The 57,671-nt window shown below is 42.5% G+C and carries 51 protein-coding genes and 3 pseudogenes (1 of these 54 running past the window's edge); 29 read left to right on the top strand and 25 right to left on the bottom strand.

What is annotated here, in order from left to right:
* Window positions 1-99: 99 nt before the first annotated feature.
* From ACM0OZ_RS30990 to ACM0OZ_RS31000, 3 genes and pseudogenes are all read left to right on the top strand, one after another.
* Window positions 100-675 (top strand): transposase, encoded by a 576-nt coding sequence (locus ACM0OZ_RS30990; protein WP_414586672.1) that lies wholly within the window; start codon window positions 100-102, stop codon window positions 673-675.
* Window positions 676-773: 98 nt separating this feature from the next.
* Window positions 774-932, top strand: a pseudogene (locus tag ACM0OZ_RS30995) (Uma2 family endonuclease); the annotation flags it as partial.
* Between the two features lie 166 nt (window positions 933-1,098).
* Entirely contained in the window at window positions 1,099-2,847 is a 1,749-nt protein-coding gene (locus ACM0OZ_RS31000) for an AIPR family protein (RefSeq protein ID WP_414586673.1), read from the top strand.
* 74 nt (window positions 2,848-2,921) lie between these two features.
* On the opposite strand, the gene ACM0OZ_RS31005 is transcribed toward ACM0OZ_RS31000, so the two are convergent.
* On the bottom strand, window positions 2,922-3,143 hold the full coding sequence (locus ACM0OZ_RS31005; RefSeq protein WP_069350542.1) for a hypothetical protein: 222 nt from the start codon (window positions 3,141-3,143) through the stop codon (window positions 2,922-2,924).
* A gap of 133 nt (window positions 3,144-3,276) precedes the next feature.
* On the opposite strand from ACM0OZ_RS31005, the gene ACM0OZ_RS31010 reads away from it, so the two are divergent.
* The 4 genes from ACM0OZ_RS31010 to ACM0OZ_RS31025 all read left to right on the top strand — a co-directional run bounded on the left by ACM0OZ_RS31010 (window position 3,277) and on the right by ACM0OZ_RS31025 (window position 6,531).
* Window positions 3,277-3,903: a hypothetical protein gene (locus ACM0OZ_RS31010; protein ID WP_414586674.1), complete on the top strand. Its 627-nt coding sequence runs from the start codon at window positions 3,277-3,279 to the stop codon at window positions 3,901-3,903.
* Window positions 3,904-4,061: 158 nt separating this feature from the next.
* The gene (gene bla / locus ACM0OZ_RS31015) at window positions 4,062-5,204 is read left to right on the top strand and encodes a class A beta-lactamase (protein ID WP_414586675.1); all 1,143 of its coding nucleotides are present in this window, start codon (window positions 4,062-4,064) and stop codon (window positions 5,202-5,204) included.
* Window positions 5,205-5,303: 99 nt separating this feature from the next.
* Entirely contained in the window at window positions 5,304-6,146 is an 843-nt protein-coding gene (locus tag ACM0OZ_RS31020) for a hypothetical protein (protein ID WP_414586676.1), read from the top strand.
* Window positions 6,147-6,378: 232 nt separating this feature from the next.
* The gene (locus ACM0OZ_RS31025) at window positions 6,379-6,531 is read left to right on the top strand and encodes a hypothetical protein (protein WP_414586677.1); all 153 of its coding nucleotides are present in this window, start codon (window positions 6,379-6,381) and stop codon (window positions 6,529-6,531) included.
* 334 nt (window positions 6,532-6,865) lie between these two features.
* On the opposite strand, the gene ACM0OZ_RS31030 is transcribed toward ACM0OZ_RS31025, so the two are convergent.
* Both ACM0OZ_RS31030 and ACM0OZ_RS31035 read right to left on the bottom strand, forming a co-directional pair.
* On the bottom strand, window positions 6,866-7,174 hold the full coding sequence (locus ACM0OZ_RS31030) for a DUF3349 domain-containing protein (protein WP_414586678.1): 309 nt from the start codon (window positions 7,172-7,174) through the stop codon (window positions 6,866-6,868).
* 3 nt (window positions 7,175-7,177) lie between these two features.
* Window positions 7,178-7,582: a DUF1308 domain-containing protein gene (locus tag ACM0OZ_RS31035; RefSeq protein ID WP_414586679.1), complete on the bottom strand. Its 405-nt coding sequence runs from the start codon at window positions 7,580-7,582 to the stop codon at window positions 7,178-7,180.
* Here ACM0OZ_RS31035 and ACM0OZ_RS31040 point away from each other — a divergent pair.
* Window positions 7,520-7,951 (top strand): hypothetical protein, encoded by a 432-nt coding sequence (locus tag ACM0OZ_RS31040; RefSeq protein ID WP_414586724.1) that lies wholly within the window; start codon window positions 7,520-7,522, stop codon window positions 7,949-7,951. The genes ACM0OZ_RS31035 and ACM0OZ_RS31040 overlap by 63 nt on opposite strands.
* A gap of 148 nt (window positions 7,952-8,099) precedes the next feature.
* Here the strand turns inward: ACM0OZ_RS31040 and ACM0OZ_RS31045 are convergent, their stop codons facing one another.
* On the bottom strand, window positions 8,100-9,143 hold the full coding sequence (locus tag ACM0OZ_RS31045) for a Shedu anti-phage system protein SduA domain-containing protein (RefSeq protein WP_414586680.1): 1,044 nt from the start codon (window positions 9,141-9,143) through the stop codon (window positions 8,100-8,102).
* Window positions 9,144-9,227: 84 nt separating this feature from the next.
* Between ACM0OZ_RS31045 and ACM0OZ_RS31050 the strand changes: the two are divergent.
* Window positions 9,228-9,332: pseudogene (locus tag ACM0OZ_RS31050) on the top strand (site-specific recombinase); the annotation flags it as partial.
* Between the two features lie 265 nt (window positions 9,333-9,597).
* On the opposite strand, the gene ACM0OZ_RS31055 reads toward ACM0OZ_RS31050, so the two are convergent.
* The gene (locus ACM0OZ_RS31055; protein ID WP_414586681.1) at window positions 9,598-11,226 is read right to left on the bottom strand and encodes a 2-isopropylmalate synthase; all 1,629 of its coding nucleotides are present in this window, start codon (window positions 11,224-11,226) and stop codon (window positions 9,598-9,600) included.
* A gap of 102 nt (window positions 11,227-11,328) precedes the next feature.
* Here ACM0OZ_RS31055 and ACM0OZ_RS31060 point away from each other — a divergent pair, with 102 nt between their 5' ends.
* Together ACM0OZ_RS31060 and ACM0OZ_RS31065 are read left to right on the top strand one after the other, a co-directional pair.
* Window positions 11,329-12,006: a GntR family transcriptional regulator gene (locus tag ACM0OZ_RS31060; RefSeq protein WP_414586682.1), complete on the top strand. Its 678-nt coding sequence runs from the start codon at window positions 11,329-11,331 to the stop codon at window positions 12,004-12,006.
* A 91-nt stretch (window positions 12,007-12,097) separates the two neighbouring features.
* Window positions 12,098-12,313, top strand: coding sequence for a hypothetical protein (locus ACM0OZ_RS31065; protein WP_414586683.1), 216 nt, complete (start codon window positions 12,098-12,100; stop codon window positions 12,311-12,313).
* 212 nt (window positions 12,314-12,525) lie between these two features.
* Here the strand turns inward: ACM0OZ_RS31065 and ACM0OZ_RS31070 are convergent, their stop codons facing one another.
* Window positions 12,526-12,987 carry a hypothetical protein gene (locus ACM0OZ_RS31070; RefSeq protein WP_414586684.1) on the bottom strand — a complete coding sequence of 154 codons (462 nt, stop codon included), beginning with the start codon at window positions 12,985-12,987 and terminating at the stop codon, window positions 12,526-12,528.
* Between the two features lie 228 nt (window positions 12,988-13,215).
* Here ACM0OZ_RS31070 and ACM0OZ_RS31075 point away from each other — a divergent pair, with 228 nt between their 5' ends.
* Window positions 13,216-13,458 carry a hypothetical protein gene (locus ACM0OZ_RS31075; protein WP_414586685.1) on the top strand — a complete coding sequence of 81 codons (243 nt, stop codon included), beginning with the start codon at window positions 13,216-13,218 and terminating at the stop codon, window positions 13,456-13,458.
* 705 nt (window positions 13,459-14,163) lie between these two features.
* On the opposite strand, the gene ACM0OZ_RS31080 is transcribed toward ACM0OZ_RS31075, so the two are convergent.
* The 5 genes from ACM0OZ_RS31080 to ACM0OZ_RS31100 all read right to left on the bottom strand — a co-directional run bounded on the left by ACM0OZ_RS31080 (window position 14,164) and on the right by ACM0OZ_RS31100 (window position 21,048).
* Window positions 14,164-15,045: a DUF928 domain-containing protein gene (locus ACM0OZ_RS31080; protein WP_414586686.1), complete on the bottom strand. Its 882-nt coding sequence runs from the start codon at window positions 15,043-15,045 to the stop codon at window positions 14,164-14,166.
* Between the two features lie 188 nt (window positions 15,046-15,233).
* Window positions 15,234-17,558, bottom strand: a complete 2,325-nt coding sequence (locus ACM0OZ_RS31085) for a CHASE2 domain-containing protein (protein ID WP_414586687.1) — start codon at window positions 17,556-17,558, stop codon at window positions 15,234-15,236.
* A 78-nt stretch (window positions 17,559-17,636) separates the two neighbouring features.
* Entirely contained in the window at window positions 17,637-19,097 is a 1,461-nt protein-coding gene (locus ACM0OZ_RS31090; protein ID WP_414586688.1) for a DUF1822 family protein, read from the bottom strand.
* Between the two features lie 9 nt (window positions 19,098-19,106).
* Entirely contained in the window at window positions 19,107-20,903 is a 1,797-nt protein-coding gene (locus ACM0OZ_RS31095; protein WP_414586689.1) for a helix-turn-helix domain-containing protein, read from the bottom strand.
* Window positions 20,893-21,048 (bottom strand): hypothetical protein, encoded by a 156-nt coding sequence (locus ACM0OZ_RS31100; RefSeq protein WP_414586690.1) that lies wholly within the window; start codon window positions 21,046-21,048, stop codon window positions 20,893-20,895. The genes ACM0OZ_RS31095 and ACM0OZ_RS31100 overlap by 11 nt, the downstream gene beginning before the upstream one ends.
* 525 nt (window positions 21,049-21,573) lie before the next feature.
* Here ACM0OZ_RS31100 and ACM0OZ_RS31105 point away from each other — a divergent pair.
* From ACM0OZ_RS31105 to ACM0OZ_RS31140, 8 genes are all read left to right on the top strand, one after another.
* Window positions 21,574-21,993: a hypothetical protein gene (locus tag ACM0OZ_RS31105; RefSeq protein ID WP_414586691.1), complete on the top strand. Its 420-nt coding sequence runs from the start codon at window positions 21,574-21,576 to the stop codon at window positions 21,991-21,993.
* A 397-nt stretch (window positions 21,994-22,390) separates the two neighbouring features.
* Complete coding sequence (locus ACM0OZ_RS31110) at window positions 22,391-22,615, top strand: hypothetical protein (protein ID WP_414586692.1); 225 nt, start codon at window positions 22,391-22,393, stop codon at window positions 22,613-22,615.
* A gap of 72 nt (window positions 22,616-22,687) precedes the next feature.
* Window positions 22,688-23,086 carry a hypothetical protein gene (locus tag ACM0OZ_RS31115; protein WP_414586693.1) on the top strand — a complete coding sequence of 133 codons (399 nt, stop codon included), beginning with the start codon at window positions 22,688-22,690 and terminating at the stop codon, window positions 23,084-23,086.
* Between the two features lie 163 nt (window positions 23,087-23,249).
* A complete protein-coding gene (locus ACM0OZ_RS31120; protein ID WP_414586721.1) occupies window positions 23,250-25,457 on the top strand; it encodes a peptidase domain-containing ABC transporter in 2,208 nt (735 codons plus the stop codon).
* 84 nt (window positions 25,458-25,541) lie between these two features.
* On the top strand, window positions 25,542-27,044 hold the full coding sequence (locus tag ACM0OZ_RS31125; RefSeq protein WP_414586694.1) for an HlyD family secretion protein: 1,503 nt from the start codon (window positions 25,542-25,544) through the stop codon (window positions 27,042-27,044).
* 263 nt (window positions 27,045-27,307) lie between these two features.
* Window positions 27,308-27,544, top strand: a complete 237-nt coding sequence (locus ACM0OZ_RS31130; RefSeq protein WP_414586695.1) for a hypothetical protein — start codon at window positions 27,308-27,310, stop codon at window positions 27,542-27,544.
* A 138-nt stretch (window positions 27,545-27,682) separates the two neighbouring features.
* Complete coding sequence (locus tag ACM0OZ_RS31135; protein WP_414586696.1) at window positions 27,683-31,111, top strand: filamentous hemagglutinin N-terminal domain-containing protein; 3,429 nt, start codon at window positions 27,683-27,685, stop codon at window positions 31,109-31,111.
* Between the two features lie 4 nt (window positions 31,112-31,115).
* Window positions 31,116-33,770: a CHAT domain-containing protein gene (locus ACM0OZ_RS31140; RefSeq protein ID WP_414586697.1), complete on the top strand. Its 2,655-nt coding sequence runs from the start codon at window positions 31,116-31,118 to the stop codon at window positions 33,768-33,770.
* A 423-nt stretch (window positions 33,771-34,193) separates the two neighbouring features.
* Here ACM0OZ_RS31140 and ACM0OZ_RS31145 read toward each other — a convergent pair whose 3' ends face one another.
* From ACM0OZ_RS31145 to ACM0OZ_RS31160, 4 genes are all read right to left on the bottom strand, one after another.
* Entirely contained in the window at window positions 34,194-34,379 is a 186-nt protein-coding gene (locus ACM0OZ_RS31145) for a hypothetical protein (protein ID WP_414586698.1), read from the bottom strand.
* Window positions 34,380-34,586: 207 nt separating this feature from the next.
* Window positions 34,587-35,150, bottom strand: coding sequence for a DUF1634 domain-containing protein (locus tag ACM0OZ_RS31150; RefSeq protein ID WP_414586699.1), 564 nt, complete (start codon window positions 35,148-35,150; stop codon window positions 34,587-34,589).
* A gap of 1 nt (window position 35,151) precedes the next feature.
* Window positions 35,152-35,988: a sulfite exporter TauE/SafE family protein gene (locus ACM0OZ_RS31155; RefSeq protein ID WP_414586700.1), complete on the bottom strand. Its 837-nt coding sequence runs from the start codon at window positions 35,986-35,988 to the stop codon at window positions 35,152-35,154.
* Between the two features lie 333 nt (window positions 35,989-36,321).
* A complete protein-coding gene (locus ACM0OZ_RS31160; protein ID WP_414586701.1) occupies window positions 36,322-37,776 on the bottom strand; it encodes an APC family permease in 1,455 nt (484 codons plus the stop codon).
* 622 nt (window positions 37,777-38,398) lie between these two features.
* Between ACM0OZ_RS31160 and ACM0OZ_RS31165 the strand changes: the two genes are divergently transcribed.
* Both ACM0OZ_RS31165 and ACM0OZ_RS31170 read left to right on the top strand, forming a co-directional pair.
* Window positions 38,399-39,055: a hypothetical protein gene (locus tag ACM0OZ_RS31165; protein ID WP_414586702.1), complete on the top strand. Its 657-nt coding sequence runs from the start codon at window positions 38,399-38,401 to the stop codon at window positions 39,053-39,055.
* Between the two features lie 281 nt (window positions 39,056-39,336).
* Window positions 39,337-39,648 (top strand): BMC domain-containing protein, encoded by a 312-nt coding sequence (locus tag ACM0OZ_RS31170; RefSeq protein WP_414586722.1) that lies wholly within the window; start codon window positions 39,337-39,339, stop codon window positions 39,646-39,648.
* Window positions 39,649-39,736: 88 nt separating this feature from the next.
* Here the strand turns inward: ACM0OZ_RS31170 and ACM0OZ_RS31175 are convergent, their stop codons facing one another.
* The 7 genes from ACM0OZ_RS31175 to ACM0OZ_RS31205 form a co-directional block, all read right to left on the bottom strand.
* Entirely contained in the window at window positions 39,737-40,198 is a 462-nt protein-coding gene (locus ACM0OZ_RS31175) for a TspO/MBR family protein (RefSeq protein WP_414586723.1), read from the bottom strand.
* Window positions 40,125-40,277, bottom strand: coding sequence for a hypothetical protein (locus ACM0OZ_RS31180; protein ID WP_414586725.1), 153 nt, complete (start codon window positions 40,275-40,277; stop codon window positions 40,125-40,127). Before ACM0OZ_RS31180 ends, ACM0OZ_RS31175 begins: the two co-directional genes overlap by 74 nt.
* A gap of 81 nt (window positions 40,278-40,358) precedes the next feature.
* A complete protein-coding gene (locus ACM0OZ_RS31185; protein ID WP_414586703.1) occupies window positions 40,359-41,258 on the bottom strand; it encodes a helix-turn-helix domain-containing protein in 900 nt (299 codons plus the stop codon).
* 56 nt (window positions 41,259-41,314) lie between these two features.
* Complete coding sequence (locus tag ACM0OZ_RS31190; RefSeq protein WP_414586704.1) at window positions 41,315-42,379, bottom strand: polysaccharide deacetylase family protein; 1,065 nt, start codon at window positions 42,377-42,379, stop codon at window positions 41,315-41,317.
* Window positions 42,376-44,007 carry a glycosyltransferase gene (locus ACM0OZ_RS31195; RefSeq protein WP_414586705.1) on the bottom strand — a complete coding sequence of 544 codons (1,632 nt, stop codon included), beginning with the start codon at window positions 44,005-44,007 and terminating at the stop codon, window positions 42,376-42,378. The genes ACM0OZ_RS31190 and ACM0OZ_RS31195 overlap by 4 nt, the downstream gene beginning before the upstream one ends.
* Window positions 44,008-44,044: 37 nt before the next feature.
* Complete coding sequence (locus tag ACM0OZ_RS31200) at window positions 44,045-45,856, bottom strand: ABC transporter ATP-binding protein (RefSeq protein WP_414586706.1); 1,812 nt, start codon at window positions 45,854-45,856, stop codon at window positions 44,045-44,047.
* Between the two features lie 15 nt (window positions 45,857-45,871).
* Entirely contained in the window at window positions 45,872-47,242 is a 1,371-nt protein-coding gene (locus ACM0OZ_RS31205) for a glycosyltransferase family 2 protein (protein ID WP_414586707.1), read from the bottom strand.
* A gap of 896 nt (window positions 47,243-48,138) precedes the next feature.
* Here ACM0OZ_RS31205 and ACM0OZ_RS31210 point away from each other — a divergent pair.
* The 6 genes from ACM0OZ_RS31210 to rd all read left to right on the top strand — a co-directional run bounded on the left by ACM0OZ_RS31210 (window position 48,139) and on the right by rd (window position 55,220).
* Window positions 48,139-48,477, top strand: a complete 339-nt coding sequence (locus ACM0OZ_RS31210) for a carbon dioxide-concentrating mechanism protein CcmK (RefSeq protein ID WP_041038399.1) — start codon at window positions 48,139-48,141, stop codon at window positions 48,475-48,477.
* Window positions 48,478-48,678: 201 nt separating this feature from the next.
* The gene (locus ACM0OZ_RS31215) at window positions 48,679-49,413 is read left to right on the top strand and encodes a TIGR04283 family arsenosugar biosynthesis glycosyltransferase (RefSeq protein WP_096562676.1); all 735 of its coding nucleotides are present in this window, start codon (window positions 48,679-48,681) and stop codon (window positions 49,411-49,413) included.
* A gap of 1,545 nt (window positions 49,414-50,958) precedes the next feature.
* Complete coding sequence (locus ACM0OZ_RS31220) at window positions 50,959-52,134, top strand: HetZ-related protein 2 (protein WP_414586708.1); 1,176 nt, start codon at window positions 50,959-50,961, stop codon at window positions 52,132-52,134.
* A 280-nt stretch (window positions 52,135-52,414) separates the two neighbouring features.
* Window positions 52,415-52,561 carry a hypothetical protein gene (locus ACM0OZ_RS31225; RefSeq protein WP_414586709.1) on the top strand — a complete coding sequence of 49 codons (147 nt, stop codon included), beginning with the start codon at window positions 52,415-52,417 and terminating at the stop codon, window positions 52,559-52,561.
* 582 nt (window positions 52,562-53,143) lie between these two features.
* Window positions 53,144-54,928 (top strand): M61 family metallopeptidase, encoded by a 1,785-nt coding sequence (locus tag ACM0OZ_RS31230; RefSeq protein WP_414586710.1) that lies wholly within the window; start codon window positions 53,144-53,146, stop codon window positions 54,926-54,928.
* A 130-nt stretch (window positions 54,929-55,058) separates the two neighbouring features.
* Window positions 55,059-55,220, top strand: coding sequence for a rubredoxin (rd, locus tag ACM0OZ_RS31235; RefSeq protein WP_414586711.1), 162 nt, complete (start codon window positions 55,059-55,061; stop codon window positions 55,218-55,220).
* Between the two features lie 75 nt (window positions 55,221-55,295).
* Here the strand turns inward: rd and ACM0OZ_RS31240 are convergent, their stop codons facing one another.
* Window positions 55,296-55,640 carry an antibiotic biosynthesis monooxygenase family protein gene (locus tag ACM0OZ_RS31240; protein WP_414586712.1) on the bottom strand — a complete coding sequence of 115 codons (345 nt, stop codon included), beginning with the start codon at window positions 55,638-55,640 and terminating at the stop codon, window positions 55,296-55,298.
* Window positions 55,641-55,763: 123 nt separating this feature from the next.
* Between ACM0OZ_RS31240 and ACM0OZ_RS31245 the strand changes: the two genes are divergently transcribed.
* Complete coding sequence (locus ACM0OZ_RS31245; protein WP_414586713.1) at window positions 55,764-56,957, top strand: RNA-guided endonuclease InsQ/TnpB family protein; 1,194 nt, start codon at window positions 55,764-55,766, stop codon at window positions 56,955-56,957.
* Window positions 56,958-57,056: 99 nt separating this feature from the next.
* Here the strand turns inward: ACM0OZ_RS31245 and ACM0OZ_RS31250 are convergent.
* Together ACM0OZ_RS31250 and ACM0OZ_RS31255 are read right to left on the bottom strand one after the other, a co-directional pair.
* Window positions 57,057-57,311 (bottom strand): annotated as a pseudogene (locus ACM0OZ_RS31250) (GNAT family N-acetyltransferase); the annotation flags it as partial.
* Between the two features lie 23 nt (window positions 57,312-57,334).
* Window positions 57,335-57,671 carry the end of a TrmB family transcriptional regulator gene (locus ACM0OZ_RS31255; RefSeq protein ID WP_414586714.1) on the bottom strand. The gene runs 509 nt beyond the window's last position, so the window shows 337 of its 846 coding nt (coding positions 510-846); its start codon lies beyond the right edge, outside the window — the gene reads right to left on this strand; it ends in the stop codon at window positions 57,335-57,337.

A 57,671-nucleotide genomic window follows, 5' to 3' on the forward strand; every position in this document is an offset into this window, starting at 1 on the left:
ATTGAGTAGGTTATAACCGTGTAAACACGCCAAATGTAGAGACGCGCCATGGCGCGTCTTTACACAATATGGCACGTCTTTACACAATCTACCCGAACTATGAAGCCCAAGTTCAAAGATAAATATCGAATTGAATCTATTCGGTTGCCAAATCGGGACTATGCTGCCAATGGATGGTATTTCGTGAGCATATGCACGCATCAGCGCCAATGGTTTTTTGGTGATGTCATTGAAGAGAAAGTACGCTTATCGGAAATAGGACAAACAGCACAACAATATTGGGCAGACATTCCCAGCCATTTTGAATATATATATGTAGATGCTTATATCATTATGCCCAATCATGTCCATGGCATATTGGTTATAGACAAACCCGATAATATAGAGACGAGCCATGGCGTGTCTCTACATCATAACCAAACGCAAGCAACAGACCAATCAAATAAATTCGCACCTCTAAAACGTGGTTCATTGCAGGTTATTATTAACGCCTACAAATCATCTGTCACCCGTTGGTGCAGGAAAAACGGTCAAGAGCATTTTGGTTGGCAAACAAGATTTTACGAGCATATCATTCGTGCTGATGGTTCTCTAGACCAGATTCGAGAATACATTATTAATAACCCCCTCAAATGGGAACATGACAAGAATAATCCAGCAAATTTGTGGATGTGATGCATTGCATTTCACGTTCTAGAGACGAGAGGTGGCGCGTCTCTACAATATAATCGGTAAAAATAAATATATAATCCTCAATTCCCAATCTCCCCCCTATGACTGCCCTAACAGTTAATCTCAATTCAGTCATTGAACTGACAGATGAGCAATTTTTCCAGCTATGTCAGGCAAACCGCGATTTGAGGTTTGAACGCACTCCAACCGGAGAATTAATTATCATGCCACCTGTAGGGGGAGAAACAAGCAACCGTAATGTTGGGTTTCCTTGCCTCAAGCCAACCTACGGTGATGGGCGGTCATACTGCTTGTGATTTGTATCACAACTATTTAGCATTCTATTGTGGTAAAAATGACAACTGACTTAGTTATTTACTGATTTCTATAAGGAAATCTATTTATAATACAGTTAGGAAAAAATACATGGCTGGCAACGATAGCATAGTTCTCGATAACATTATCAAGCAAAAAATAAATAAAAGTGACAATGTATTACCTGATGATGAATTCTTTGAAATATTTACATTTGAACAAATATTAAAAAAATATGAGCTCTCCTATGACGAGTTAAGCTATGGAAAAATAGGAGGAGGTGATGATGGTGGAATAGATGGCTTCTTCATTTTTATTAATAATGATTTTGTGAGTGAGGATACAGAGTTAGACAACTTTAAGAAAAGTCCTTGCATACAATTATTTTTAATTCAATCAAAACGAACTGATTCTTTTTCTGAAAGAGCTATTGAAAAATGGCTTTCAACTACAATGAATATTTTTGATTTAGACAAGAAGATTGAGCAAATTCAAAAATATTATAATTCTGATTTAATTAATAAAGTGGCTTTTTTCCAGGAATTGTATCTCAATCTGGCTTCACAACATCCTTCTATTGAAATAACATATGTATATGCAAGTAAAGGTGACGTATCAGCTATAAATCAAAAGGTATACAATCAATCTGAAGTTTTAAAAGAAAATACTCGTAGATATTTTTCCGGAGCCAAGGTTAACGTTAGCTTTGTTGGCGCACGAGAACTGATTGATTCTTCTCGACTCGAAAAAAGCTATACTTTACAGTTAAAATTTATTGAAAATTATATTTCTAGAGGTGAAGATAATTACGTTATATTAGCATCTTTAAAAGATTATTATAATTTTGTTACTTACGAGAATTCTGAGTTACGCACATATATATTTGCATTTAATGTTCGAGATTATCAAGGTAGTAATGTAGAAGTGAATAAAGATATTAAAGCAACTTTGGAATCAAACGAAGATATAGATTTTTGGTGGCTCAATAATGGAATTACTATTTTATCTTCAAGAGCAAGTATTGCTGGTAAAACTATTAGCCTAGATGATGTACAAGTTGTCAATGGTTTACAAACAACAAACACAATTTATCATTATATAAAGAATAGAGAAGATGACAGCAACACATTGAAGGAAGAGAGAGCTATCCTAATAAAAATAGTTATTACAAATGACCCAGAAACTAGAGACCGTGTTATCAAAGCAACAAATTTCCAAACCCCTATTCCACCAGCCTCTTTAAAAGCTACAGATCCAATACAATTAGACATAGAAAATTTCTTTCTAAATCATGAATGGTTTTATGACCGTCGAAAAAATTATTATAAGAACACAGGTAAGCAACTGGATAGAATCATTAGTATTCCATACCTAGCTCAATCAGTCATAGCAATAGTTTTTCATGAGCCAGATATTGCACGTTCTAGACCATCGTCACTTCTTAAGAAAGATAACGATTATAAACGTGTTTTCAGTCAAAAAATAAGTCTGGAAGTGTATCTCTTCTGCGCGAAAGCTATGAAAAGATTGGAAAGTTTTATTCGTATTGTTACATCTAGTAAATCAAACAACCTAGGTATTAATGAACAGTGGAAACATGCATCACCCATTCGTATATTAATGTTTCATCTAGGGATGCTGATGGTAGTAAAAACACTTAATAAACGTGATTATAAACCTAAAGATGTAGAATCAATTAAAGAAAATAATTTTTCTGATGAACTTATTAGTAATACATTGTCTGAGTTAATTCAATTAACGAATGATTATGTAAAATCAAAAGACTTGCCAATCAACATAGGCATAAAACAAAAAGATTTTGTAACATATATATTAGACAATGTGGGATTGAATCATTAAATAAGTGGAATTTTCTTCAATAAAATAAATCAGTGGTGCAGTATCCAAGCCGATAATTTGCCCTTGTAACTGGGCTAACCATTCCATGAGTCGCGTTCCTGATTGACATATTCTTGAGCATCAATGCCATTCCAGACTTCTTTACCCAACCCGCGCAATTCCAAAATGCTGCGCTTGGGCTTAGGTGTCATCGTCACGCGTTGACGAATTAAGCTTGACAATTCTTGAATCAACCGCATTTGCTCATCAGGGGTGAGACTTTCAGCTAGATGGCGTACTTCGTGATAATTTGACATAAACTTTGTGTGAAGAAATCTCAGGCTCTACGTTCTATTTAAACAAATGGTTATATCCGATTCAGCAAAACAGATAATATATTAACGTTATGATTTATCCAGAGTATTAAGTTGCAAAATCTGGAGTGCCTTCATGACAGCCGATTTAACATCACAAGCCTTACCTGATTTTGTCAGCGTACTCTCACTCGCTGCGACTGCGTATCAAGGACAGAGGAATAATCGCCCTAGTGCTGAAGTCGTAGTCAATGCTTTGCTGCAAGCGGAAAAAGCTGCTAAACAGCAACGAGTGACGTATCCTTTTGAGTCTTTGGTTGGTCAATGGCGGCTATGCTTTGTCACTGGAACCAGAAAAGTCAGAAAGCAAGCCGGAATTGTGTTGGGCAAAGGTTTTTATCTGCCTAAGTTTGCTCCAACTCATATTTCCTTTCATACCACACAAGCTTCAGATGCGACTTCAGCTAGAGCGGAAATTAGCAATTCTGTTCAATTGGGTGCTGTTTTATTAAAGCTTCAAGGTCCAGCACAATATCCAGGAAAGAAAAACCTATTGGCGTTTGACTTTATCCAAATGCAAATCAGTCTGTTTGGTCGTGTGATTTACAGCGGTCAGATACGAGGCGGTAAAGGTCAGGCGGTGAATTTTTATAGTCAACCCGTAGCCAAACTACCCTTCTTTGCGTTTTTTCTAGTAACAGAAGACTTGATTGCAGCTCGCGGTCGTGGAGGTGGGCTAGCCCTGTGGATTCGAGAAAAATAAATGTTAAATGTTATATCCTCCATTGAGCAAATTATTTATATTTAATTATTTATATTTAATTTCCAATTTTACCACATTTTTTACCAGAAACAGAACAGACATCAAGAAAGTAGATAATAGCGTAGGAAAAATATTTACACCTAGAAATTAAACAGCAAATGTTTTCAGTCTTTGTACGTCGTTTTTGCCTTTCGTTTGGAGTGGTTATTCTGCTTTCGTTGATGTTGCTTCCAGTCAAAGCACAAGAACCATCTCTAACTTCTTCATTTTCAAGCATCGCTGAGTCATCCTTACAGCAACAACAAATTCATCAAACCGCACCGCTTGCAGGTGGAATGATGAAAGTAAGCGCACAGCTCACTCCAGCACAGTCCAATACTCGATTATTTCAAGAACGATTAAAAAATCTTGATGTTTCAGCAGCTCAAGGTAAAGTCGGCATCGGGGTTTTGGACCTTAATAGCGGTCAAAGCTGGTTTCTCAATGGTAAGCAGCGCTTTCCCATGCAAAGCGTGTATAAGCTTCCTTCTGGCATAGCCGTCTTAAAACAAGTAGACGAGGGCAAGATTTCGCTCAAGCAATTAGTCACCATTATGCGTCAGGACTTTGCTCCTGGATCGAGTCCTATGATCAAGGAATTCAAAGGTGATAGAGTACAGATCCCACTGCGAAACGTTCTAGAAAGCTCTGTGGGAATAAGTGATAATACTGCAGCTGACGCTTTGGTGCGATTGCTTGGTGGACCACAGCAAGTGAATGCTATCTTAGGTAAGCTGCAAATTCGCAACATTCGCGTTGATCGATTAGAGCAGCAGATGCAGCCGGAGAGTGTGGGACTCAAAAACTTTCAACCTGAATTAGCTGACGAACAAAAATACAAGGAAGCTGTGGAAAAGATTCCAGATCGGGATAAGAAAGCTGCTCTCCAAAAGTATCTCACCGACCCACGAGATACTGCTACTCCTGAAGCTATGGTTGACCTTTTGGCAAAGCTGAACTCGAATCAGCTATTGTCCGAAAACTCTACCGCTTTGTTGCTAAAGATAATGACCGATTCTCCAACAGGACAAAAGCGGCTAAAAGCAGGACTACCTGAAAATTGGTCGATCGCACACAAGACTGGTACGGGTGCAGATGTTCTCGGCATAGGTACTGCAACAAATGACGTTGGAATTGCTAGTTCACCGGACGGGAAACGCGTGGCGATCGCCGTATTTATAGCTGGTTCAAAAGCTCCTCTGGAAGAGCGCGAGAAAGTAATGTCCAACATCGCCTCAAGAGTAGTACAGGCGATGCAATAGACCGATTCCTTGCTACAAGCGATATTAAGTCAATTTGTGAAACAATAACAACAACTTTCGGTCAAAGCTTAGGGGATCTACCTTACTTCGACACTAAGCATGATTGACCGATTTACTTTATCTTTCAGGCTCTACCGCAAGAATATTTTTCAGTTAAGTTTATTTCTTGGCACGGTTATCCCGATCGCTTTCCTCGGCATACCGCATCTACGTCCATCGGGAAGTGAGCCATTTAAGCATTTTCTTTTGTTTACCGCGATCGCTCATGTTCCGGCAACAGCCTGCTTCTATACCTCCAAAGAATTTCGAGAAATCTTAGTTGAAAATAAGCTGATATATTTTACTGCCCCAGTTGCTCTATTATTTGCATCTGGGGTAATTTTTGTATTTTCTCCACAGATTAAACCTTTCCTGCTTCTGTTCTACTGGGGGTGGCAGTCCTACCACTACGCCAAACAAAATATTGGGGTGTACAGCTTTATCTCTTACGCCCAAAACAAGGCAGCTTCCGTTTTTGAGAGGAAGGCAATACATTTGAGCGCGCTCACAGGCATTCTTCCTATCTGGAAAATCCTTGGGTTACAAATTGCACCTCAATGGCTGCACAGTTTTATCAACTTGTCCTATGTTGCAGGATATTTTATTCTGGCGGCTACTTGCTTCCTTGGGGGATATATTTTGTGGAGCAAGCGATCGCGTTTTACTTCTGTCAAAGCAATTTTCTTCATCCTCTGCGTACTTTTCTTTGTACCTGCATACTTGCCCGGTGATATATTAACGACCTTTTTGTCCTACGCAACAGCGCACGCCGTACAATACATCGTGTTCATGGCTGCTGTTGCTGAGGGTGCAAATGTGTTGAGGTCGATGTGCAGTTTACTTCTTTGCTTGCTCGTAGGCGGATCAATCTTCGTTATCTGCCAAATCAAATTGATTTTCTAGCAGGTGGTTTGCTTGGGATCACTATGGCGCACTTTGTTATCGACGCTCACGCATGGAAGCTTAGCCAACCCAATCAGAAAAAATTTATTTTGAGTCGGTTTGGGTTTCTAATGAACAAATAGCGGTAGAATCTGGTTTTTCAATAACAAACAGCGCTTTTCTATGCAAAGCATCTTTAAGCTTCCGGCTGCGATGCCCTTTGGGCTGCTCCAGAGGAGCATCGCGAACGCGAGTGCGTGTCCCGAAGGGACTCACGCGAGTGCGTGTCCTCTGGACTCAGCGGCAGAAAAACGCCATCGCCCTTTGGGCGGCTCCAGAGAAGCATCGCCGTATTTATAGCTGGTTCAAAAGCTCCTCTGGAAGAGCGCGAGAAAATAATGTCTGACATCGCCTCAAGAGTGGTAGAGGGAATGCCATAGAACCTCTTGTGATCACAAGTTTCAGTCTATGGAGATTCGGTAATCTGCTGTTGTAGTTGTTGCACTTCCTCAATCGACAAGCCTGTTGCAGAAGCAATAATGTTGATTGTGACTCCTTGGCGCAAAAGATTAATAGCAATCTCTCGTTGCTTTCTTGCTTCTGCCCTTGCTTCTGCCTCTTCTTGAATAGAATTTTACGTATAGTGAAAAATTTATACCTTATCGCAGGACAACGGTCGTGTTCAGCAGCGGCAAATAACGTCCCCTGCAACACAGTTGTTAAACCGTTTACCAACACGACTAGCCTTCAATCAGCCACTTCTCATAATCGCAGCGAATCAATTTCTGTTTAACGCTATTGAGAACTTCTTCGATCTCAGATGGAAGAGGAAAAGGAAGCGCCGCTCCAACTCGATATACATCATTGAGAACAGCATGATACTCTCGATCTGTAAACTCAGCAATCACTTGAGCTAAACCTCGATCAGACATTTGCTCATAAAGAATCGACAATAGGGGAATATATTCTTGCTCTTCGATGCCCTGAGGAAAAGCACATTGAAGCAACTGATAGGTACTGACGAGATGGGCTGGAATTGTTTTTTGCATGATTCAGCTACCTGTCAATGGGTAGGGAGGGTGAAGATAGACGTTAAAATCAACGCCTTGGGCACTGGCAGCACGAACCGCCTTTGCATCAGCCGTCATGGTGACAATTCCCATCTGATCGCCTGTGCCCAAAATGATTATATCGTTAGGGTCTAAACTCCGTGTTGGCTTTAAGGCTTGGGCTGCAATTGAGGGACTATCAGGCACAACCGTAACTCGCTCTAGGAATCGATTTGCCCTTTCCTGCTCCAAACTCCCCCCTGAATACTTCACAATATTCGTAAATTCATCAAAAGCAGTTTGTGCCATCATCAGTTGCTGGTCTTGAACGAATGCCCGTAGCTGATGACGAACGGTAGAGCCTTCAGCTATGAATGTGATCGCGGTATTGGTGTCGAGATTAATCACACTTTAGCAGCAAAAAAAGTTGTGTCTTACGAACTACACAACTATACAATAGCGATCGCCTGGGATTGTGGAACTGTATTTTTCTGCTGCGATCATAAGAAGGCGAGCACTGAGTTCTTGTGGAGCACGCTGCCCGCCGAGAGTGCCTGCGCTTTACGTATACGTGCTATCGCATCATTTTTAGCTACTTATTTATGGTATTTCCCGCATAGTGGACAAAATTTATACCTGAATGACATTACTAATTTCCCATCGTTCGTGCAACTAGCTCGCGATGGCACGAAGTGCCCGCTGAGTCCAGAGGACACGCTACGCGAACGCAATGGGCAAAGCCCCGCCTTTCCTGCGGAACGCACTCGCGTTCGGTGATCGCAGTAACGGTTGCGGTCAGGGGTTGCCGATTCCTTTGAACTCAGCACCAGCGGCTTCCTTCAATCCGCTGCACTGCGTTATATTAGACCGTCTGTGTAACGTTTGGACGCATATTTAGACAGCGATAGTCTCCTCAATCTCGATATCAATTTGCCTCAATTTTATACGGTAGATTTTCTCTTAAAAACTGCAAACATTCATCCACTAAATCGAGCGAGTGTTTAGTATCTATATGAAAGTAGATGAATCGCTCATAAATTTCAGCAAGTTGTATTGCAGCAGATAAGGACTCCAGATTAACTGCTACGGGTAATCCTAAACCATCAGGTTCGATTCTGTTGAGACTAAACGTGCGCCGATCTTCAAAAATTTCGTAGAGAGTACCGAGAATATCGACTACAAAGCCATCTCCTTCCTCATTAGACAGTATCTTGTAGCAAGTTCCATGAACATTCATCTCACTTGGATACTTGTGTATATCCCGATTACCAGAAATACTAAATTGTTCTGGATCTTCGGCAAACTGGACTAAAAAATCTTTGTCTTCTTTTTCTATTTTTCTGCTTTTATAGTATTCATTTTGTTGGTTTAATTTTTCAGCAACCTCGATAAAGCGGTCATACGTTAATATCTCAACATTATTATGATGCCGAGCAAATTTCGACTTTACATGAATAAGTTTTTCGTCAAAGTGGCTACGTCTACCCATAACAATGAAATATTCGCAGCACAAATAGGTTTTAGGATCGCGTAGTGGCATCTTGACACACCACGGTTCCCGCGCCAAATTCCGCTCGGGATATAACGTATCGTACTTTTGAGCTGCATCAGCCAAGTGTGAACGCAAAGATGCTCCCTCATCTTTCTCAAAATCCTGCCAGTCATCGATCTGCTTTATAGCACCGCGCAGCCTCTTAGATGGATTTCCATGCTGATTAAAAGGCTTTTCATCGACTGGCTCTAACTCTATAAATGCGATATTCCAACCCCCAGAAAATGACTGCATAACAACAAAATCAGCATAGTACTTCCCACTTAAGGAAAACTCGGGAATGACATAATCAGAATGTCCACCACAATTCATGAAAGTTGCCCAAACAAGTAAGGGTTCTTCCTTTAAGAAGGCGTGTATTTCCCGTTCACCTTTTGCTTGATCTAGAGCTTTAACAAGTTTATTCTTCAGTGTCATATAAATCTTCAACAGGTCATCTTACTGTGGAAGTCTAACAAACAGATAAGCTTCAAGTATTGCCCCCACCCAGAACTAAGCGGTCGCACGGTGCAGGAATTACTCGGACATAAGGATGTGAAAACGACAATGATTTATACTCATGTTCTTAACGGGGGTGGCAAGGCTGTTCGTAGTCCCCTTGATTAACCAAGGTTTTCTATTGAACGGGATTCACGAGCGAGTGAACTCAATTGTGACGTTATTGAAAGCGATCTGCTGAAAACAGCAGCGCTTTACGATTTTAGCTAATTATTTCTATGAATTTCAGTATATTAGGCAAAATTTATACCTTGATGACATTACTAATTCACTCATACGAAGTAGGCTGGGAGTCTCTCCATTTTAACCCAGCCCTTCGTTAGTCCGACTTATTACTGTTCTGAACTACCTTGTCAAGAACGCCAAGTTAGTCTCACTGATGAACTGGTGCGGAGTCTTGAGTCTGAGACTGCGACTTCTCTGCCTGCCTTTGCAAGAATCGATAAAGGCGATTCAGTGCATTCATATGCGCATAAGCTGCTGCAACTACAATATCAGTGTCAGAAGCCTGTCCAGAGAAAATGCGTTCTTGATGGCGTAAGCGAATTGTGACTGTTCCCAGAGCATCAATTCCACCAGTCACAGACTGAACGGAAAACTCAATGAGTTGATTAGGAATCTGCACGAGTCGATTGATAGCTTTATAAACAGCATCTACTGGACCAGTTCCCACTGCTGCATCAGTGAAAATTTCTCCGTTGGGAGTTACAACTGTGATGGTTGCAGTCGGACAGGTGCAATCACCACAAGTGACTTGGACGTGTTCGAGTTGAAAGCCTTTGTCTACTTGAATTTGCGTTTCATCCCGAACGATCGCCTCTAAATCCCAATCGGACATCTCCTTTTTCTTGTCAGCAATTTCCTTAAACCGCATAAAGGCTTTGTTCAAATCTGCCTCACTCAACTCAAACCCCAATTCCTGCAGCCTGGTTCTGAAAGCATTCCTTCCAGAGTGTTTGCCCAAAATAATGCTGTTTTCAGAAAGACCTATGTCAGCAGCTTCCATAATTTCATAGGTTTGCCGATGTTTGAGCACACCATCTTGATGAATTCCAGATTCATGAGCAAAAGCATTTGCTCCAACGATCGCTTTATTCGGCTGAACCACAATTCCTGTGAATTGGGAAACCAAGCAAGAGGTTTTGTAAATCTCTTGCGTCTTGATGTTCGTTAAGGGTGCATCGGAATCAACCGGACGACCAAAGTAGGGATTGAAATGAGGTTTGCGAACCTGCAATGCCATGACAATCTCTTCGAGTGCGGCATTTCCTGCTCGTTCACCAATTCCGTTAACTGTACACTCCACCTGACGTACACCATTTTCAATTGCCGTCAAGGCATTTGCTGTCGCCAAACCCAAATCGTTTTGAGTATGAACCGAAAGAATGACTTGATTAATATTGGGAACATTTTCTTGAACACCCTGAATTAAGGCTGCCATATCTTTAGGTGTGCAGTAACCAACAGTATCAGGAATGTTAATCGTGGTTGCACCGGCTGCAATGACTCGTTCCAACACTTGATAGAGGAATTCTGGATCAGTTCTGCTTGCATCCATCGGTGAGAATTCCACATCCTCGACAAAGGACTTGGCATAAGCGACCATTTCTTCGGCGATCGCCACAACCTCACTCCGAGACTTTTTCAACTGGTACTTCAGGTGAATATCTGAAGTGGAAAGAAAAGTGTGAATTCTCCGATGAGCAGCGGGTTGCAATGCTTCAGCCGCCGCCTGAATATCTTGTCGAATTGCTCTTGCCAAAGAGCAAATAATCGGTCCACCTGACACGCCGACTTGTTGAGCTATGGTTCTAACAGCTTCAAAATCTCCAGGACTGGCTACCGCAAATCCTGCTTCAATCACATCAACACCTAGTAGAGCCAGTTGATGAGCGATCGCCAGTTTCTCTTCTACCAGCAGTGTTGCGCCTGGTGACTGTTCGCCATCTCGTAGCGTTGTGTCGAAGATAATGACCCGGTCTGGTTGAGGTCGAATGCTCATGACTGTCTCCCGTGGTGTTAATAAAAGGGATTGTTAGACCAATGCTTTTGAATATTGTATACAATTTTTTGTATACAATATAAATTATGAACAGAAGAAATTATGAACTTAAATGACCTAGCAGCCAATGTGCTGCAACAACAACGCAGTACTCCAGACTTGATTGCAGACGCTTTGCGAGAAGCGATTGTGCGGGGAATTTTTCAGGAAGGACAATCCCTCAGACAGGATGAAATTGCGACTCAGTTTGGCGTTAGCCGCATTCCTGTGCGGGAAGCTCTACGTCAACTTGAGGCAGAAGGATTGGTGACGCTCCATCTTAATAGAGGAGCAATGGTTTCGGCACTTTCTCCAGCAGAAGCGCAAGAAATCTTTGAGATTAGGAGTGCGTTGGAGGTGAAAGCGATTCAACTGGCAATTCCCAAGCTAACCGCATCAGATTTAGAAAAAGCATCTGAGATTTTGGCACAGACAGACCAGGTAACTGATGCAGGAATGCTTGCGAAACTGAACTGGGAATTCCATGAAACGCTTTATGCAACCGCCGAACGTCCTCGGCTGCTGACGATCATTAAAACCTTGCACCTGAATGTAGACCGCTACGTCCGCCTTCAGATGAGTCAGATGGATTACCTAGAGCGATCGCAAAAGGAACACTATCAATTATTAGAGGCTTGTCAACAGCACGATACTAAAGCTGCTGTTAAGCTACTAAAAAGACACATTGACACCGCAGGAGAGCAGCTTGTTGCATACTTGCAACAAAACGGTCATACCTAATTCATCTCATCTCCACAACTTCTTCACAGCTTCTTCATAAGTCTTGGGAATAATACACCTATGCTCGATAATTTCCTTAAAGAGGTTTTTTGTGATACCAAAGTATTTTAATGAAGTTGTCATCACAGCGTTACCAGATTCGTGTGTTGAAACAAATAATGATGATATTCGTATCTACTCTAAGTACTGCATGCAACTGATTGTTCAAGATGGAGTCGCTGTACCTTTTATGTTTGCTGATACTTTAGAAGGATTGCTTGCGTACCTTAAATTCATTGAAAAATCAACACCAATAATAGGTATTTAGTCGCTAGAAATTCCACAGACTCTTCATTATTGGTGCATTTACCTTATGAAAAATATGAAACAATATCATATATATAGCAATCCTATTTCATTTGTGATTCAGATCCCCGACTTCTTAAAGAAGTCGGGGATCTTGTTTTTTCACGCTCTCCAAGGGCAGACTGCTATAAATCATGTAGGGTGCGCTCTTCCGAGAGTACGGCACCAGATAAATTAGCTACCCAACAATGGAACAGGAGCGTCGATAATTTTCAACTGAACTAATGCCAGAATCACAAGAGTATAGATGGTTGAGGTAACTACACCCGAAAGTAATTCTTTTTTCAAATTACGCTTCTTGGGTTGATTTTGTAGAACATCCATAGCTCCGAATTGCATCAAAAGGATACCAATAATGTTAGAAAGCCAGTATCCTATAATTGAGCACGGCAAGAGTAACTTAGGGTAAAATAAACTACAAATATACCCAAAACCATAAGCAATTGGTAAATTAAATAACAAATCATTCCACCAACATAGTGGTGAGAGCAAATATCCAAGAACTAGAAAAAATCCGCCTCTGAGTTTTTTAAATGTATTTTGTTTCCAGTCCCCAAGAGCAGCAGACTGTAACTGCTGGGGGGTAGTTTGTTCTGCTATGCTCGACTCCTGACGGAATATTGGGAGGTTTGTCATAATAATGCATAATTTCTATGTCATAACCGTACTTTAACCGCAAAACCAAGAAAAAGTCTAGTAGGGGATCAAACCACCAGCATATGCCTATTCCTTCTCATTCCGACGCAGAGTTTAGGGGATGAGGGACGAGGCGAACCGACTGAGAAGGATTCTTATTTATAAAATTCGTAGTACTGAGTAAAGCAGGCAATAGCTATAATCAAAATAATGCTTTTTATTAAAAATATGACTAATTCACCTTTAACTTTCTTGTTAATAGCGGGAACTGTTTTCCTTACTATTTCTGTTATCGGACAAGCTAAATTAGGTTTTGCTGAAATTAATCCTGGCTTTTTTGGAAGATTTTTAGCTTTAATTATTGGTTTGTTTAGCTTAACGGCTGCTGTTTTATTAGTCTTATTTCCTGCCGATGGAATTAATTTAATTAGAGATTATTTAGTACAGCAAATTCAACAAAGCCTGGGTTAGATTATCCAATTTCAAGGTTTACAGTAGTTTTCAATTAGGCAGAATACAGGTTAGCTGTAGGGGCACAGAGCATTGCTTATTGGTGTTAACTTAAACCACAACCCTTTGACAATCTCGTTTCGGTGGTCTAAGTAAGTCGGCAAGAAAAAACCAAACTATGTAAAGAAAAGTAAAATCTCTGTATTTGGCTCGTAGTAGCGCTATGGCTGACGCCACGCTGCGCGAACAGCGCTAAAGCGCTACTACAAACCAGTGATGATTATTTGCGCCGACTTACTTAAGCAAGAAATGTGGTGCGACGGCTAGTAACGCAAGTAAGGGAGGCAGAGCCTCCCAGTAGGCATTTCCAGCCTCAGGCTGGGAACGAGGCAATCTCTAAAAGCTTGTTATATACCAATACGGTTCAGTTAAGCTTCAAAGTCAGGTAGATTAAGGATGATTCCTAAGCATGGAAATTGAATGTGGTACATCTCAAAGATTTCTCGCTGTTGTCCTTAACGATACAAAGTAGCGATTTGCTGAAAGCGATTGAGCTTGCTATACCGACGACGGCAATTGAAGAAGCGAGCCTCCCAAAGGGAGGAGCTTCGCTAACGTTACAAGCAAGGCCAACGAAGAAAGAAATCGGTCGTTACCAGCACAATTAGTAGTTTGTTTGCTAATTGCAATGAGCCTCTGGTCAAGAGATGGGTATTCCATTTGCTTCTAGGGTGAGGATGAAAGATTACAGCAAGGTGCAATAGGTTTTTTAGCAAGCTCTTCCAAGCCCACATCCCCTAGTAATTTTTGCCAATCAGTTACGAAATTTTCTGCTTGTGGATAGCGACGGCGTAGTTGTGCTAATAGAGTTATAGCGTCGTACCAGCTCCCGTTTTCGGCATAGAAAATGACTCGGTTTCGCTCGACTGATTGCTGCTGCACAGAAAGATTGTTGTTAAATTTGGCTCTTTGAATCCACCCATTGACATCAACTAATTGATTTTCACCATTGCAATTCATGTCGAGAGATAAATACCAATGATAGTTTTTACCAAGCTCTAATTTAACTGTCGGTGGTAGACTCAGAGCGATCGCTCCTGGCGTTCCGGCGACAGTGAAAGTTCCTTGATAAATCTGCTGGTAATTTCTGGGTTCTCGGTCAGTTTCGTCCCATAATTCCAACTGACCTTTCTTAATATCTTTGGGAAGATAAGGAAGATAAAACCACAGAGTAGGAGAGGCTTTAACGGTTAATCCCCAAACATGGCTAATTGCTTGCTTTGATTCCACAGCAGGAACTAAAGCTAAAAGACGTTCATTGATTTCCAGAGCCGAACATTTATGTCCATCGCGAGTTCCGCCGCCTTTCCTATTTCCGGGCGCTCCTCTCGGTGACAGAGGCGGTCGATTAAACTTCACTTGGGAAGCACTTGAGGCTTTAGACTGGTGTGAGGAATTTTTATTAACAGGGGGAAGCACTTGTGCAATGGTTTTTTGGCGATCTTGAAAAGGATGGGCTTCTCCCTCACTGGTAGCAGAAGCAATGAGCATTAAAGCTAATGCCAAAGCTAGTCCAATTTTCCAACGAGAAAACTTGCGCCCAGTCACATTCTCTCTCCCGATCTTCGTTATTTAGAGCTTATGCACTGCCCTTAAGACGGGAGCAGGCTCTATTTACTTAATTACAAGGGCATATCTGCCAATGCCGAAATTGATGATTTTAAGTTGCTGAAGATTAATACAGATTACTTCGTTCCTTTCAGGTTAAATATTTGTTTTCGCAAATATTCTTTAAATTAATGCAACAGACGACTAAAACGGTTGGTAATTCCCCAAGCGATCGCAAAAGCGAGGGCTGAGGGAACCAGGGGCGCGCAAATACCGATAGTGAACAAGCCAAAGCAGAGGTTAGGAAGAATAACGATCGCCACTGCGATCGCAATTCTACGATATACAAGCCAGTGAAATCCCCAGACGCATAAACCCCCCATAAGTGACCAACTCCAGATCCAAATAACATCTAATGTTTGCGACCAAAACCGCAGCAAGGGGCGTTCTTGTTTAGCTATACTGAGCATTTGACTTGCCATTTGGGCGTGAATGACTACACCAGGCATTTCTTTGTCCAGTTCCTTACTAAAGGGAGTAGAAAAGCGATCGCCAACTGATGGAGCCACGACACCAATTAAAATCAGCCGATCTTTCACCCATTGCGGTTGAAAATCATTTTGGAGAACTTCTGCAAGGGTTAATTCCCTAGCGACTTTTTGTGCAGAACGGTAACTGAGCAGGACTTGGTGACCGCGAGGGTCGATGTTGTGATAAAAACCAGTATGGTTTTCCAACGGTTGGAAAACGGTAGAGCCTAGTTTTAAGTTGCCTTCAGAAGTCGCTTCTGGTTGAATGCCTTCTGAATATAGATAACGAAAGGCTAATTCAGCACTGAACGCATAGGAAGCTTGGCAAAGGGACTCACCTGGATTTAAATGAAACAAATAACGACGAATTGTGCCGTCCGGTTCAACTGCCAAATCGCTAAAGCCGACATTTTCTGGCGGACTAGCGGGGGGAGAAGCAACTCCAAATTTGTTACTATCCTTAGGTTCTGGTTGACTGACTTCGCAGATTGTCACAAGGCGTGGGTTTTTCTGGATGTGGGCGGCTAGCTCGCGGTATCCTGGTTCTACTGGCAAATCGCGGTAGATATCCAAACCAATGGCTCTCGGTTGATGAACCTGTAGTTTTTCTATTGCCTGCAAAATTACGCGATCGCTGAGGGGATACTGACGCTGCTGTTGGATATCTTGTTCCGTTACTTTTACCACCAGCAGGCGCTCATCAATTCCGCGATCGGGTTGCAGGCGCATTAGCTGGTCAAAAGCCCACAACTCCACAGGCTGGAGTCCGCCTAAAAATCGCACCGCCATAACTAAACCAGTAACTACCAAACTTTTAACCAAGATATTTGGTAGATGCTGCCAATCCAGGTGACGGCGGGAATTACGCTTTGCCATCGGCCGCAAATCTTTCCAAGTTGGCGGCACCTCAGAGGGATTTTGATAAATCATTGGTAACCAGGTAGCCCCCGGTAAATCGGTAAATTCCTCTAGACGTTCTTGGGCGCGACGCACCGCAGTGTATAAAGGTTGTCCGGCTGCATATTCTCTGAGAAATTCTTTGAGAAAAGATTGAGCAACTTGATCTGGGACTATCTCCTGCATGAGGATGATAATGGGCACGTGTAAATCAGCTAACTGCTGCGCTAATCCCAATCCTTCACAAGAGTTAAAAATTGCGATTCTTAATCCTCGTTGAATCGCTTCCCTTAAAGCATATTTGAATTGGTCAGTTTCAATACTTTCTTTTTCACTGAGACTAATCCGGCCTCTTTGTTCTACTGTCTGACTGTGCCCAGCAAAAAAGAAGATATTCCAGCCTTTTGGATCTCGCAGTTGAGCGATTAAATCTTTAGCTTGGGGTTGATGACAAAAAACTGACTCTGTTTGCTCTAAATTCTCAATTGCTTGGCGATCGCCTTCTAGATCCAGGTTTTGATTATCTCCAAAAATAGCCAGCAGGCGAACGCGATCGCTTTGAGTCTGATGTCTGGCATTCTCCCACACTTCATACTCTACCGGGCTGTAGCTAATACCAATATTTGGGTAATCTGACAGCAAATCCCAGGTATGCCAAGGTAATTTCCACAGGGTTGGCTCCTTGGCTTTGATGGCTAAGCGCATGGTGTCAGGCTGACTAGCTAGCTCTTTGCTTAACCTTTCTCGAATTTTTTGCCAGCCCGGTTCCCCCGAAGCTTCCAACCATTGATTGAGGTTAGCCTCCACTTGTCGCATCCGTTGACAACAGTCGGCTGCAATCTCGCTAGTGGCGCGATTTGTTGGCAGGCTTTCCTCAATTTCCCAACCATTATTGCGGGCGATCGCTGTGAGATTGCGAAAAGATTGTTGCCATAAAAGATACAATCCTTCAATATCTGTGTTAGCTTTTAGCCGACCTTCAATTTCCCCCAAGGGAGAACCGCCATCTTCTCTGAGTTCTAGCGATACTTCAAATCCTTGGTGAAAGTTTCCTCTGCCGATTTTCAGAACTGCTACCCTGCCCATAAATTTTTTGTTTCGCGCAAAGGCGCAAAGGCGCAAAGATGAATACTTTCCTCTTCCTTGGTGTCCTTGGCGGTTCGTTTAAGCAACAAAATCCTCACTCACGCAAACCCCATCCAACGTCACCCGCACTTGGAATTGAGTTCCCGGTGGCGGACTGAAGCCTAGTTGCAGAAGTTTATCTTTGCCTTGGCCTTGCTCGTCGCTTCTGGTTTGGGCTTGTAAGCGAGTTTCGCCACCGGAAATTACGCTCAGTTGGAGATTTGGTGGCAGTTTGTGGTGTTGGTTGATTGGTTGTACTTGTAGTCGTACCCCAATTTTTTCTTGAGTTTTAGGTCTAATGGTGACAATCAATGCTACTTGACAAGTTCCCAACTGCATCCCCAAGTCAATTAACCTAGCTTTACTGATACCTGCTTGGGGATGGTGAGGAGCGATTTTACCTAAACTTAAGGCTGCTTCCCAACGGGTTTCTTCATCGTTAGCAGTCTGTAACAATTCAGTCAACGCTGCAACAACTTCTGGGTGACCAACGCCTATTTGTCCTAAAACTCCGGCTGCTTGACATCGTTCTTTTTCGGGGCGATCGGATTGTAGCAGGCGAATTAATGGTGCGATCGCTTCGGCTGAAACTGTCTCTTCTGGATTTTCTGTACCGCGAACTGCACTGAATTCTGCAGGTGTTAAAAGTATTTCGACAGCTTGCCAAATTTTTTCTATGATGTTGTCTGCCCGCTGTAACCACTGTCGCAAGTTAACTACTGCAACACTTGCAGTTGGAGTTGTAGCTAATCGCAACCGCTGCTTGTATAATTCCTGCCGTAACTGTTCGTCTACTAGTAAAGCTGCCCATTGTTCAAAGGGCACTGTGAGTCTGGGGGAATATACTGAAGGGTTACTGAGTGGCTCTAATAACTCCTCAGCTACTTTTGGCGATGACTGCGGCGGCGGTTCTTCTGCTATGGAATTGCTATCCGGCTGCGGGACGAGTAACATTTGTGTAAGGTCTTCAGCCAGAACTTCCTGACTAATATAGTAAGAGCGATCACTCTCATCATATATGCCGCATTTCTTGAGTTTTTCATAGGTAGCGTATCCCCACACCCGCAACCAAGATTGGTCTTTTTCACCTAAATTGATTTGCACTGCCAGATAATAATCTTTTCTCCAGCTAGGAATATCAACCCACTCACAAGGAACAGCAAATTCTTCTAAATCGCTGGTTTCGCTAGGAATCAACACTAATCGGATTTCTTTCCACTCAATTGGAGTGCCATTAACAAATTCCCACAGAGAGTTCCAGCTATTGGTAGAAAAAATACTGTGATTAATACTATCTTGAGCTTGATTGGCTTCTGCTAACCAAGCCTCCAACCAGGGAATAAAAGTTTTTAAGCAGAGATAATTCAGGTAAGCTTGACAACGAGCTGCGGCATTAGCATGAGGTTGGGATTGCTGCCAAGCTTCTTGTTGAAGCTCTTGTGATAACTTCAACCAGATCTGGTTAGGATAAATAGTGGAAAGTTTTCGCAATTTCAGCATTTTTTGACTTTAATTCCTCTGGATTTCTAGGTAGAGCACATCTTTTGATAGCCAATCCTCAACCACTTCCCCGACTTGTTGCGTTTCTGTCTCTAGGGAAAGACCAAAGCGGGTGTTAATCCACCATAGAAAAGAACGCTGCAACTGCTGCTTGGCTATAGCCAGCGTTTGACAGGCATTATAATTAGGTTTGAGGGTTTCAATATTTTTTATGTCTTGCTTTTGACCATATCGCAGACAAATAATTTCTCTTTGCAGCGACCCTAATTGCTCAAAAGACTTTAATAATCCTGATTGAATAAGATTTTGGTAATAGTTTTTTAACCATAACTTGACATAGTTGGTTTGCCATTGATTAAGTAAGATTAAAAAACTTTTTTCTAATTGATTTTGATCTGCACTCAGTTTTTGTTCAACTTCCTCTTGGCTAATAGGTTTTTTCTGACTAAGAGTGCGAGTTAGCTCGATGATATTCATTTTTTGACCGTAGCTAAGTTTGAGAATTTGCTGCGATTCCGAATCTAAATCTGCGATCGCGGCAAATAATTTAGCTTCAATGGGATTAGCCGAGTTAAAATTGGTAAATTTTTCAGTTAAAAATGTTGTGACATAAGCACTAGGATTAATTCGCTCACTCGTTAACTCCTGAAACTTTTCTAGTAATGGTGCTTCCACATTCTTTGAGATGTAGCGGGAAACGGTTCCCTGATGAACGCCTATCTTATTGGCAAACTGTTCCTGAGTTAAAAGTGCCAATCGGTGAGGATAGCACAGAGGCATGACAGCTTGACGGCAGGATTTGGGAATTTGACTGCGGATATTGTCTAAGTTGTGCTCAATGAGTTCAATTTCTTCTCTTAAAATCAGGTCTACCTCTTGTAAAGCTTCTGTTGGTTCTTCTTCGTTCTCTAAAGCTTCCCAAGAATTAACGCTCCGATCGTCCGGTTGTTCGTTGTTATTGACATCGTAAGAAACTTCAATAATTTGGGAAGGTTGCTGTAAAGCGGCGATACAGATATTCATCCATTCTTGAATCATTGCAGGCGTTGCTGCTGCACCAACAGCGACTTGCAAGAAAGCAACTGGTTGAAATCTCTGAGAATTGTATTCCTTAGCGGTTTCCGCAAAATCTGAGAGTTCTGGTTCTGGCCATTTGTCTCCTTCTCTTCTGTTGGGATGATAGACGCGATTATTTTTGTAAATAGGAACAAAATAGCGCCAAGCAAAAAGATACTGCGAAATTTTTGGTTCTCTTGAGCCAGAGTTTATCAGCGCTTCTCTCAATCGTTCTTCTGCCTTTTGCAGTTTTCTATGGCTACTGATATCTACATCACATAGCAGATGCCATTTCGATTCCCAATGTATTTGCTGGCGCATCACATTTCGCAGCACCCCTACCATGTAGGTTTTGAGATTTGCTCTACTATCATTACTCGTCTTGTACTTATTGAGATATTGCTGTAATTTCTCCCGGTTACAAAGATGTTCGTTAGTCAGAGCATACAAATTTTCCGCATGAGCCGCGTAAAAAGGCAGACGACACCAACTTCTCCAAATGAGATAACAGCGATCGCGATCGAAGTAAGCTAATAAATGCCAGTGAGCCAAGCGCTTTTCTGTCTCGGGTTGAGAATCGTCATTGAGAATTTTGACAAAATAATCCGCGTAGTCGCTCTCATCCCATTGGGGATGCAACTGAACCAGCTTGTCCATTCGTTCCCGCAAGCGATTTTGAATTAGCCGTTTGAAGGGAGGATGACCGTTAGTTGCAGTGAAGTCATGCAATGTCCAGAATTTATCGCTCATTTTCAGAGATTGTCCGCTCAATGTTGGTGGCTTGCTCGTTGAGAGCAAGAAACCAGTTTGACAGTTTCAGATTTAGGAGAACTCGATTTGATTCTTCGGTTTTATTTTTCTCAAGCAAACGATAACTTTCTCTTTGAGATGGCAATAGCCACTAAACTCTTTTGCTCATTCTAGCTTTTAGGTTGTTTTTACTAATAGAGCTTTTACAAATTGACAATGAATCCGATACATAGGTTTCAACCCTTTTATCTGGTTATTGTAGTGGTGCCCGCTGGTTTATGCACTTATCTTTAATTACTGACAGAGGAAACAGGTAAAAAGTAATTTTATTAAGTTTTGTTGCTTAATGAATAATAGCTAGAAACCAATCAGGGTAATGATTGCAGCTAATTGGATGGGGCAGAATAACAATTCTTGCATAGGGTCAAGTACATAAATCAATCAAGACCACTCCATTAACTCTGATGAAAGGGTTAAAACCCCAACGAGGTAAGACAAAGCCTCTGAGTTCAATGTCGTTAATTACAGTCTTATGAGTCTATAGAGGCGTCGCTAAAGCTAATTTCTGACTTGAAGCAGAGTCATTGCCTATCCTCACTCAAAATCATCGATAGCAGGCATTGACCAAATCGAAAGCTATTGATGTCATGTTAACTACAGGAGAAAAACAATGTCTAACATCAACACAGCGATTTCTACTTCTGACGAACAACTGTTTACAGAATTAACTCCTGAAGAAGGAGCTGTCATTGAAGGCGGTGCTATTCTCTTATTGCATAAAGCCATTGCCCTCAGAGCAAGTTCAGATATCACCCCGGGTGTGAATGGAGACGACGTAGTTATTAAAGTCAACGGCGAAAAAATTTTCGGAACTAAAAAAAATGTACAAACAGGGGATACATTTGACATCGAAAAATTTTATAGCTTCAACGGGACTGCATCGGTTAATTTTTTTGATGCCGACGTTGCAGGTAATCCCGATGACCATCTAGGAGGTTTTAATGTTAATAACCCCACAAATGGTAAAAAATGGATAACAATCCACGGAAGTGACTCTAGATATCAAGTACAATACGAGGTTCTTGGCTAAACTCCTCAGAACTTTGAGATACTCAATAACCACACAGCTAAACTTTTGGTTCTCAGAAGCTGAACATTAAACATTGTCGGGGCTCTGTGCCCCGATATTTTTCCCTACTGTGTAAGTCCTAAACATGGACATTGCATAAAACAGGGATGAATTAATGAACTGCAAAGTCGCGAAGTGAAGGAAGTCGTTGCTGAAATAAGGGATGAAATTTTGGCATGAAAATCTCAAAACTCTCATTCTCTCTGTTTCTCCACTAGCCAACTATCCTTAACCAAAGCGTATCGCATGAGAACATCGTTGGCGAATAAGTGCATAAATCAGCAAGCGCGACCTCAATAACCAAACTGAAGGGATTCAAACACGCAAAACAGAATCTCAAGTAAAGGAGACTAGAAAAATGAGAAGCAAAAGACTTTTAGTAGAAGACTTGAATTTGGTTGAAGAACTGGACAATCAAACTGCTGAGTGTGTGGGAGGGGGACAGAAAGCACAGCAAAAAGTATTACTTGTTCCTCCACATGGTTGTCCCCCTGGTTGGATACCAGCGCTACCGCCTCTTAATCCTCAGCTAGGCTGTATTCCTAATACTATAGTTTCCCGGAATGAGCAGAATACCCCATAGCCAGAGCAAATCGCAGTAGGGGTTGACCGAATCGAAAGCTATTGATGTCATCTTAACTACAGGAGAAAAACAATGTCTAACATCAACACAGCGATTTCTACTTCTGACGAACAACTGTTTACTGAATTAACTCCTGAAGAAGGGGCTGTCGTCGAAGGAGGTTCCAGTTTACGGTTGATAAGTCTCACTCCCGTGGGCAACCCCTTTGAAAATGACCCCGCCATCCTGGTGGGAACAAGGCAAGTTTTCTCTGATCAAAACGTAAATGATACTCGATTATTTTCTAACACTGCGTACGAATTTGGTTTTGATACAATCGTCTCAATTTGGGATCAAGATAATGGAGCAGCTAGTGACGATCTACTAGGCTATAGGGATGCTACTTCCGCTCAAGCGGGTACGGGTGTACAGACTCTCAATGCTCTCAATGATCAAGGACAAGGATATCGTCTGCTCTACCAAGTCCTCTAAAAATAGTAAATTTAGTGGTTTTACATTTCTGCGGTGACATTCTTTCTCGGTTCAGCTCAAAGATCAAACCGCTCATAAACCTGAGCTAACAAGCTGAATGTTAAATAGAATTGGAGCCGTCGATGCCCCGACGGCTTTTTCTCTCAAGCAATTAGCCCTAAAAATGAGATACCCAATTATCCAACAACACTCTGAAGAAGACTGCGGTGCTGCTTGCATTGCCACGGTTGCCAAACACTACGGACGCACCTTTGCCCTGAATCGCGTGCGTGAAGCTGTTGGTACCGGATCGCGAGGAACATCCCTGCTGGGTTTAAGTCGGGGTGCAGAAACTCTCGGATTCCATGCCCGTCAAGTCAAAGCTAGCCCTCAATTACTCGATTATTTACATAAAGCTCCTCTCCCAGCAATTATCCATTGGAAAGGCTACCATTGGGTAGTTTTATACGGACAAAAACGTAATAAATACGTAATTGCTGACCCTGGTGTTGGGATTCGTTATCTGACCCGTCAAGAATTAATGGCAGGTTGGGGTAATGGCGTGATGTTACTTTTAACTCCCGACGACAGCCGCTTTTATCAACAAGAATCAGATAAAATTGGCGGACTGGGGCGCTATATTCAACGAGTTTGGCCTTATCGCTTTATTCTCGCCCAAGCGATCGCTATTAATATCGCCATTGGACTACTTTCCCTCACATCTCCCTTTATGATGCAACTACTAACCGATGATGTGTTAGTGCGGGGAGATACCCAACTGCTTACCACTGTAGCCATTGGCGTTATCACCATGAACTTAATTAGAAGTGCCATTGGTTTGGTTCAGTCTCACCTCATCGGTCACTTTGGACAAAGATTGCAATTAGGGCTAATTCTAGAATACGGGCGTAAACTTCTACACTTACCCCTGTCATACTTTGAAGGACGAAGAAGTGGGGAAGTAGTCAGCCGCATTGCTGATGTTAACGCCATCAATACTCTCGTTTCGCAAATTGTCCTAGGATTACCCAGCCAATTCTTTATTGCTGTAGCATCATTGAGCTTTATGCTCTTTTACAGCATACAATTGACACTCGCTTCCATCGCGGCTTTTGTGATTGTCACGGCTGTTAGCTTGCTATTCCTCCCAGCAATGCGCCAAAAAACCCGCAACTCGATTGTCTTGGGAACAGAAAACCAAGGCTTTCTAGTGGAAACCTTTCGCGGTGTCCAGGTACTAAAAACTACCCAAGCTACTCCCCAAGCTTGGCAAGAGTATCAAAGCAATTACGGTCGCCTTGCTAACCTCGGCTGGAGCATGATGAAGTTGGGACTTTATAGCGGCACAGTTATTGGCATTCTTTCTACTTTCATTAATATTGGCATCCTTTGGTTTGGTAGCTATTTAGTAATTAATCAAACTTTAACGATTGGGCAATTGATGGCGTATAACGGCATGAGTGGTAATTTCCTCGGCTTCCTCAGTTCTGTGATTGGATTAGCAGATGAATTTATCACCGCCCAAATTGTGATTCAACGCCTTACAGAAGTCATCGACGCTACCCCAGAAGACGAAAACGACTTTAAAAAACCTTGGGCAGAGATTCCGGGAAATGCAGATATTACCTGTACTAAACTCAACTTTCATCACGCAGGCAGAGTTGATTTATTACAAGATTTTTCCTTAACTATTTCTGGTGGTCAAGTAATTGCTCTCATTGGTAAATCTGGGTGTGGTAAAAGTACCCTTGCCAAGCTAATTACTGGTTTATATCCAGTGCAGTCAGGTAATATCCGTTATGGTTTTTATAATCAACAAGACCTCTCTTTAGAATGTCTGCGACAACAGGTAATCCTTGTTCCACAAGAACCCCATTTTTGGAGTCGTTCAATAGTTGATAACTTCCGCTTTAGTTATCCTGATATAAGTTTTGAACATATTGTTCGGGCTTGTCAAATTGCTGGTGCTGACGAATTTATCAGCAAATTACCAGATAAATATCAAACTGTTTTAGGTGAATTTGGCGCAAATCTGTCCGGTGGACAAAGACAAAGATTAGCTATTGCCAGGGCAATAGTTACTGACCCACCCATCCTCATTTTAGATGAATCTACAGGCGCTCTTGACCCTGTGAGCGAAGCACAAGTCCTAGATAAATTGCTTTACTATCGTCAAGGTAAAACCACTATTTTAATTAGTCATCGCCCTAAAGTAATTCAGCGAGCAGATTGGATTGTATTACTAGAACAAGGAAGCTTAAAAATTCAAGGTGCGCCAGAACATTTGCGGCAAATTCAAGGTGAACATTTAGACTTTTTAGAAGATTTTATCCCCTTCTCCCAAGATTTAGCGATCGCATCTTCTGTTGCTCATCTTAATGGCAAGCATTAATAGTTCAGTAAATTTCCAAATATACGCGAATTATTCATTTTGCGGATTTTGACAAGCAGCCTATTCTTTTGGTTTTTAACTATTATGGTTAGCAATACAAACTCTCTCCCCTCATTGCAATCAAATGAATTTATTCCACCAATTAGTCGTTGGACTACCTTTGGGGGAATGTTTATTCTCTGCGTTATTAGTTTAGCTATCCCAGTGGCTGCTGTAGCTCAATATAAAGTGACAGTTACAGGACAGGCAGTTGTGCGTCCAACTGGTGAATTACGCATTGTACAAGCAGCAACAGAAGGTCAGGTAATGCAGATTTATGTAAAAGAAAATCAGGAAGTGAAAAAAGGCGATACTGTTGCCACTATAGATGACTCCCGCTTGCAAACTAAAAAAAGCCAATTGCAAAGCAACATCCAGCAGGTACAACTGCAACTGCTGCAAATCGATGCTCAAATGAAGGCGCTCAATCAACAAATCAAAGCGGAAACAGAGCGCAAAAATCGTGCTGTTAGTTCTGCACAAGCCGAACTCAATCGCGTCCAACGCAATTACCAAGACCGACAAATAACTGCCAAAGCAGAAGTTGAAGAAGCCCAAGCGAACTTAAAAAAAGCAGAAAAAGAATGGTATCAAGCCTCTGTGGAATTGCGCTCGGCTCGTGCTAATTTACAATCAACAGAAGCAGCATTGAAAGCAGCCCAATCCAAACGCGATCGCTATCAAAAGGTAGTTCAAGAGGGAGCCTTATCTTTAAATCAATTAGAGGAAGTACAGTTAGAAGTTGCTCAACAACAACAAGCCGTTGAGGTACGACGTGCTACTATGGAGGCGCAAAAACTTCTTATTGCCCAGCAACAACAAGCAGTAGCCGCAGTACGAGCCAAACTGCAACGCGCTCAAGCTGCACTCAATCCTAGTGATGCGGAAGTTGCGATCGCTCAGGAGAATATTGCTCAAGAAAACGCTAGGGGTCAAGCCACTCTCGCTACCCTCAATCGAGAATGGGAAGCATTATTCCAGCAGCGGATTCAAATGAAGAATCAACTCCAACGCGACACCAGCGAACTGCAACAAATCGAAAGCGACCTCAACCAGACTAAGATTACAGTGACAGAAGACGGAATCATCTCTCGATTAAACCTGCGTAATCCCGGTCAAACTGTGCGTATGGGCGAGGAAATTGCTCAAATTGTCCCTAGCAATGCGCCCTTAGCAATCAAAGCCGCCGTTGCTCCTGATGATATTAGTAAGTTGAAAAAAGGTCAAAAGGTACAGATGCGGGTTTCTGCATGTCCTTATCCCGACTATGGGACTCTTCAAGGTGTCGTCAGTCAAATTTCTAAAGATACCATTAAATCTCAAAGGGATGAGGCTTTGCCCTCAGTTGCCAACATTTCTATCCCCTCATGGGATAGCAATGGTTCTTTCTACGAGGTGACGATACTCCCAGACAGCTTGTCCTTAGGTAGGAGTAACCATCAATGTACTATTCAACCGGGAATGCAAGGTAGAGCTGATATTATTTCCCGACAAGAGACAGTCCTAAAATTCATGCTTAGGAAAGCCAGGTTAATGACAAATTTGTAAAGTTTTGTTTAGAAAATATTTAAAATTCCGTAGAAGTTTTAACCAAGTTGAAAACTTAAATGTCAGCACTTTTACTCTTTGTGGTTACTCCCTTTGGTGTTATGAGATTACCGAGCTGCTTTTCCTCTTTCTTCGCCCTCTTTGCGTGAGTGCGGTTCATTTAAATAAGTAATCTTTGGGCAAAGAGGGAGTCATTACAGAGGCTAATTGTTGAGCAAACTGCATTTGCTAGTAAGACACTAAAAAAACGAAAAGAGGTAAAGATGAAAGACAAACAGAAAAAAAGCCTAGAAGATCTCGATTTTCTCACTGAACTTACTCCTAGTGAGCAAGAAGGAATCAATGGAGGTGTTAACCCTACTTTAACTTCATATCAAGAACCGATTATTGTTGGTGGCGCGGCATCTTTGTCACCTACACCTTATGTACCACCAGAAGACGATGATAATCTTTACAAACAACCCTTAAGTCTATCTCCAACTCCAAAAATAATCGGTTGATTTATCTATCCCCATCAATTTTTCGTTGACAGATGGTGGTATGCGCCAAAGTAAAGTCCTATCTTTTAAAGGATGGCAATCATGGGTTTAAGCTGGTCAAATTGGTGCTGGCGATTCAGAATAGCCAGTTTTGTAGTCATGTGTGCAGTGTACGCTGCATCCGGAGATTTTGCCCAAGCTCAGATTACTCCTGATTCCACCTTAGGTGCTGAAAGTTCTATGCTAACCCCAAACGTTAGCATAGACGGTCTTCCTACCGATCGGATTGATGGCGGAGCTATAAGAGGTACAAGTCTATTTCACAGTTTTAGAGAATTCAATGTTGGCGATGGACAACGAGCCTTTTTCGCTAACCGCGTAGGAATTGAAAACATTTTCAGTCGAGTGACTGGAACCAAGCCCTCAGCGATTCTGGGAACCCTGGGTGTCAACGGCGGAGCAAATCTGTTTTTACTTAACCCTAATGGCATTATTTTTGGACCTAATGCCAGACTAGACATCCGTGGTTCTTTTTTGGCAAGCACTGCAAGAGGAATCAAATTTACCGATGGTCTAGAATTTAGCACTGCTAATCCCTCTGCTCCTCCTTTGTTAACGCTCAATGTGCCAATTGGTTTGCAATATGGAGAAAATCCAGGCAGGATTTTGATACAGGGGCAAGGTAATGAACTCAAAGTCGATCGGGATACTGGTGAGGTACTTGAGGTCAACCGCACTGGTGGTCTGGAGGTAGAACCCGGTCAAACTTTGGCTCTTGCAGGTGGTGAAGTCGTGCTGGAAGGCGGAAGTTTGAGCGCCGAATCAGGGCGAGTTGAAGTTTGGAGCGTGCAGGGAGAGGGTTTAGTAGGTCTGACTCCAACAAACCCAGGCTGGGAATTGAGCGATCGGGGCGTGCAGAACTTCCAAGACATCCGCCTATCCCAAACTGCTGCTATTGATACTAGTGGTGCTGGAGGTGGCAATATTCAAATGCAAGGGCGGCGAGTAGCACTAGAAGATGGTTCATTTATTTTGTCCTTGACGCGAGGTGAGGGAAGTGGAGGAACTATTAGCATCAGAGCTTCCGAGTCTATCCAAGCCAGTGGAAACGCCCCCAATGGCGAAGCGAGTCTCTTTTTAACTGAGACATTAAGTATTGGAAACGCAGGCGATGTAAAACTTAACACAGGAAGCCTGATTCTCCAAAATGGAGCACAAGTATCATCTGGTACTTTTAGCCAAGGCAGTGGCGGAAAGATTATTGTCAATGCCTCAGAGTTAGTTGAAGCAACAGGAATCACTGCAACTGGAAATTTTACCAGTGGCTTATTTTCAGTATCCCGTAACAATAGTGGTGAAAGCGGTACAGTGGAAGTAACAACAAAGCGGCTGGTACTCCAGGATAAAGCTCAGGTAAGCGCCACCACTTTTAGTCAAGGCCGTGGGGGAAATGTACTGGTGAGAGCTTCTGAATCAGTAGAAGCGATTGGATCTAGCGGCTTATTTGCTTCTAGTGAGAGTACTGGTGAGGGTGGTAGAGTAGAAATTAACACAGGAAAGCTAAGACTCCAGAATGGAGCACAGGTAAATGCTACAGCATTTAGTGAAGGTAACGGAGGCGATGTGCTCGTCAATGCGAGGGAGTTTGTGGAAGTGATTGGCATTGCTGAAGATGGCAATTTTGCCAGCGGCTTGATAGCACAGACCCTAGGGAGTGGGAACGGTGGTAGAGTAAAGATTAACACAGGAAAGCTGATACTCCGAGATGGAGCCCAGATAAGTGCCGCAACTGTAAAAGATCGGGGTCGCGCGGGTGATGTGCTTATAAATGCCTCGGAGTCAGTGGAGGTGATGGGCATTGCTCAAAATGGGAATTTTCCTAGTAGCTTAGTAGTACAAACTCAGGGTGCTGGCGACGGCGGTAGAATAGAGATTAACACGGGAAAACTAATACTCCGAGATGGGGCCCAGATAAGTGCCGTAACGACAGATCGGGGTCGCGGGGGTGATGTACTCGTAAATGCCTCGGAGTCAGTAGAGGTGATTGGCGTTTCTCAAAATCGCAAGTTTACCAGCACCTTGAGAGCACAAACTTCGGGTACTGGGGACGGTGGTAGTGTGACAATCAACACAGGAAAGCTAATTCTCCAAGATAGAGCACGGGTAACTGCTACAACTTTTAATCAGGGTCGTGGGGGTAATGTGCTCATCAATGCTTCAGAATCAGTGGAAACCGTTGGTTTTGGGAGTGGTTTGAGGGTACAGACCGAAGGCGCTGGGGACGGCGGTAATTTAACGATCGACACTAGACGGTTTCTAGCTAGCAAAGGAGCACAAACTTTAGCTACTGCTTTTAACAGCACAGGCAATGGGGGAAACATCAACATCCAAGCTTCCGAGGTAGAATTAATTGGCACCTCTGATAATGGCGAACCTACCGTTGTTTTTGCTACTACTCGAGGTGAGGGCGATGGAGGCAAAATTAGAATTGAAACGGCTCGATTCATCCTCCTTGGAGGAGCGCAAATAGGTGCTGGGACTTTTAGTAGCGGTCAAGGTGGAGATGTTTTTGTGCAAGCTTCGGATTCGGTTGAACTTGTTGGCACAGTTCCACAGCTTGCCAATCGAGATTTTTTTCGAGATCGATCAAGTCAGCGGTTTCCTAGCGGTTTGTTTACTAGCTCCGAAAATATCGGTACTGCGGGAAATTTAAGGATTGAGACTAAAAACTTAAGGCTTCGAGATGGAGCCACAATTGCTGTGAACAATCAGGGAGTAGGAGATGCAGGCAATTTAGAAGTGTCAGCACGTAATGTTTTGCTGGACAATCAAGCTGTTCTCTCAGCGACAACTACATCAGGTCAGGGCGGAAATATTACGCTCAAAATCGATAAACTTTTGTTATTACGTCGCAACAGTACAATCTCGACTAGCGCAGGTATCGATCGCGCTGGTGGTGATGGGGGCAATATCTTGATTGATAGTGACTTGATAGTTGCCGTCCCTGATGAAGATAGCGATATTACTGCCAATGCTTTCCTAGGACGAGGAGGTAAGATCGACATCAAAACGCAAGGTTTATTTGGTCTTGAATTTCGCAACTTCCGGACTCCTCTAAGTGATATTACCGCTAGTTCTGAGTTTGGTATAGCCGGAGTTGTAAATATAGATATCTTAGATGTTGACCCTGCTCAATCATTAACTCAATTACCAGCAAATATTGTTGATGTTTCTCGCTTGATTGGACAGGACTTCTGTCGAGTTGTCGGGAAGAATAGCGAATTTGTGGTTACGGGTCGTGGCGGTTTGCCTAGTTCTCCCAATGAAACGCTCAGGGCTAATGCTCCTTGGGAAGATTTACGGGTAGATGAGAGCAAACCAACAGGGTTCAAACTTCCGTCATCAGCTAGGAGCGAGCAACCAAAGATGGAGGACAACCAACCAGAGAGAATTGTGGAAGCTCAAGGTTGGATTACCACGCCGAATGGCGATGTGCTGCTGACGGCAAAGCCTGCGACAGTGACTCCTCAGGGGCTTTGGTTGCATCCTCTAGACTGCCAACTGTGGAAGCAAAGCAGTAGGAGTTGAAAAAATGAAGCTGCTAATTCGGTTCATAACGATCGCTCTGTTAGGGCTACTCTTAAGTTTAGGTATCCATCTCCTAATCCCAGTCAGTGCTAAGCCAGTAGCGGCGGATCGGGAATTGACGTTGATGCAAGCGGGTAACCAACACTACGATGTCGGTCAGTTTTTGGAAGCGGCTCAGGTATGGCAACAAGCTGCACAAAAGTATGAAAAAATAGGCGATCGCACTCATCAAGCCCTAGCATTAAGCTTTGTCTCATTGGCTAAGCAACAACTCGGTCAATGGCAACAAGCCCAAGCAGCAATTGATACAAGTCTAGCTCTACTGGACAAAACAGATAAAGGTGATGAAAGAATCCGCGCCCAAGTTTTAAATGCTCTTGCACGTCTGCAATTGGTGGGAGGTAAAGCAAAACTAGGACAAGACTCTGCCCAAGCGGCTCTGAAAACTTGGCAACAGGCGGAGACTTTCTACAGAAAAGCTGGCGACTCTGTTGGTACATTTGGTAGCCAGATTAATCAAGCTCAAGCACTGCAAACTTTAGGACTTTACCGTCAAGCTAGGAAATTATTGGTACAAATTCGCCAAACTATAGAACAATCCCCAGACTCGCGTTTGAAGATTACTGGTCTACGTACCTTAAGCGATACCTTTCAACAAGCAGGAGAGTTAGAAGTCTCGCAAAAGTTGCTGACACAGGCTTTAGCAGTAGCCGAAAAACAGGGATTGCAACAAGAAAAGAGCCTAACTTTCCTAAGTCTAGGAAATACAGCTCGTGTTCAGAAACAAACTGAAAAAGCTCTGGAGTTTTACCAACAAGTAGAAACAGTCGCAGCTGATAAATTTCCCCTCCTGAGGTTGCAAGCACAACTAAATCGCTTGAGCTTACTAATCGAAACGCGCCAGTGGGATTTGGCTGAGAGTTTGGCGTCACAAATTCCGCAACCATTAGCGATTTTGCCTCCTGGTCGGTCTACTGTTAACGCCCAAGTCAACTTAGCTAAGAATCTGATGTGTCTGCAACTCCAACGCAGTACACCCATTTGCCCTTTACCAGCAGATAGGGAAAATCAGCTCTTACAAACTAAAACTGTAAACGAATCATCGAACTCAGTAATTATTTCTATGTTGAATGGGGCGGTGCAACAAGCCGAAAACCTCCAAGACCGCCGTACCCAGTCTTACGCTCTGGGAAATCTCGGTCAATTTTACGAACAGCGAGGCGAATGGCAAAAAGCAAAAGAATACACTGTTAAAGCCTTAAATCTCTCCCAACAGATTCAGGCTGGTGATATTAGCTACCAGTGGCAGTGGCAGTTAGGAAGACTACTTAAACAAGAAGATATCACAGGAGCGATCGCGGCTTACTCCCAAGCTGTTAAATCTCTGCAATTGATCCGCAGTGATTTGGTAACTCTCAATCCTAATATTCAATTTGGCTTTCGAGAGGAGGTAGAACCAGTTTATCGAGAACTAGTTAATTTACTCTTGCAAGCCCAGACACCTAGCCAAGAAAATCTCAAGCAAGCCCGCGAAGCCATTGAAGCACTCCAACTAGCTGAACTCGACAACTTCTTTCGAGATGCTTGCGCTCAAGCCAAGCCAGAACAGCTTGATCAGATTGTAGACAGGGCTGCTACCCCAACAGCCGTCTTTTACGGAATTGTTTTGCCAGACCGTTTGGAGTTTATTCTCAAGTTACCTAAACAATCTAACTTGCTTCATTACAGAACTCAAGTTTCGCAACAAGAAGTCGAAAGTACCTTAAAACAACTACAACAGAAGCTAACCCAGCCTAAACCCTCGAAAGAACTACCTCAATTATCTCAGCAAGTATATAACTGGCTACTTCGCCAAGCTGAACTTGATTTAGCTAAAAGTGGCATTAATACCTTAGTGTTCGTGTTAGATTTCTCTTTGCAGAATATTCCCCTCGCTGTTCTGGATGATGGTAAACAATATTTAGTTCAGAAGTATGCTTTAGCTCTGAGTCCGGGTTTACAGCTAATCGAATCCCAGCCTTTGACCCAGATTCAACTCAATGTCTTAACAGCAGGGGTAAGTGAAAGACATACCGTTGCAGGTAGAACTTTTGATTCCCTCAACCAAGTTCCTCTCGAACTTGAAAAAATTCAGGCGGAAGTAACCAGAAGTAAGAAACTGCTGAATTCTGCATTAAGCTCCGACAATTTAAAAAAGGTGGTTAAATCAGTTCCTTTCTCTGTGATTCACCTTGCTACTCACGGTAATTTCAGTTCTAACCCCGACGAAACCTTTGTTTTGCTGTGGGATCGGTTGCTAGAAGCCAAGAATTTCGATCAATTACTGGCAATTGGCGATCGCATTAATACACGAGCAATTGAATTATTAACGCTAAGTGCTTGTGAAACCGCCACTGGCGACAAACGAGCCACATTAGGTTTAGCGGGAATCACTGTCCGAGCCGGAGCACGCAGCACATTAGCGACACTTTGGCAAGTCAAAGATGAGTCTACAGCTGCATTTGCTATTCAATTTTATAAAGTTTTAAAAGATAACAAGTTGACAAAAGCGCAAGCATTGCGACAAGCTCAACTGTATCTGATGGAAAAGCATCCTAATACTAATTACAAACTACCTTATTACTGGGCACCCTTCGTTTTAGTGGGCAATTGGTTATAGCTTCAAGGGGTTTCATTAAAATTACTCACGCGTTGGTCAACCTTGGCAAAATGCCCAACCAAACATGCTAATTAACATCAAAAACGAGTATTCAAGTTGGGCATTTTGCCGCCTCAAAGCCGGGTATAACCTCCGCACGAATGAATAAGGTTGACCAACGCGTGAGCAGGATTTATCCAAGGGCGACCAAGAGGCTAAAGCGCTTGCTGTATCAGACCCATAGCTTTTAAACCCTGCCGATAAAATGTCTGCTTATTGCGAATGGAACTGATGAAGGGATCATCATGCCAACACGCGGCCTGCCGAGATACGGATACCGTTGGCGAATTAATTCATTGGAAGGGTAGTTTTGGAAACTTTCGTTGGCGGTTTTCCACGACAGCATAAGGATTTCCAACTTGCATAAGCACTTAACGTATCCCCTCAATAATCCGGGGAAAGCAACATGGAAGTATTCCATGACCACCCGAGTGAGTGAACCATTGCTTTTTCCTTGATGATCGCAACCAGTCTCCCAATCTCACCTTCATGGGAAATGCGATAAGCCGGAGGCTTGACGCTGTGCGTATCGCGTACATATTTAAAGAAGCTGACACCCAACTTTCGCATTATTAATCACGCTTCCAGCCTTAACTGAACCGTATTGTGTTATATACTGGTTTTCACCTTAAGTTGACATCAATAAGCAGGGCTCAGCAAGCCTACCCATTGGTTTGTAGTTTATACAAATGAAAAGCGCTTTAATATCACTAAGAAGCTGTAGTTAAAGAGTGCGTTCTGCTTAAGTGACACGCACCCTTAAGAAATAATGATTAATTAATAATACGCTCCTACAAGGCTATAAATTAGCGTAGTTAGAACTATCAAAGTAATAACAACGTATGTAAATTCTCGCCGCCGTAGAAAAATAAGCAGAGAAATGACCACCCGAATAATAGGAGTTGCAACAAGTAGCAGCAGTCCAAGTTGAATAATCCCACGGCGACTACCTGACAATACCGCAGTCACAACACCAGTGGGAGAACGGAAATAAGATGGTTCTCCTTGAAAAAAATGATAGTCGGCTCTTTCACCACCGTGGCGAATCAAGTACAATATGCCACCTATTAAAACGACAGTGCTAGCAATTATGACGCCGTATTTTAGTAATTTACTAAGTAGCTCCTCAAATTGCAGTTCGCTGAGTGTTTTCGTATCTTCCTTGTTTACATCAACCTCACAGTCATTGGAGGACTTCGTCACCATGCTAACGCTTTGCTGGGGTAACTCTTGAATATCACTGTTTGGTTTTTCCTGCTGCAATTGGAATTTAATAACTTCACTCTCTGATGATTCTAATGATGTAGATGAACCCCACCAGAAACCAAAAGTTTTCGTCATTCTAAAGCCTCCCGATTAAACTGTTGTAGACCATCTTGAACGCCATAACCACCAGCACAAGAGAGAAGATAATTCTCAAAGTCTGAGTTTTGGCTCCTATCAAGACTCGCGCCCCCAAAAAAGCACCAGGTAATACTCCCAACATGACCGGCATTGATAGTCCTGGATCGATGTAACCCCGCGCTAGGTAAACTCCTGCTGATGCGGCGGCGGTAACGCCAATCATAAAATTGCTGGTGGTTGTAGAAACTTTGAACGGGATACGCATAATTTGATCCATCGCCAAGACTTTAAATGCTCCCGAACCAATGCCAAGTAATCCAGAAAGAATTCCAGCAACTAACATCACGCTAAACCCACCGGGGACAGAATGAACTTGGTAAGACATCAGTCCTTCAGGAGTTGGGTAAGTACCATTGAGTTGTAAATAAGTTCCTGTGGGGTCAGGTGACTCAGTTTCAAGGTTGTCGAGTTTGGGTTGTTGTGATAGGAAAGCCGAATAAAGTAGAACAACAGCAAGGACGATGGACAATGCTTTAACAGAAATAAAAGTGGCTATCATTGCTCCTATTAAAGCTCCGATTGTTGTCGCTACTTCTAGAAACATTCCCAATCGCAAATTAGTATATCCTTGCTTAATATATGTAGATGCCGCACCTAGGGAAGTCGCAATGACAGACACCAAGGAAGCACCAACTGCGTAGCGGATATCAACTCCAAAGACTGAAACTAATAAGGGGACAATCACAACTCCACCCCCTAAACCAGTAAGCGCTCCTAAAAAGCCTGCGGTTAATGACCCAATCCAAACTAATAAAGAAAACTCTAGAATATTCAAATTTTATTCCTCTATTTTATATAGAATCTTAAATAAAAAATGATATTTATAGACGGATAAATAAAGTTTTGATTTTCATACTTATGATAGTTGATTAATTCTTTTTGTGGTAGATGGCTGAAAACGAAATTTCAAGTTTTCATAACTTTCAGCACTACCCCATTCTATTCAATTTATTCCAAAAGTATGATTGATGAATTTAACAGTTATCAGTTATCAGTTTCATCGCTTAGAGGGGGAAACACCACACCAAGAGCGTGGAAGGCGTTGGTGGCGGGTCGCGCATCCCCCACCATACGCCTGTTCACTGTTCACTGTTCACTGTTCACTGTTTTAAAGCTTTTGCCTGTCGTTGAATCTGGTATGAATTTCTTCAATTCCTTGGCGCATTTCCACAACAATTCTTGGAGAGCGAAGCCTTTGCAAAAAGAACCAGCCACAAGTGAGGAGCAGATATAACAAAAACAGGTGGGGAAACACGTTGTAAGGAGGTTCTGGCACAGGGAACATGGTACTACCAGGAATTCCCACACTACCTAACACAGGAATCATCATGAAGCCGACTGCTAATAAACTGAACACGACATGATGCAGACGCAGTTTTCTCATCTTGTGCAGGTAAACTGGAGCCGCGATCGAAATCAGGATGTAGACTGTCAAAAATCCATAACTACAGATAGCTCCCAAATAACCCATACTCTCGAACAATTTGATGTGAAATAGCGCCATCACCGCCGGAACCAAGAACGTCAGGAACGAACACATCGTTACTGCTACGTGGGGTGTACGGTTGGATGAGTGCGCCGCACCTAAGCGAGAATGAAACAATCCGTGACGCGCCATCATGAAGAAAATTCTGGCAGCCGGATTGATACAACCAAGTACACAGGCAAAGAAACTAAACAGCGCACCAAAGGCAATCAAATCTCCTAAAAATCCCATGCCTATCTGTTGGGAAAGGAAAGCCAATGGTTCCTCTGTCTTGGTGATGGAAACGCCTGCGTCACGAAAACCTAGGACTTCAATATAGCTTGTGCAAAGGAAGAACAAACCAGCCAAAATTGCACTACCCATTACAGATCTAGGGATAGTTCGCAGTGGGTTTTTAGCTTCATCACCCAACGAGGTGGCACTTTCAAACCCAGAAAAGCCAAACATCACCAGCACTAGCCCTGTTGCCACACTACCAGGAGTGACACCTTCTAGGGTTAGTTGTGGCATATCGAGTGCAAAACCTTTGTGCGCCCAGATCAAAAGACATAACAGCGCAATCAGGACTAGGGAAATTCCCTCCATCCACAGCATGGCGATCGCAGACAGTTGGATATCTTTATACGCCGCATACCAAGCAATCCCTGCACCTAATGCCAACAGGGTAATGCTGGAGGGATGGATGCCCAAATGACCAATCAAAATACTGCTGAAGTTGGCAAAACCGCACAACACTGACATCCCTGTAAACAAGTATGCCAGCACCAAACTCCAGCCGCAAATCACACCTGCTGTTGGACCTAGTCCCTTAACAATATACGAGTAAAGTGAGCCAGGCGAAGCTGAACGACTAGCAAAATGGTTGATGTTGATGCTGACAAACACTAGCCCAAGCAAACCGATGAGAAAGCTTAGCCAGGTACCGTTTCCTGACAGTGCTACGATTAAGCCGATGTTGGATGCTGGGATTGTCGTGGGAGCTATGACGGCAAACGATTGCGCTAGTACTTCTCCAAAGGATAGACAGTTTGGCTTTAAGCCATGAGCACTCTGATACGATGATATTTCCTTTTTCATTTTGCTAGTTTTAAAGTTGGGAAAGGCGCATATATAGATAGAAATATGGGGAATGATTAAAGAGCTTTTGAATCAAAGATTTTTGCAACCCAAATCCTAACTTATTTCTTTTAAACAATGAAATGAACTTAGTTGTTATGTTTGGTTTTCTTGGCAAACTAAATCCTACCTTAAGTCTTTTTTTTAATCAAGTCTTTTGACAGATGACAAATCATCTTGCTTTAAAAAAGCGTAATTTACATAAAGTGCATCGGAATACTTCAATTTTGTTTTTTTAGGATAAAAAGTCTTTTTAACTACAAAATATTAGTAACAGATAATACATAAAATCCCAATAGAGTAACTTCAAATTCAGCCCAAGTAAATCATCAAAGTATCTGTATGGCTTGCTCAAGGGAAATTGCAGAGATACGGTAAGCGTAAAAATACTTTATAAAATTAACTTTTTCTTAAGGTTGTAAAAAATCAGTATAGATGGTATTGTAAGCTGTTAATTAGTAAGACAAAGGCGTAAGTTGCAGAGCCATAGTGGCAGTAAGTACGCAGTAAGTACAATGTTGCGAATTCTGCTTATAAGACATAAGCTTAAAAATGTTTTTGTCAATCATTTTGGGTAAAAGTCATGAAAGCTTTCAAATGTATTTTGATGGTGCTAATATTGTTGGCAAATTTAGTTTTTGCTGAGCCTTCTTTGGCAGATGCACCAAAATTTACTAAGAGCACTGAATACAAAGCATTGACTAAAGAGATTAATCAGTTGCGTTCAGTGAAAAATACACAAACGCAACTTGAAGATTTGACGCCAGAGCAAATCGAAACTAGACTCAATGAGCTAGAGTTTCAAAAATACACTATCGAGTCGGGGATCAACTGGGGACAGTGCCGGAATGAAACAGGAAAGACTCTCGCTGTCTACGGACCCCTACCAGAAAATGTTGATGATGATGATTTTCCCTATGGTGCAGGATTGTATTTTCTAGGGAATGGTCAAACAACTCAGAATAACTGGGACTGTCAAGGAGTTTATATACCAAATGATGTTACGGCGATCGCCCTCACCCCTAACGGACAAAATCAAGAATTGACGGGTGGTGCTGTCATTCAGGTGCCGAAAGGAACCAACTTAGTTGTGAGCACAAATCAAGGTACGGGAGCAGTTGAATTCAATGTTCCTGTGACTCCACTGGGAAAAGGTGAGAAGATCAACTGGTATGTACCGAAAGTTTCTCAGGCATTCATAGATACACGAGCCACCAGCGCACCTACAAATCAATCGTAAAGGGGACTGGGGATTGGGGATTAGGGATTGGGGATTGAGTAATAAGGGATTTCCAACAAATAAATTATCCCCTAAGGGAGTACCAAAAAATAAATTATCCATTGTGTAGGGTGGGTTAGGCACATGACAGTTGAGGTTTTCCATACAGGACTAAGTGCGCCGTAACCCACCATTGTTTCTAGGATTAGTACAAATTGGAGATTTTTTAGTTGGAAGTGTGTTCAGCAATTGTGAGTGCTTCCTTGTACAATGAATATCACCAATTGTTGGAGTATAAAGCCATGCCAATGGCGGTTGGAGTCATTGAAACCCAGGGTTTTCCGGCTGTGCTAGCAGCAGCGGACGCAATGGTGAAAGCTGCTGCAGTCACCATTGTCTATTATGGGCTAGCGGAAAGCGCTCGGATGTTAGTCGCCGTTCGGGGACACACTGCTGAGGTGAGAAGAGCAGTTGAGGCGGGTATTGAAGCAGGTAATCAATCTAATGGTGGTCACGTTATCACCCACTACATCGTCCCTAATCCGCCAGAGAATGTAGAAAGTATTCTGCCGATCCATTTCACTCAAAAATCAGAACCGTTCCGAATAATGTGAACAAAAGAATTACGTTGCTCATCATTCACTCCTAAAAAAGTTTTTGCAATACAGCCCTGATACATATGTCGTCGCTGTCTGCGAAGACTCAACTGACGTTAAGAAGCAGCCTCCATATCTTGATGAACGTCGTGAATACGTTCCAAGCGAGGTACGGTAGCAGCCACAGAAACGCAGTTTTCGACGCACGCCAGTAAGCGATCGCGGTGGCAAATACAAATAAGTCAACAAAAATGTCCATGAGTACCGGGACGGCAAGCGTACTTTGCGTTGCGTGTACTACCGGAACCCACGACAGATTTGCGATGAAGTGGATGACGAAGACCACAAGTGCAACTTTGGCAGATGGCTCTTGCCGACGCCGCCATACGTACCACGTCGAGATTCCAAGCATGGGGTATAGTACGAGCCAGATAGCCCAGAAAAACCAGTCGGGTGGATAGATGGGCGGATTAATGACCTGTTGCTCGTATCCACTACCCATTGAATAACCCCACAATGCGGCGAGCATGCCCAATGTCAGAATGCCTATCGCGAAGACGAGAGCCATCCACCAAGGCGATTTTTGACGCTTGGGTTTTGGCTCGTATGGTTCTTTGCACATGATTTTGTGCATAGCGTTTCCTCATCGCAGCATATTGAGTGTAGCGATCGCACCTCCTCAAAAGCTTGACAAGGTTTGCTCAAACTGTGCAGATCTTGCTGAAATCTTACTGCGAATCTCTAAACGTCTTAGGCGTCACACCAACACACTGGCGAAAGACCCTGGTGAAAGAACTATGATTAGTGAAGCCAACTTCAAAGGCAATTTCTGTAATTGTCAATTGACTCTTTAGTAACAACTGTTTTGCTCGATCAATACGACATTGAGTAACGTACTGGTGTGGAGCTATACCCATTGATTGTTTAAATAGACGACAAAAATGATACTGGCTCAAATCCAACACTTTAGCCATGTCTAACAGGCTCGTATCTTGGTGGAAATGGGCATGAATATAATCCAGTACTTTTTTCAATTGGTACTTAGCTAAACCACCGATTGTTTCAGATGACAGCTGTGGTTGCCACACTGAATACTGTTTCAGTAAATGAACAACCAATGCAGTTGCTATCGATTCACCAAACAATGAACCAGTCGGATGTCCCGCTTCTACATCAGCTTTGAGGACAAATCCAATTTGTTGGATAAATGGATCAGTTACAGCAAACTGTGGAATGAGTTCAATTTGCTTAGTCTGAATAGATTCAAACGCCACTTGTTTAAAGAAGTTGGGAGAGAAACCGAGTAAGGAAAATTCGCCTGCTTGCTGCCAACTACCTGCATAACTGACTCCAGATGGAACAAGCAATATCTCATTAGGTCTACAGTAATTGTTCTGGCGCTGACCATTCAATCGATGCTTCGATTCAAGCGAATGCTTAACACTGGTAATGCCAATGAGATGCTGCCCCCACTGGTGTTCTGGACTTTCATGTGCGGGATGGTGAAAGTGGGCGAAAAACATCCCACTCCATCTTGATCGATCACTCGACAGGACAGGATGATGTGTCAAAACAGGGTTAAGCTGTTGGGCCAAATTGACAATCGGTAGCTTGTCCTTGGGAGCCATAGCACAAGAGATGAATAACTATCTCATCTTAACGAGCTAACTTTCAGTATGATTAACTATCCCCTTGCTCTCCACTCAGACAAGCGTTTGCCAAACTCTTCTCCATCCCAATCCTCGACAACGACGCGAGGTAATTTAAAGCGATCGCCTCCGGCACTGTTCCTTGCCCAATCCCACCGCCGTACAGTCCGAGGATACGTTGTGCAAGCACTGGTAAATCCCGCTTCCCGCACTAAAGCTGTTGTTTCCTCTGAGTAGTTGCCGTGGGGATATGCAAAACTCACCACTGGTTGTCCTATAATCTCCTCAAGATGAGTTTTGCTGTGTTGAATTTCTTCCCTCTGTCTGGCGGTAGGTAGAAAAGACAAAAATGGGTGTGTCACAGAATGAGCGCCAATTTCAATCAACCCGCCCTTTGCTAAAGCAGACACTTCCTCTAAATTCACAATGCGGTGATTCTGGCGCAGTATTGGGACAGAACCAGCCCACGCCAGCAGTTCATCCATAACGTTTTGTCGTGCTTCCGGGAGCAAGGGCGATAGCAGCCAGTAAAGTGTGCGGAAAAGAGCATGGCGAGGGGTGGGGTTATCTTCCCCCATTGCTTTCCAAGAACAATATTGCTGATATTGTTCTTCGCTGTAGTTGGCTGCTGTACCTAATTCCCAGCGATGGGTTGTACCGTTAATCTCTAAACACAGAACTTCTGGTAAAGTTCCAGGTTCCAGCAACAACCTAGAGAGTTCATCCGACCAGAAATCACGTTTTTGCTCCATATATCCACTGGTGAGAAACATGGTGGCGGGAATGTCGTAACGCTCTAACACAGGTTTGGCATTATACAAATTATCTGTGTAACCATCATCAAAGGTCACAGCTATCTGCCAATGAGGAGTCTTGCCCTGTTGCAATGTCTGGTTTAATTGCTGTAACGAGACAACTTTGCCAAATTTACGTAACACTTCCATCTGTTGGGCAAAATTGCGGGGACTGACGCAAATTGACCAAGGGTCAGGTTCCAGCTGAATAATGCGGTGGTACATCAAAATCAGACCTCCTGGTGCGAAACGCCCCCGCACGCGTTTAGCCACTCGCTTCAGTTTGCCTACTCCAGGTATTTTCATGGTGTCTGTGGCTTCACCGCCCTGATAGTAATTGTGACTTGATAATTGCGATCGCAGTAGTCTAATTCTTCCCTCTTCAGTTCTTCTGTTGCCAGCCCATAAAGAAATGCAGTAGCAACTAGCACATTTCCATGAGTCTCAATCTGAATATTTTCTTTGGGAAAGAACTCCTCGAACAGCTTCTGTACCGATAAAGCAGTAAAACTCCAACACCAGTAATCAGCCCATTGATAGTCGCCAATGTGACTAATGCCGGGAACTGTCACCAAGGCGACTCCTCCAGGCTTGAGGATGCGGTAGACTGTCTCAACCGCCGCCCGCACATCGTAAATGAGTTGTATTGTATGCGTCAGAATAAAGCAATCAAAGCTATTTGATGGAATATTGTCGCCGGAGGAAAGATCCCCGATGATAGTTGCCTTGGGGTTGCCTTTTGTGACATGAAGGACGTCGCTTTGAGTCAGGCGATTCCCACCAAACTGCCTTGTATAGCCATCATCGCCAATTTCCAACACGCGTCCGCGAATATCATCTTGATAAAGCGTCAGGAAGTTTTCAATATAGTAGCGGTCAACAGGCTGACCTCTATCATAGCCAAACACGTGACTCATGGGCGTAACTCGCCGCAAGCTACCAAAATCCACATATCCCGTAGGGGGGATATATTTATCACGAAGCAATTGCGTTCCTACAAAGCGGTGGATGGAACTGGGTAATTTTTTGCGTGCAATTCGCTTCAGTTTCTTTTGGACTCGCGACAGGAAGTACAACACAGGATGGCGATAGGGGAACGAAGCCTTTTGTAGCCCCTTCCAAAGTTCAGCGTCTTTAACTCCCTGTGCAGTGATGTACTTCTCCAGCCAGTTCAAATAAATTTGATGTGGTCGATTGGGTTTTGAATAATGATACTCTCCTGCTTGCATTGCCTGAGAACAACTAGAATCTGGGTGTTGGCGATACCGATCCCAGCAGTTCCCGTCCACAAACACAGGTGTGTGTAGGCAAATTTTTGCCAGCAACACCTGGTCTTCTAACATATGCTGAATTGAGTCATCGTATCCCCCTACAGCTTCTATGACCTCCTTTCGCGCTAGCAAGCCACAAGTACAAGGTACGATCCCATCAATGTTTAAATACTGAGTCAGCAAGCTTGGCGGATAAAACAAAGTATTCGGCTGAACACCAAGTGGTCTCATATTGTCACGTTGGTAATCTTCCTGTTTTCCTGTCCAACTGTGCCAATGTTGAGTAGGTCCGTAGACCATACCAGTTTCAGGCTGAGACTCCAAAATTGCCACTTGCTGTTCTAGTTTTTGTGGTAAGTAGACATCATCAGCATCTAGAAGAGCAATATACTCGCCTTGAGCTTTGCTGATCCCCAAGTTGCGAGAAGTACTTTTGCCGCGATTTTGGTGACCCTCATGCTCGAGATAATATATTTTTTGTGGGTACAGGGAAGCATACTGCTGGGCGATCGCGCTACTTTTATCAGTTGAACCGTCATCTACTAACAATAGTTCCCAATTTTCATACGATTGAGCGAGTACACTTTCTATTGCTTCTTGGATGAATTTTTCAGCATTTAAGAAGGGAGTAATCACAGAAACTAGAGGCTGATTCTTCATCATTTTCTACAATCTTGTTAATTTTATGAGTTCTAAATATTTAAACTTGAGTACCACCAGATTGCAGATTGTAGAGCTTGGCAAATAATCCATTAAGTTTGAGTAAATACTGGAGATTGCCTTGTTCTATAACCCGTCCTTCTTGCACCACAATAATTTGGTCTGCCTGCTCAATAGTAGATAAACGGTGAGCAATGACAATCACTGTACGATTTTGACTAAAAGAATTAAGAGCTTCCTGAATGAGATTTTCAGATAAACTATCTAAAGCATTAGTCGCTTCATCCAGAATCAAAATCTCTGGTTCACGAACGATCGCACGAGCTAAAGCGATACGCTGCCTTTGTCCTCCTGAGAGCCGAATTCCGCGATCGCCAACTACAGTATCGTAGCCTTCAGGTAATTTACTAATAAATTCATGGGCATTCGCTTTTTTAGCAGCAGCAATAATTTCCGCTTTTGTAGCATCTAATCGACCATAAGCTATGTTTTCCCCCACTGTTGTACTAAATATGTGTACATCTTGACTAACAATCGCAATTCGACTCCGCCAAGAAGATAAATTCAAGCTTTTTAGAGGAAAATTATCAACATAAATCTCTCCCTCTGTAATGTCATAAAAGCGGCAAATCAAGCGAATGAGCGTTGATTTCCCTCCACCTGATGGTCCAACAATTGCGGTTGTTTTACCTTGTGGAATATAAATCGAAACATCCGCAAGTGCAGGTTTTTCTGTGGCGTTGTAGCGAAAATCAACAGACTCAAAAGTGATTCCTCGCTGTAAACCTTGAAACTGAATATCACCAGATTGAATATACTGTTTATCAGAGCGGTTCAAGAAGGACATGACATTCTCTACAGCACCTAATAAACCAAGAAAATTAACACGGTCACTATCTAACCGCCTCACAACTGGCTGGAGGCGATAAAGCATAAAAATAAATGTTAATAAAGTAGAAATATCAGATTTATAATGCAGAGCTATAATTAAAATACAAACTAATAAAGCAACTGATAAAAATTCCGATAGCGGGCCCGTAATTGCGTAGAAGTTAGATAGTTTTATAGAAATAGTACGTAGATGAGTTGATGCCTGCTTAAAACGCTGTAGTTCGTAATCTTCATGACCAAAGGCACGAATCTCTCTCATGCCGTAGAAGCCTTCCATCACCCGGTTAGCAAGTTTGTTATTTGCCTCTACCGCCTGTCTCCCCAAATTTTTTGCCTTGCGTGTCACTTGTTGAATACTCAATGAAATCAGCACCAAGGCAACAGCAACTAACAAACTGAGTTGCCAAGATGTCAGCATGAGCAGAATCACAAACACAAAAACTGTACAGAGACTAATAGCAATATTAACTAATAGAAATATTGCATCGCAGGTTCGCCATGTCTCGACATCTAGCGTATTGAATAATTTCCCTGATTGATGAGAGTCCAAAAAGCTGTAACTCACGCTTAAAAGCTGCTGAAAAACCCTCGATAGTAACTGATGGCTGATATGCCAGTAGAGCCAATAATTGAGAAGCCCGCTAAGATATGAAAGGCAATTTTTCAGCAAAACTAATCCTAGAATACACAGCGGAATAATGAGGAGACGATTGTCCTGGGGAACGTTAATAAATAATCTATTCAAAAAACCTACTAAGAAGTTACCACCTCCTTGCGAGTTTGTTGTATCCAAACTTTGGAGAAAAGGTATAAATAGACTAATTCCTAATCCTTCAGACAAAGAGGCTAAAATGCCTAAAGCGATAGTTGCTGGAATTGCCCAAGGATAAAGTTTCAGCAGTGGCAAGAGACTTTTCATTGCCTTTGCTTCTGTCATTGTCTTTTGCTCTGGTGCAAACATATTGGCAGGAAATCCTCAAGCTTGTTTTATCGTTGTCTTTGGAGTTAATACAGTCTGACAAGTCTGAAAGACTTGAGACCATCTGTGCTGCAAAACTGTATCATACAATTTCTTACTTTCTCGGCTTTCTATATTTATTTGCCCGTTCATATCTGAAATTGCCAGTACTTTAATTCCTTGTTGTTTCTGCTTAAACTGTTGCTTAAAATTCAACCAAGCTTTATGGTCTTTCCAGATTAAAGATGTCACTGGTTTCAATAAAATTTTTATAATACAAGGAATCAACACCCTATATAATCCCGTATTGAGAAGCTGCATAGAATCTTTGGTTATTGCTTTATGCAGCCACATGATACAACTTAAGTTGTTACCGCAAGTGTAGCTTTTATTTGACAAGAATATATAAAAATTACTGGCAGACCATTGATAAATATAATTGGGAATTTCTGGATGTCGTTGCTTCACATCTGCCCAAACTAGTTCATAAGACTTTGCCATTGTCAAATAGTTGGCAGACATACTTCCAACGACTTGACGGTATCCGACTAAGAACTCTGGCACAACTCGGAACTGATAAAATTCAGCAATCCGCAGGTACATATCCCAGTCTTCACAACCTTGAGCATTCTTTTCTCTTAATTTGCAGTTATAATAACCAACTCGCTCGAAACAAGCACGGCGGATCAAAGGTACACTGGCATTTGCCATAAAGTTGGAGTACAACAAAGCTGTGTAAACCTCTCCCTCTACAATTTGACTCTCGAAAAAATCATCAGCTTTGTGGTATTTACCAATCACTGAACCGTGTTCATTTATAAACACTGACCTTGCATAAACTAACCCTACTGATGATTCCGATTCCAACATCAATTTCAGTTGTTTTTCTATTTTTAGAGTATCCCAAATATCATCGGCATCTATCGGTGCAATGTATTCTCCACTAGACTTTTGAATGGCTAAATTACGCGCAGCAGCCACTCCAGCATTTACTTGTTTTAAAAAAATAATTCGGTTGTCTTTTTGGGCAAAAGATTCTACAATTTCAGCAGTTCGGTCTTGGGAGCCATCATCAACAACTAATACCTCAATATTTTTATACGTTTGATAAAGCACAGAATTTAGTGTTTCAACAATAAATTTTTCGGCGTTATATGCAGGAATAATGACTGAAACTAGTGGATGATGAAAATTCATATGCATTAATAGTGAAACAACTAGTATTACGTCAATACCAAATAAATGAATCTGACAATTTCTCTCTACCGTGGCAACTAACCAGACAAAACGAATGAATCCACCAACCACCACTGGCGGCTGGTGGTTCCACTTATAAAAACCAAGCACAAACCCCTGAAAATAACTGCTAAATTGTCGCTTTAATTCCACTCATTTACAGCATAATTATGTTAGGTATTTGAATGACAAAGCTCTACCACTTGACTGAACTATTGCCGAGTGATATTGACTCCTACTAATAGCAGAAATCTAGTTATTGCATCTTTTCATTAATAATATCAAACAAAAATAAAACTTACGCTCATTTATTTGTCAAAATTTTCGCTCTATAAGTAGCAAAATCAATAAATTAGTAAAGTGCGAAATGCATATTAGCTATACTCTTTGGAACTGCTTCTAATCAGAGGAAAATCACCTTAGTGCAAACCAGGTAAAAACACAAAAATCTATCATTCACAGCACTTAATTTTCGTATCATGTGCTGCTTTTTTTTAACTTTTTAGGGATAATAAGTATATACTTATTAAACACTTATTTAGTCTAAAAATTTATGATTTAGATTGTCAAGGATGATAAGATTAAAATTGAGTTAACAACATGCTATTTACGGAGAATTACGTAGATAATTTTGTCTAACAACAACCATACCTATTGCCAAGATTATTCATTTGATAAACTCAGGGGAATGGGAAAGCATTTCTTAGAAGGCTTTTATACTTTGACCAAGAAAGAAGATGTGGGTAGCAACTTAGGAGTCAGAATATTCAAGGCGGTCTCCCTTACCTGCGTTTTAGTCCTGGCAGCTGACAACCAACTATGAAGCAACTTATTGAGCTTATTGAGCTACTTGTACTGCCATCAAAAAAAATATACGCTTACGATGGGTGCAAACACCTTCTATAAACCGACTTCTTCGGTAAGCATACTGACTTGCTTGAGTCGAGTGCTCTTAAAGTTGTACGCTCAGATTTGAAGGGGGAGAGGGGGGAGCGATATCCTTGTCTTACCCGATCTACTTACTTGATTATTAATTTAGGAGATAACCAATGTCACTACAGGCAGTTGGATCGATAGAAACAAAGGGATTTCCTGCCGTGCTTGCAGCGGCAGATGCCATGGTCAAAGCTGGTCGAGTTACCCTCGTAGGTTATATAAGAGTGGGTAGCGCTCGTTTTACAGTTAATATTCGTGGGGATGTATCTGAGGTAAAAACCGCTATGCAAGCTGGTATTGCGGCAGTAGAACAAGTTCATGGCGGTACCTTGGAATCTTGGGTCATTATTCCTCGTCCCCATGAAAACGTCGAAGCCGTTCTGCCTATCGGTTACACAGAACAAGTGCAAGAGTACAGACAAGCGGTGGAAAATCCTATCGTACGCAGGTAGTTGGTAGTTTAGTCAATAGTCGGTAGCTCACAGTCAGAAGGACATGATAACCAACTTTTTTTAATGTTTACTAATGAACGCCAGATACCTAGGTCGGGAAACCCCAACGGGAGAGCCAGTTGCCTGCTGTCGGGAAACCCTCCTGCAGCAGGTTGTCGTCACCTCCTGCAGTACTGGCTCCTAATGACTAATGACTAATTTATGTCTAGTGTCTCGATTATTATCCCCACCCTCAATGAAGCTCAATGTCTCGGACGCACACTACGCCATCTCAGTATACTGGTACCCGCCGCTCGTGAGGTGCTCGTTATAGATGGTGGCAGTTCTGACGAAACTGTCGCTATAGCCCAGAAAGCAGGAGTGAGCGTCATTGTTGCCAAAAAATCTGGACGCGCTGCACAAATGAACCAAGGTGCGGAGGTTGCAACGGGAGAAATCCTCTGCTTTTTGCATGCAGACACCTTGGTTCCAGATGATCTTGTGGCAATCATTGAACAAACACTAGTAGACAAAACTGTTGCTGCTGGAGGTTTTATTTCTTTAATGACAGGTGATCAAATCACGCGTTGGGGAGTGTCACTGCACAACTTTGTAAAAAGTTATTACGCGCCATTGCTTTTTCGCCCACACCTGTTCTTTAAAGGACTGCGTTTGTTATTTGGGGATCAAGTCATTTTTGCACGCCGTGCGGATTTTTGGAAATCTGGGGGTTTTGACAGCAATCTTCCAATTATGGAAGAAGCTGACTTATGCCTGAAGCTGGTGCAGCAGGGGCGAATCCACCTGGTGAACCGCATTGTCCAAAGTAGCGATCGCCGTGTGGCACACTGGGGTTTCCTAAAAGCCACAGCCATATATCTTTATATTGGCTTTCTTTGGGGTTTGGGCGTTTCGCCACAATACCTGAAGCAGTTTTATGAGGATGTTCGGTCTTAACCTAGCTTTTTCAACATCCAGCAGATTATAAGAGTACCCTCATGGGTACTTCTAAATTTTTCGTCGCTTTTTCAAAATAATATAGTATACTGTTGTTTCTCATGTGAAGAGGAATAATATATTTTACATTCACAAAAAAATCAATAAATGATAAAATCTATTGCATTTTCTTATTTCTCACCAATACCATTTTGTTTAATGTCAACACCCCTGCCTAAAGGCGAGGGGCTTCTAGCCTCAAACTTTTAGGATTAGTTGACCAGACTAAGTACTTCGTGTACTACGTTAACGGCAAGTGTTTGAGTTCCTACCTTGGAATGCTTTCGCTAGTTCCAAGCTCTAGAAATCAAGGATTAAACAGATTTAGAGGGTTAAGTCAGTGTCTTTGATATAGTACCGACCGTTAACTTTGTCGAAGCTAACTTAACCGCGAAAGCGAGGCTCTACGGAGCAAAACCGTTGTGCGTACAGAGGGAAAGATTTCAGTTTGTAATTGCCCAAACGAAAGTAGATTGCAAAACTACACGGAATTCAGTACCTCCAAGGCGGCAATGGTTCATAAAGAATGTAAAGCCGTCAAACGAAGGACGGGGTTCCTACCCAAATTTTCGATGATGGATTTGCCAAAGTTCTACAAGTGGTGTGTAAACTCATTCTGACAACAAACCCACCAGAACTCAATTTTTGCCGTGCTGCACTAGTAAGTCTTTCAACCCAGTATTTCCAATGCGGATACAAGCGGATAAAAACCTATAGAAGAAAATCTGCTCCGCGTTTGAACATCGAAATGGTAGTCCCCTAAGACTTAAGTACTTAACACGGTCGTTGTGCGGTCAAACGATAGTGAAGGCGCAATATTTGTTGGCTGAACCGTGACTTGAGTCTGTGAGAGATTTGTAGCCATTGTTTCGCTTTTCCATCCCAAAAGTGCATAAGTTGATTTTGCTTATATCTATATCTATTTAAGAATACACAAAGGTTAGCTTCCAAGCTAAACTGACCTTCAACAAATCGAGTCAAGCAAAATGCATATAATACACTTTTGGTCAAGGGAAAAGCCCAGTTGTCAGCGGCAAGTGAGCATAAATATACGTAAATGCTTAAGTATTAGTATCAAAAATGGCAATACTGTATACTCCCGATAGGGAATTCTAGAGGGTGAAACATACATTGGTAAAACAACGTCTAAACAGGTGAATCAAATTAGCCAGCAGGCATCAGGTGCAAAATGTTAGCTTTTCCTAACCTGTGACCAGAATACCCAGCATCGCCGTACATTTAAGGGAAATCGCTTTTGACCTCGTTAACACAACGTCTCCTAGTTAATAAAAGTTTAAATTTAGGGAGAGTGGCGAGAATCGCTCACAAAGGTTGATTTTCTGTAGTTCTTTGATTGTGTGGATGCATCAAAACTTAGAACTTCCTGCATAAATCTAGTGAGCCAAAACGTAATAAAAGTGGAAACACATCAAATGTCATCATGGACATCATCAAATCAGGTGCAGCTGCTAATGAAAAAATAAACAGGGATAAAAGGGGGTTGTGATGCAAACTTTAAAACAGGGTTTCGAGGAGCGCAATCTCACTATGGTTTTGTCGGCGGAAAAACTGGCGCAATATTGGCAAAAGCAGCTGGCTATGGAATGTCCAGAACAAAGTGTTGCCAATCGCCAAAGTATAGTCAAATGGCTTTTGGGAAGTGATTTAGATCGGTATGAGACACTTAACCCAAAAGAACTGGATATCGCCAAACAAGCGATGGAGTACCGCTACAAGATTTTGCGTCAGCGCTACTTAGGAATTGGCAGAGAACGTGCTTACCGCAACCTGATCACTCGGTTGGGGAGTTTGGTGACATTACGCCATAAAATTCAGACTTGGATTGCCTTGAGTCGCGATCGCTCCCGCACAGTGCTGGATGTGCTGCAAGAAGTGATCCAAGAATTACTCCAAAGTGATAATTACATACAACAACAAATGACTGACATCACTCAATGTACCAGTGATGAGCGATTAAGGAATGCCCTGCTGTTTGCCAGTGTAGAAGAATATTGTTTGCGACCAGTACGCAACCAACCGCTTTTGGTGTATCGTTTTGTAAATTACCTGAGAAGGACTCAACGTGGTGGCTTAACCCAAGTGCCCACCAATGACTTAGTCAGGCTGGTTTCTGAGGAGATTCTCACAGATGACAGCGACAATCGGGTTAACTTAGTCGATACTCAGGCTGTCGCCGAATATCAAGAAGCACAAGCAGCTGAAGAACAACAAGCAGTGCGTCAAAGAGTTCAGCAGGAATTTGAGGATTATTTACAAGAAAATCTTGGGCAAGAAGCTGTAGAGTGGTTGCGGCTTTACCTGCAAGGTAAGTCTCAAGATGAGATTGCCAAAAAATTAAATAAGCCAATCAAGGATGTATACCGACTGCGAGAGAAAATCAGTTACCACGCTGTACGCGTGTTTGCCCTCAAGGGAAAACCAGAACTGGTGGATAGCTGGCTGTCAATTTCCTTAAAAGAACACAACTTGGGGCTAACACCAAAGCAGTGGCAGCAATTGCATGAACAATTGACACCGTTGCAGCGCTCTGTCCTGGAGTTGCGTAAAGCTGGTCATTCCATAGAAGACACAGCTTCCCAGTTAAAACTCAAATCCCATCAGGCAATGGGTGAATGGACTAAAGTCTACCTAGTCGCCCAAGCTTTGAGAAGTGAAGACTAAGGAACTTCTGAAAAGGAAATTGGTAATTGGTCTAAAATTTTAAGTTCATAGTCTACTAACTTTTAGCTGCAAAACTATAGATTTTTGACTATTGACTCACGATTATCCATTACCAATTCCTAAACAATCTCCTAATTATTTGTAGCTTTTTTAACTTTTATTTACCAAAGAAAGGCAGAAGGCAGAAAGAAGAAAAGTTCATTTATGTTTGAAACCAAGTTCTTTGCCTTCTACCAAACGGTATAAAGCCCAATGTATTTATAGACCAAAAGAAATACGTATGCCTGCGCGCCCCGCTACTGAGAACGTACTTCTGCCTTCTTACCTGTTGTGGGATAAACGTTTGAACGTGATTGTTGACACCAATGAGCAATGCTGTGCTTCTAGCCGTGTTGTAGGCAACGCCAGAACTGCTATATCTCAGTGAAAGCGCTGATTTCAATTTTCGATAGATTGTGTTCTAATGGAAACCTACACAGATCTACTTAAGAGGTAGTAACTGAGTAGGAGCAAAATTTGATATTGTACTTTGTCCAAGATTACCGTTGGAAGAACTTAATATTAGCAAATTATTATTCTCAGTTCCTGACTCAATTTTTTGTAAAACTTTGATGCAGAACATACAGATAGAGGTTTTTAGCGAAACTTGCTCACATCCTTGTTAGTTTAGAAGAAAGCTGCGATAAAGCCTCGCAGAATGTTAGGGAAATGCATAACATACCCTTTAGAGATTTAGCAAACGTGAGACAAATAGCGTCCTTAGAAACCACTAAATTTATGGAAAAGCTGTACGATTCGGGTTGAATTAAAAAAGACAATACCAATTACGTAGAATCTCTCATCAATTTCAAACAGTTGCTCAATTTAGCTGGTAAAGTATAAATAAGTGTGAAGTGCTGAGAAAAGAGCAGTTAGCTAGCTTTTTGACTTGCAACTATTGACTATTGTCTATTAACTATTAACTATTAACTAATAATTGATAACTCAGAATTCTTACTTACAACCAAAGATGACTGAAGCAACTGCACCTCGCACTAACACTTACACCAAGCAAACCGCGCCGACAATTCACTATCAGGTGGCAATGCCCAAGCCAGAAACGCACTTATTTGAAGTGACGTTGCGTCTGGTGGGCTACCAATCGCCGATTTTGGATTTGAAATTGCCCGTGTGGACACCAGGCTCCTACCTAGTGCGAGAATATGCCAAGCACTTACAATATTTTGCTGCTTTTACTAACGACAAGCCTTTGTCTTGGCAAAAAATTAGTAAAAATCATTGGCAAGTAGAAACAAAGGATGTTTCACAAATAACTATACATTACCGCATATTTGCCAATGAGCTATCAGTGCGAACAAATCACTTGGACTCTAGCCACGGCTATTTTAATGGTGCGGCATTGTTTTTTAGAATACCTGGTTGGGAGGGGCAATCAGTTCAAGTAACTGTTGTACCGCCACACCCAGAATGGCAGGTCACTACAGCATTACCACTAGTTCCACACAAAGCAAACACTTTTTGTGCTTCAGATTTTGACACCCTTGTAGATAGTCCCTTTGAGATTGGTCTCCAGCAGTTACATCACTTTGAGGTCTTGGGAAAACCCCATGAACTGGCAATCTGGGGAAAAGGCAATTATCAAGTGCAGCAGATGATTGCTGATATTAAGAAAATTATCGAAGTAGAAGCACGAATGTTTGGTGGGTTGCCATACCAACGATATGTGTTTCTGTTGCATTTATTTGCTCAAGCTTATGGTGGTTTGGAGCATAAAGACTGCTGCTCGCTCATCTATCAGCGGTATGGTTTTCGCGATCGCGAAAAGTACGAGCGCTTTTTGCAATTGGTCGCACACGAATTCTTTCACTTGTGGAATGTGAAACGTATTCGCCCCAAAGCGTTTGAAGTTTTTGATTACGACCAAGAAAACTATACATCATCCCTGTGGTTTTGTGAGGGGACGACAAGTTACTACGATTTGCTGCTCCCCTGGCGGGCGGGAATTTATGACGCAAAGTCATTCTTGAATAATTTGAGTAAGGACATTAGTCGGTATGAAACGACACCAGGACGGAAGGTACAACCGCTTTCGGAGTCGAGTTTTGATGCCTGGATTAAACTGTATCGTCAGGATGCCAATAGCGGCAATAACCAAATTTCCTACTATTTAAAAGGCGAAGTCGTGTCGTTGTTGCTAGATTTGCTGATTCGTTCGCGACACAAAAATGAGCGATCGCTTGACGATGTCATGGTAAAAATGTGGCATCAATTTGGCAAAGATGAAATTGGTTACACTCCAGAACAGTTGCAGGAAGTCATTGAGTTGATTGCTGGTGTGGATTTGACTGATTTCTTCAAACGCTATATTGATGGGACTGAAGATTTGCCTTTCAACGAATACCTGGAACCATTTGGCTTGCAATTGGCTGCGGAAAAAGACGAAGAACCTTACTTAGGCGTCAAGGTTCATAGTGAAAATGGAAGGGAGATTATTAAGTTTGTTGAAGCTGGTTCACCCGCACAATTTGCCGGAATTGACCCAGGAGATGAATTGCTGGCTATTGATGGTTTGCGGTTAGCCGCAAATGGGTTAGGCGATCGCCTCAAAGATTACCAACCCAAGGACATCATTCAGGTGACAATTTTCCATCAAGACGAACTCTGCACTCTCAACGTCACCCTGGCTTCCCCACGTTTAACTAAGTATCAAATAAAACCAGTAGAAAAGCCTTCTGCTGCACAAAAAGAAAACTTTGCTGGATGGTTAGGTGTGCCTTTAACAACCCTACGCTAACAATTCGTCATTGATAATTCGTAATTCGTATGACCAATGAAATTACGAATTACGAATTACGAATTACGAATTAAAGCCGTACACAGGTAAGATTGAGATAAGGCAGACACTTCATCAACGGAGGACAAGGATGGAAAAATATATATGCAACGTCTGCGGCTACGAATATGACCCAGAAGTGGGCGATCCAGATGGGGGAGTAGAACCTGGGACACCCTTTGAGAACATACCAGACGATTGGGTGTGTCCTGTATGCGGGGCGGGAAAAGACCAATTTCAACCGGAAGAATAATTAACAAGAACTCAGTAGTTAGAATTCAGTAGTCAGAATGCATCCCCTAAATTTATTTATGGGATGTTTCGTTAACTATTGTAAATTCTTAACTCTGGGTTCTGCGTTCTGAGTACTATTGTCCTGGTATTGTAATACTCCTTCAAAATGCTCAACCGTTGGAAATGGATCGTAGAAATGGTGAAGTAACTGCTTCCATTGATCATATTCAGGTGATCTACGAAACCCAGTAGTATGGTCTTCTAAGGTTTGCCACCGGACAAGAAGTAAATAGCGGTTTGGGACTTCGATGCAGCGGTGGAGTTCATGAGATATGTATCCTCTGATCGAAGCAATGATCGCAGATGCTTTGGTGAAAGCGGCTTCAAACTCGCTTTCCATTGGGCTGCGAACATTAAGGATTGCAACTTCTAAAATCATCTTACCGAAAATTTGGGTTTAAAGCCCCGTCCTTCTAGGACGGCTTTTTATTGCCTATCTATTTTAAGAAACGCCCAGGCATTTCTTAAAAAGACTGTATAATGGAAATAGGAGGTGATGCAAGTGTTTAGTCTAACCTACGAGTTTAAACTCAAGCCAACGCCCAAACAAGCGGTTATTTTCACAGACTGGCTTGAGGAATGTAGACGTGTATATAACTACGCTTTAGCAGAGCGCAAAGACTGGTTTAAATCTCGTAGCTGTCAGATAAACGCTTGTTCACTGAAATCTCAATACATCATCCCGGCAGACGCTAAACGTCCAACGTATGCTAATCAATGTAAGGCGTTAACGGCTTATCGAAAGACTAGCCCAAATCTACAACGTGTACAATCTCAAGTCCTACAGCAAACATTAAGACGACTTGAACAAGCATTTGTCAGTATGTGGGAACAAAGTCATGGATTCCCTCGCTTTAAAAAGCCGGGGACTATGCGCTCTTTTGTTTTTCCTCAACTGAGTAAAGATGCGGTTACTGACTGCGGTATTAAGTTGCCAGTTATCGGGCTAGTTAAATTTCGCCAATCACGAGAAATTCTGGGTGATGCCGAAGTTAAGCAAGCACGAATAGTCCGTCGTGCGAGTGGTTGGTTTGTCATACTGACATTGCAATGGAACGTTCAAGTTCCTGATGTAATGCCGCACGGTGAGGGGATTGGTGTTGATGTAGGAATTAATCACTTTGCAGCGGTTTCAAACGGCAAATTATTCCCTAATCCACGACCTTCAAGAGCGCTCGAACGCAAGCTTAAATTGCTGCAACAGAGTGTATCAAGGAAGGTTAAGGGGTCGAATAATCGTAAAAAAGCGCAAGCAAAGGTGAGTAAATTGCATGAGCGAATTGGCAATGTCAGGAAGGATTATCACTGGTTCTTAGCTCACAATCTTTGCGATTGGGCAGGTATGATATTTGTCGAAGACTTGAACCTCAAGGGGCTAGCGCGGGGCTTTTTAGGGAAGCACTGCTTGGATGCTGGTTGGGGACAGTTTTTTCAAATACTAGAGCAGTGTTGCCGCAAACGCGGTGTATTCTTCCTGAAAGTTGACAGCAAAAAAACAAGCCAGATATGCCCAAATTGTTTAACCGAGACGGGCAAGAAACAATTGTCTGAGCGTGTCCACTCATGCGAACATTGCGGCTATACAACTGATAGAGATGTTGCAGCCGCTCAAGTAGTTCTCATTCGAGGGCTTGCAGCCGTGGAACACACGGGTCTTGCATGCTTTCGGAGGGTAAAGCGGTTGCGCTCCCCGTGATGAAAGAATCTCCGTCCTTATAGGACGGAGAGTGTCAACAATCCCTCGACCTTGGTAAGCAGGGTCAACAATGAACCAACGCAGCCTGGCTCCATCAGTATGGTCACTGCTGCCAGCATCTCCTACTATAGCGACAGACCCAATGAGACGATTATCTGCGATCGCCGTAACTAAGAGGTCATGCTCCGTATTGTACTGCTCACAAAAATCACAGAATTCACGAGCGACGATGATTTCCCAATCTGCACCTACACCCCAACACTGACTGTAGTAGAGTCCGTGTAGCTCGGTGATGCGTCCAATACAGCCAGGTTGATATCCTTCAGCGTAAATTGTATTGCTGTCAGTTAACATACTTAGTTTCCTTAGTAATAATGTCAGCTACGATACGGTTCGCTACGCTCCCAAAGTTGCTCAAATGCCAAGTTGATCATCGCTACCATGCCAGTGTGCCTAATAGCAAGAGCGGTGAAGCTAGGCGGACTACCGACTGGATCTTGCATGGAAAGGAGTACAATATCGTCGTCGAATGCCTGCATTTTGATGGGCAATTCTGGAATGAAACGGATTTGTTGACCCCATTCAGCAAAGGTGGTAAGCCAGACGCGAAGTTCTTCGTCTTCAAGGGCAGACTTTTCGTAGATGGCGCGGTACGTCACTCCACGCAAAAGCGGCTCACGAATAAAACGCCAATTCTGCTCCTTGGTAAGGATA

The organism is Scytonema sp. PCC 10023, from assembly GCF_963920835.1.
GTDB lineage: Bacteria > Cyanobacteriota > Cyanobacteriia > Cyanobacteriales > Nostocaceae > Kalymmatonema.

What these genes read in the sequence shown, in the direction of transcription:
- ACM0OZ_RS31130 (WP_414586695.1), top strand. Translation starts at nt 27,308, where the DNA reads ATGAAAGACAAACAGAAAAAAAGCCTAGAAGATCTCGATTTTCTCACT.
- ACM0OZ_RS31180 (WP_414586725.1), bottom strand. Translation starts at nt 40,277, where the DNA reads ATGAGGAAACGCTATGCACAAAATCATGTGCAAAGAACCATACGAGCC.
- ACM0OZ_RS31005 (WP_069350542.1), bottom strand. Translation starts at nt 3,143, where the DNA reads ATGTCAAATTATCACGAAGTACGCCATCTAGCTGAAAGTCTCACCCCT.
- ACM0OZ_RS31060 (WP_414586682.1), top strand. Translation starts at nt 11,329, where the DNA reads ATGAACTTAAATGACCTAGCAGCCAATGTGCTGCAACAACAACGCAGT.
- ACM0OZ_RS30990 (WP_414586672.1), top strand. Translation starts at nt 100, where the DNA reads ATGAAGCCCAAGTTCAAAGATAAATATCGAATTGAATCTATTCGGTTG.
- ACM0OZ_RS31105 (WP_414586691.1), top strand. Translation starts at nt 21,574, where the DNA reads ATGTCTAACATCAACACAGCGATTTCTACTTCTGACGAACAACTGTTT.
- ACM0OZ_RS31000 (WP_414586673.1), top strand. Translation starts at nt 1,099, where the DNA reads ATGGCTGGCAACGATAGCATAGTTCTCGATAACATTATCAAGCAAAAA.
- ACM0OZ_RS31160 (WP_414586701.1), bottom strand. Translation starts at nt 37,776, where the DNA reads ATGAAAAAGGAAATATCATCGTATCAGAGTGCTCATGGCTTAAAGCCA.
- ACM0OZ_RS31020 (WP_414586676.1), top strand. Translation starts at nt 5,304, where the DNA reads ATGATTGACCGATTTACTTTATCTTTCAGGCTCTACCGCAAGAATATT.
- ACM0OZ_RS31125 (WP_414586694.1), top strand. Translation starts at nt 25,542, where the DNA reads ATGGTTAGCAATACAAACTCTCTCCCCTCATTGCAATCAAATGAATTT.
- ACM0OZ_RS31110 (WP_414586692.1), top strand. Translation starts at nt 22,391, where the DNA reads ATGAGAAGCAAAAGACTTTTAGTAGAAGACTTGAATTTGGTTGAAGAA.
- ACM0OZ_RS31200 (WP_414586706.1), bottom strand. Translation starts at nt 45,856, where the DNA reads ATGTTTGCACCAGAGCAAAAGACAATGACAGAAGCAAAGGCAATGAAA.
- rd (WP_414586711.1), top strand. Translation starts at nt 55,059, where the DNA reads ATGGAAAAATATATATGCAACGTCTGCGGCTACGAATATGACCCAGAA.
- ACM0OZ_RS31115 (WP_414586693.1), top strand. Translation starts at nt 22,688, where the DNA reads ATGTCTAACATCAACACAGCGATTTCTACTTCTGACGAACAACTGTTT.
- ACM0OZ_RS31165 (WP_414586702.1), top strand. Translation starts at nt 38,399, where the DNA reads ATGAAAGCTTTCAAATGTATTTTGATGGTGCTAATATTGTTGGCAAAT.
- ACM0OZ_RS31195 (WP_414586705.1), bottom strand. Translation starts at nt 44,007, where the DNA reads ATGATGAAGAATCAGCCTCTAGTTTCTGTGATTACTCCCTTCTTAAAT.
- ACM0OZ_RS31090 (WP_414586688.1), bottom strand. Translation starts at nt 19,097, where the DNA reads ATGCTGAAATTGCGAAAACTTTCCACTATTTATCCTAACCAGATCTGG.
- ACM0OZ_RS31145 (WP_414586698.1), bottom strand. Translation starts at nt 34,379, where the DNA reads ATGCGAAAGTTGGGTGTCAGCTTCTTTAAATATGTACGCGATACGCAC.
- ACM0OZ_RS31150 (WP_414586699.1), bottom strand. Translation starts at nt 35,150, where the DNA reads ATGACGAAAACTTTTGGTTTCTGGTGGGGTTCATCTACATCATTAGAA.
- ACM0OZ_RS31220 (WP_414586708.1), top strand. Translation starts at nt 50,959, where the DNA reads ATGCAAACTTTAAAACAGGGTTTCGAGGAGCGCAATCTCACTATGGTT.
- ACM0OZ_RS31055 (WP_414586681.1), bottom strand. Translation starts at nt 11,226, where the DNA reads ATGAGCATTCGACCTCAACCAGACCGGGTCATTATCTTCGACACAACG.
- ACM0OZ_RS31175 (WP_414586723.1), bottom strand. Translation starts at nt 40,198, where the DNA reads ATGGCTCTCGTCTTCGCGATAGGCATTCTGACATTGGGCATGCTCGCC.
- ACM0OZ_RS31240 (WP_414586712.1), bottom strand. Translation starts at nt 55,640, where the DNA reads ATGATTTTAGAAGTTGCAATCCTTAATGTTCGCAGCCCAATGGAAAGC.
- ACM0OZ_RS31010 (WP_414586674.1), top strand. Translation starts at nt 3,277, where the DNA reads ATGACAGCCGATTTAACATCACAAGCCTTACCTGATTTTGTCAGCGTA.
- ACM0OZ_RS31085 (WP_414586687.1), bottom strand. Translation starts at nt 17,558, where the DNA reads ATGGGCAGGGTAGCAGTTCTGAAAATCGGCAGAGGAAACTTTCACCAA.
- ACM0OZ_RS31140 (WP_414586697.1), top strand. Translation starts at nt 31,116, where the DNA reads ATGAAGCTGCTAATTCGGTTCATAACGATCGCTCTGTTAGGGCTACTC.
- ACM0OZ_RS31215 (WP_096562676.1), top strand. Translation starts at nt 48,679, where the DNA reads ATGTCTAGTGTCTCGATTATTATCCCCACCCTCAATGAAGCTCAATGT.
- ACM0OZ_RS31135 (WP_414586696.1), top strand. Translation starts at nt 27,683, where the DNA reads ATGTGTGCAGTGTACGCTGCATCCGGAGATTTTGCCCAAGCTCAGATT.
- ACM0OZ_RS31045 (WP_414586680.1), bottom strand. Translation starts at nt 9,143, where the DNA reads ATGACACTGAAGAATAAACTTGTTAAAGCTCTAGATCAAGCAAAAGGT.
- ACM0OZ_RS31070 (WP_414586684.1), bottom strand. Translation starts at nt 12,987, where the DNA reads ATGACAAACCTCCCAATATTCCGTCAGGAGTCGAGCATAGCAGAACAA.
- ACM0OZ_RS31040 (WP_414586724.1), top strand. Translation starts at nt 7,520, where the DNA reads ATGACGAACGGTAGAGCCTTCAGCTATGAATGTGATCGCGGTATTGGT.
- ACM0OZ_RS31095 (WP_414586689.1), bottom strand. Translation starts at nt 20,903, where the DNA reads ATGAGCGATAAATTCTGGACATTGCATGACTTCACTGCAACTAACGGT.
- ACM0OZ_RS31190 (WP_414586704.1), bottom strand. Translation starts at nt 42,379, where the DNA reads ATGAAAATACCTGGAGTAGGCAAACTGAAGCGAGTGGCTAAACGCGTG.
- ACM0OZ_RS31225 (WP_414586709.1), top strand. Translation starts at nt 52,415, where the DNA reads ATGCCTGCGCGCCCCGCTACTGAGAACGTACTTCTGCCTTCTTACCTG.
- ACM0OZ_RS31210 (WP_041038399.1), top strand. Translation starts at nt 48,139, where the DNA reads ATGTCACTACAGGCAGTTGGATCGATAGAAACAAAGGGATTTCCTGCC.
- ACM0OZ_RS31230 (WP_414586710.1), top strand. Translation starts at nt 53,144, where the DNA reads ATGACTGAAGCAACTGCACCTCGCACTAACACTTACACCAAGCAAACC.
- ACM0OZ_RS31075 (WP_414586685.1), top strand. Translation starts at nt 13,216, where the DNA reads ATGACTAATTCACCTTTAACTTTCTTGTTAATAGCGGGAACTGTTTTC.
- bla (WP_414586675.1), top strand. Translation starts at nt 4,062, where the DNA reads ATGTTTTCAGTCTTTGTACGTCGTTTTTGCCTTTCGTTTGGAGTGGTT.
- ACM0OZ_RS31030 (WP_414586678.1), bottom strand. Translation starts at nt 7,174, where the DNA reads ATGCAAAAAACAATTCCAGCCCATCTCGTCAGTACCTATCAGTTGCTT.
- ACM0OZ_RS31185 (WP_414586703.1), bottom strand. Translation starts at nt 41,258, where the DNA reads ATGGCTCCCAAGGACAAGCTACCGATTGTCAATTTGGCCCAACAGCTT.
- ACM0OZ_RS31120 (WP_414586721.1), top strand. Translation starts at nt 23,250, where the DNA reads ATGAGATACCCAATTATCCAACAACACTCTGAAGAAGACTGCGGTGCT.
- ACM0OZ_RS31170 (WP_414586722.1), top strand. Translation starts at nt 39,337, where the DNA reads ATGCCAATGGCGGTTGGAGTCATTGAAACCCAGGGTTTTCCGGCTGTG.